The organism is Halorubrum kocurii JCM 14978, assembly GCF_000337355.1.
GTDB classification, from domain to species: domain Archaea; phylum Halobacteriota; class Halobacteria; order Halobacteriales; family Haloferacaceae; genus Halorubrum; species Halorubrum kocurii.
On the sequence record NZ_AOJH01000040.1, the window covers coordinates 1 to 55779 of the forward strand.

A 55779-nucleotide genomic window follows, 5' to 3' on the forward strand; every position below is an offset into this window, starting at 1 on the left:
GGCGACTGACGAGGCTGGGGAGGCGTGAGGTGCTGTGCGGTTGCGGACGGCTGGGGCTTTGGCGGTGTTCACCGTCGATCCGGCAGCAGCGATTTAAAAGTGACCGGCTGGGCCTTCGGAGGCGTTCGCCACCGAATCGGAAGTAACCACTTATAAACGAACGTACGCGTCAAAACCGGATTCACCCGCGACCGCTCCACTCACTACTTACAACACGTCCTCCAGCGCGTCCATCGCCTCGTCCACGCGCTCGACCCGCGCGTTGTGTCCCATATGCCCGACTCGAAGCACGTCGTCGGCCATCTCTGCCAACCCGGTCGCGAGGAGCACGTCGTGTTCCTCGCGAAGCCGCGTCTGCAACTCCTCGGCCCGGCCGGGCGCCGCGAACGCCGTCACCGTCGGCGAACTCCGCTCGGGGTCGGGGAACGGCTCTAACCCCAGCGCCGCGCCGCGCTCGCGACACCGCGCCGCCGCGGTCCGGTGTCGCTCCCGGACCGCGTCGAGCCCCTCCTCCAGCCACAGCCCGAGCGCCGCGTCGAGCGCGACGACCTCGGTCGTGAGGTGGGTGTACGGGAACCCCTCGTCGGTGTCGCGCCACGGCAGGAAGTTCGTGTACAGCGAGTGCGGGTCCCGCTCCTCCATCGCCGCCCACGCGCGCTCGCTGATCGCGGCGGTGGTGAGCCCCGGCGGCGCGCTGAAACACTTCTGGGACGCCCCCAGACAGACGTCGATCCGATCGGTCGGCACCGAGACGCCCCCGAGCGAGGAGACGGCGTCGACGACGGTGAGAACCTCCCCGTCCGCCTCCTCCAAGAGGTCGAGCGCGGGTCCGAGGTCGTTGATGGTTCCCGTCGGGGTCTCGCAGTGGACCATCGTCGCGACCGCGAACTCGCGGTCGTCGTCGGCGAGGACAGACTCGAGCTCCGCGAGGGGGAGGGGGTCGTCGTACGCCGCCGAGACCAGCGTCGCCTCGCCGCCGTACGACTCGACGAAGTCGGCGAAGCCGTCGCCGTAGAGCCCGTTCGAGAGACACAGTACCTCGGTGCCGGGCTCGACCAGCGAGGCGATCGCGGCCTCGAGCCCCAGGATCCCCTCGCCGCCGGGGACGACGACGTCGCGCGCCGGCCCGCCGGTCGACGCGTCCGTCTCGACCCCGTAGACCGCCGCCAGTCGGTCGGTCAGCCGGTCGTAGATCCGCCGGAACTCGGGGTCCACGTCGGGGTTTATCAGCTCGCGGCTCATCGCGTCGCGGACTGGAGCGGGGACCGCGGTCGGTCCCGGCGTCATGAGCATACGCCGTCACCGGGTTCCATCGGTATAAGGACGCCGTCGTGGGCCGCAAACCCGCCGTCGCGAACCTCGCGAACCCGTCGGTGCGAGCCGTTCGGGTCCGCTGTCAACACTCCCCAAGGTCCGCCGATACGTTAATAGGCTTCTGTCGCTTCGGTTAGGCCACAATGATGCTTCCGACCCACGTGCTCGGCGGGATGCTGCTCGCCGCGCCGCTGGTGCGCGTGGCCCCGGAGCTGGCGCCGATCGGTTTCGTCGCCGGGTTCCTCGGGGGGCTCTTCCCGGACCTGGACATGTACGTCGGTCACCGGAAGACGCTCCACTTCCCCGTGTACTACAGCGTGTTCGCGGCGATTGCCCTCCTCGCGGCCCTCGCGCTGCCGGTGGCGGCGACCGTCGGCGCCGCCCTGTTCCTCCTCGGCGCGGCCGTCCACAGCGTCGCGGACATGTACGGCGGCGGGCTGGAGCTGCGCCCGTGGGAGGGGAACTCCGACCGCGCCGTGTACGACCACTACCGCGGGACGTGGGTCGCGCCGCGGCGACTGGTGCGATACGACGGCGCGCTCGAGGACCTCGCGCTGTCGGTCGGCCTGTCGATTCCCCTGTTGTACCTCGTCGGCGGGCCGCTCCAGCAGATCGTGATCGGTACGCTCGTCGTCGCTGCCGCGTACACGCTGACCCGCCGCCACCTCGCGGAGCTCGCGGCCCAGGTGGTCCCGTACGCGCCGGCCGCGCTGTCGCCGTTCCTCCCGGACCGGTACCTCGACGACGATCCGAAGCAGTAGTGCGCGGCCCCCCCGCCGGGCGATCAGCTCGGCGGAATAGTCTAATTTGTCCACAACCGCACGTCCGGTCGCACAGCGGCCACGCGCGTGGCGAGCGACCGTGATCCGGTCGCGAACCGGGTATGCGTCTCTTTCGCACCACCAGCGCCTCGTCATGGGGTGGTTTGGTAATCACCACCGCGATCGAGGCGGAGGCGAAGCCATAATGTACGCATACGTTACGGATGGCGCCGCGTTCGTCATACGGATATAGTATTGTATAGTAAGCCCAAAGCTATTATATCCCGTCGCCTGCTACAGACTAGTATATGAGCCAAACCGACCCGCGGGACTCGCTGAGCGCGAGCGCGCCGAACGCGCGCAGTGTAGGGAGACACCGATGACGGGGACGGAGCTGCTTCCCGGTGCGTCGCCGACGGTCGCGGCGCTCGCCGTGATCGGCGTGGTGATCCTCGAGGCCGTGCTGCTGTACGCGGGGTACGGGATCTTAGAAGACCGGCTCGGACCGGTCGTGTTCGAACAGATCGGCCGGAGATAGATGTTCGCGCTACTCGGACTCACTCCCGGCCTGTTCGCCCTCTTCGTCGTCTTCGGCTTCATGGTCGGGGTGTTCTTCGGCTTCTTCGGGATGGGCGGGTCGTTCCTCGTGACTCCCGCGCTGCTCATCCTCGGCTACTCCGCGCCGGTCGCCATCGGGAGCTCGATGACGTTCGTGTTCGGGACCGCGATAATCGCGACGATGAAACACCACGATTCGGGGCAGGTGGACTACCGGCTCGGCGCGCTGATGTTCGTCGGGATCGCCCTCGGGATCGAGGCGGGTAGCCGACTGGTGTTCGGGCTGGAAATGCTCGGCATCGCGGAGGCGGTCGTCGGGATCGCCTACGTCTTCATCCTCGCGGCCATCGGGCTCCTCTTCACGCGAAGCGCGCTGAACGACGGGGCCGACGGGGGAGACGGGGCCGAGAGCGAAGCGGGCGTGGAGCGCGACGAGACGAGCGACGACGTCCCCGCGATCGCTCAGACGATCCAGTCGTACGAGGTCCCGCCGATGATGACGCTGGCGGACGGACAGCAGGCGTCGCTGTGGACGATTTCCGGCGTCAGCGCCGGCGTCGGCGTGATATCCGGCTTTCTCGGCATCGGCGGCGGGTTCGTCCGGATGCCGGCGATCTACTACGTGATCGGCACCTCGCTCGCGGCCGCGGTCGGCACGAGCCTGTTCACCGGACTGCTCTCGGGGGGCGTCGGGGCGTTCACCTACGGACGCGCCGGCGTGATCGACCTCGGGATCGTCACCGCGCTGCTGCTCGGGAGCGCGCTCGGCGCCCGGATCGGCTCGGGAGCGACCGCGTACGTGAACGAGGACGACGTGACCATCTACTTCGGGCTCATGCTCCTCGTCGCGAGCGTCGCCGTCGCGCTCGGCGAGGCGGCGGCGTGGCTCTCGAGGCCGGTCCTCGACCAGGTCAGCTTCGTCCTGCTCGTCGGCTCCGCGCTGTTCGTCTGCGCGATCATCCTCTACCACGGCGCCCTCGCCGTGCGGCAGGACCGCGGCCCGTCCACGTCGCCGTAACGCCCCGTTTCCGGTCCCGCCGCCCGAGTCGGCCTCAGTCCAGTCCGTCGATCGCCCGCGCCGCCTCGAGCACCTCGTCGTGCAGGTCCCCGTTCGAGACGACGAGGCCCGTCGAGTCGTGTCGCCAGCGGTTCCCCTCCAAGTCCGTCGCGTGCCCGCCGGCCTGTCGGACCATGAACACGCCGGCGACGGAGTCCCACGGGTTCGCTCGGAGGTTCGAAATGACTCCCTCCAGACCCCCCGCGGCGACGGTCGGTAACACGATCTGCGCGGCGCCGAGGCGGCGCATGTCACCGAACCGGCGGACGATCGCCTCGCAGGCGGCGGCGTACTCGTCGCGGGAGTCGAAGTCCCACCACAGCGTCGGGTCGACCGCGGCCCGCCGCGGCTCGGACACGTCGCTGACGCGCATCGGCTCCCCGTTGCGGTACGCGCCGTCCGCGTCGGCGGTGTACACATCGCCCAGCGCGGGCGCGACGGTGGCCGCCGCGACCGGCTCGCCGTCGACGACGGCCGCGACCGCGGTCCCCCACACGCGGATGTCCCGGACGTAGTTGTTGGTGCCGTCTATCGGGTCGATCACCCACGCGGCGCCCTCCTCGGGGACCGTCTTGCGCTCGTCCTCCTCCTCGCCCACGACCGCGTCGTCCGGGAACGCCTCGCGGATCGCCTCGATCACGGTGCGCTGGGCCGCGCGGTCCGCCTCCGTCACCACGTCGTCCTCGCCTTTGATCTCGACGTCGATGTCGCTCCGGAACCGGTCGTTCGCGACCCGCGCGCCGGCTCGCGCCGCGCGCTCGGCGACGGCGGCGCGCTCGTCTGTGTCTGCCATGGGCACGCTCGGACCGCCCGACGCGTATAAACGTCGATCCCGCGAGCGTCGGCCTCGGTCCCGCGAGCGCCGGAACGGAGGAATTATTAACTCAATTCCGAATCCGAGTACACTTAAGTAGGTACGGCACAGACGGACGTGTATGGAACCAGAGGAAGCGGTCCGTCAGCTCGAGTACGCAATCGACGCCTCCCTCGACGAGACCGGACAGCGCACGGCCGCCACCTACCGCCCCACCTTCGAGCGCGTCGCCGACCGCGCCGACGGGGGCGCCGTGTACACGCTCGCCTGCGACCTCGCCGGCGAGGTCGTCGCCGGAGACTGCCCCAGTCCGGCCGAGGCGAACGCGAGCGCCGAGCGCGTCCTCGACGACTGGGCGTACACCGACGGCGGGGCGTAATCGGACCTCCCGTCCGGTCGTTTCTCCTCCTCACACTCTTTACCGGGATTCCTCCGGGAGCCACTGCTTAGCTATCCTTGCCTCTGGAGAATCTGTCAGTCGTCCTCATCGATCCGGTCGTCAGACGTCGCGACCACAGATCAGCAGCCGCTTGTTGGATTAGATCTATATGAATATCAATATTTAACAAGCAATATTGTCCTGACGACCAACCGTCGAAAATAACTGGTGGATCGCTAGACAGCGGTCGCAGAGACGCTCAGACTCCCCGAGATCTCGTCTGTCACCACTCCTTCTAGTGCATTAATAACAAACGACACGCCGATCGACTCGCCGGTGGCCAACTGCGCGGTGAGCTGGTCGGTGGTGGTTATCGGACTCGTCGCGAGTCCTTCCCGTGTACCGTTCCCGCTCTGTGAAGACTGTAGCTCGAAGGCGTACTCGGTGCCGCCGTCGATATCGTCGTTCAGTCTGAAATCCACCGTGACCGACAGGTCTTCCGCAGACTGGTTCACGACGGCGAACGCGGATTCGAGGGAATCCTGGCCCTCACTCATGTCCGATGGGTCGCCCTCCGTGACCACGGAGAACGTGTCGCCCGTGATGTCTTCGACGCCGTCGTCGGTGACGAACGCGCCGAACTGGTAGACTGAACTGACGTTCACGCCGGGATCGTCGTCACCGATCGATACCGTCAGTTCACCGCCGGAATCCATCTGAACGCCCGCGATCGCTTCGTTGGCGACAAGTCCGACTAGCCCGTCGCTGTCGTCGACGATGTCGATCTCCGCCTGTCGGGAAACCTCCGCAGCGCCGAACGCACCGGTTCCGGAAGCCGTGGCTCCCGTACCGACGATCGCTCCCAGCCCGACCACGACGTCACGTCGATTCATGGCTGTATCGCTGGCTATAGTTACGTCTCGGCGTCGGCGTTGGTGAAGTCGTCGTGGCTCCCAGCACGGACGGTGAGGGTACCGCCGAGGTCGGTACTGGTATCGGCACCGCCCACGTCGACGAGGATTGTGACGTAGAACTGCTTACCAGAGCCGATGGGAGTTGAGTACTGCTGGTCGTCGAAGATGATACTGGCAGACTTGGCGTTCGAGTCTGCGACGGCACCGACAGCGAGTCCCTCCTCCTGTTCGGAATTGTCGTCCCCTTCGGGGTAGTACGCGACGAGGAAGAGACGCGTTCCATCCGGGAATGGTTCTTCGTTCGCGTTGTACGTAACCTCGATAGCCTTCGGGCTATCCGTCTGGTTCATCACCTTGAATGCGTACTCGCTTGAGATGTGAGTCGCCGTGTCGATAGCAACCTGACCGACCGGCGGTTTCACAGTCGGATCGCCTGGAACCAAATCAATGTTTTGAGAATCAAATTCTCCGAGTCCACCGACTTGGTACGTGGAGTTCGGATTGACGCCCTCTCCACCGCCGGTTGAGCTGAAGTCGATCATCAGCTCGTTGCCGCCACTCCCACCAGTGTTAGTGACGTATTCAGAACCACCTGCCTCAAGCCCGATAAGGCCGCTGCTGTCGTTGACGACACCGATGTTTGCTTGCCGACCGTCGAGTTCTGCCGCCGTGAACGCCCCCGTACCTGTCGCGGCCGCTGCTCCCGAAGCCAATGCACCCAGTCCAATCACAAATTTGCGTCGTTCCATGTCGTATCTCACCTGTGTTGGCGCACCCCCGCAACCCGGACGTCCGGGCCGGGAGCGCTCGAATAGTCCATACGGGGGGAGGTACTTCGTTATGAAATTCTCGACATGTTCGCGTGCCGGCCTCGTTGCGTGACGGGGGCGGCTCGATGCGCCGAGGGCGCTCCTCGTCGCTCGTATCGTGGTGTGCCTGAAGTCGGATAAACGGCGCCTAAATCCTTTCAGGCGAGAGTTTCGGTAATCAATGACTCCCTGAAGAGGCGGTCGGGAGTGCGTACCGTTCTCCGTCGCCGATCGCCTGCCCGACGATCAGACCCTGTTCGTGACAGAATATTTACTATCACTAGTTAACTATCCTACCTATTTATGCCAGAGTATCGCACACGCTACAGGTGAACGACGCCGGTTCCGGGGAGGGAAGTCCGCCGGCGCGGATTCGAGGTGCTCACAGCCATGGTCTCTGCCGCTACCACGACGAACGAATCGATCCAAGACGGGGGTGAACTGTCCGAAGAGGAGGTCTTCGAGGTGCTGTCGAACAGGCGACGACGGTTCGTCATCCACGCGCTCAAGCGCGCGGAGGGCCCGGTCGACGTCTCGGAGCTCTCCGCGCACGTCACCGCGTGGGAGCGCGACATCGACCCGGAGGAGGTCCGGTACGAGGACCGCCGGAACGTGTACAGCACGCTCCAGCGCACGCACCTGCCGAAGCTGGAGGAGAAGAACGTGGTGACGATCGACGAGGAGGCGAACGTCGTCGAGCCGACGACCGAGCTCGAGAGCCTCGACATCTACGTCGAGGTCCTCCGGAGCCGGGAGATCCCGTGGAGCCTCTACTACGTCGGGCTCGCCGGCGTCGCCGTCTCCCTCCTGCTCGCCGTCGCCACCGGAACGCCGGGATTCACCGGGTTCGAAGCGCTCGACGTGGGGATGTTCACCGCGACCGCCTTCGGCATCTCCTCGGTCGCTCACCACGTCATCGGGCGCCGGGCGCGTCTCGGCAACACCGAGAAACCGCCCGAGCTCCGCAAGGGAACATGAGCGTTTCGACCCGGTCGCCGCCGGCCCGCATGAGCTCCCTGCGGACGCTGAGCCTCGTGCTCGCGTTCGCGGCGGCTGTCGGGCTGATCTTCGGTACCGCCGGGTTCACCGCGATGGAGGCCGACCGCGGCGTCACCGCGAACATCACCGACGACGAGAGCGCGTACCTCGGCTACGCGCCGGTGACCGACGCGGTCAGCGACGGGGAGTCCGCGACCGTCGTCGAGTACCGCAACCGGTTCGCGACCGACCTCGACGAGTTCGACGTCGACGTGTCGATCGCGGACGGCGCTTCGACGGACGCGACTCTCGAGTCGGTCGAGACCCCCTCGTCGCTCGACCGCGGGAGCGTCGCCGCGGTCGACGTCACGCTGCGCTGCGCCGAGAGAGAGTCGGTTCCGCTCCTGTTCGAGGCCGATGGGAGTGGTAGCGGCGTCAGCGTCTCCCTGAATCGCATCCACACCGTGACGTGCGTGCCCGCGGAGCCGACCGTGACGGGGGTCCGATACACGGGGGTCGGCAACGCGTTCGTCGACACCGACGGCCGGAACGGGACCGTCGAGGCGGTCGTGTGGCTCACCGACGCCGAGCCGGGTGCGGACGGCTCCGAGGGAACGCTGCGCGCTGAGACGGTCTCGGCACTGAACACGTCTGCGCCCGTCGGACCGCAGCTCTCGTCCAACGCGTCGAACGAGCGGATGGCGGCCATCGAGTTCCCCGACCAAGGGGTCGCGTTCTTCCACCCGAGCTGGAACGGGGAGAACCACGCCAGCCCCGGGGCAGGAAGCGGTGTCGCCTTCGGCGACGTGCCGCTAGACGCCGAAACCGTTGGGAACACCTCCGTCGTCAGCGACGACGTCGACGACAGCGACGACTGAGTCCTTTATACCTCGATCCGCTCCCCCAGTTCCGGCGCGCTCGCGTCGAACCCGTCGGCTCGGAGGTCCTCGGCGAACGCCTCACAGCGGTCCCCGTGGTTCACGAGGACCCGCGCCCCGCGATACGGCTCCAGGAACTGTTCCAGTCCCGAGCGGTCGGCGTGCGCCGAGAAGTCGAACGACTCGACCCGGGCGCTCACGGGGCGCACCGTCCCGTTTATCGCCAGCCGGCCGTGATCCTGGAGCTCGCGGCCGGGGGTTCCCTCGACCTGGTACCCGGTGAGCGTCACCGCGTTCGTCGGGCTCCCGCGGATCGCCGGGAGGTACGAGTGGACCGGGCCGCCGGAGAGCATCCCCGAGGTGGTGAGTATCAGCTCGTTGTCGCCGGCGATCCGCTCGCGCTGGCCGTCCCGGCCGGTGACGAAGCGCGCGGCGCCCTTCGCCCGGCGGAGCGCCTCCGGGTCGCGCAGGAACTCGGGATACCGGCGCACCAGCCGGGTCACCTCGACGCCCATCCCGTCGACGTAGGGCGTCAGGTCGTTGGCGTCGGCGACGAGCATGAGCTCCTGGGTCCGCCCGATCGCGAACGCGGGCGCGACGACGGTGCCGCCCTCCCAGATCGTCGTCTTCACGCGTTCCGCCCAGCGGTCCTCGACGGCGCGGCGGTCCTCGTGGGTCACGTCCGCGTACGTCGACTCGCAGATAACGGCGTCGGCGTCGGGCCGCGCGGTCGTGCCGGCGACCAGCCGCTGGTCGTCGGTGTGGAAGTCGCCGGTGTAGAGGAGGCTGGTCTCCCCGTCGTCCAGGAGGACGTGCGCCGACCCCGGGATGTGGCCGGCGTTGAACAGCGTCACCTCGTACGCGGTCCCGCCCGCCTCGACGACGAACGGCTCGCGGTACGCGTGACGCTCCTCGACCTCGCCGAGCCGCGCGACGTGCTCCTCCGAGAAGGGACACAGCGGGCTGTTGCCGTGGAGCTTCAGGGTGTCGCGCGCCAGCGTCCGCGCGAGCGCCGCGGTCGGCGGCGTCCAGTGAACCGACGGCCGGCGATCGCCTTTTAAAAGGGCCGGGACCGCGCCGACGTGGTCGAGGTGACCGTGCGAGACGATCGCGGCGTCGGGCTCGGGGTCGCGGAGGGGGTACTGCGGGGGATCCGCCGTCAGCAGGCCGTAGTCCAGAAGCAGCGCGTCGTCGACGAGGACCGCGCTCCGACCCACCTCGCGGGCGCCGCCGAGGAACTCGACCTCCATCGCCGGCCCCTACTCGGCCGCGGCGTTAGTGTTCGTCGGTCCGAGCCGCGGCGGGCGGCGAGCGGCGACCTCAGTCGAGCCGCTCGGCGGCGTCCCGCTGGACCAGCGGCTCCGCGTTCTCGGCGGGGAGGCTGACGACGTCCTCGCTCGCGAGGTCGTACTCCCGCTCGTCGACCCCGAATATCGAGCCCACGTCGCGGGTGATCCTGACCGTGGCGCGGTCGTCGACGGCCGGGTCGGACTCGCGGGACACCTCGTCGGCGTCGGACGAGCCGGCGGCGTCGGGCGAATGGGCGTCGCTCGCGGCCGGGGTGGCGTCGCTCGCGGCATCGTCGTCGCCGACGCCCGGCGCGCCCGGCGGCGCGGGCTCCGGCGGGACCGCGGTCGGGCCGCCGTCGGTGGTGGCGCCCTCATCGGGGGCGGCGTCATCGCCGGTGAGAGCGCCCTCGCCGGTGGCGTCACTCGCTCCGTGCTCCGGCGCGTCTGTCGGCGGGGGCGAGCCGGAGGACTCCCCCGATTCACTGGCCGCCGCGTCGAGCGCGTCCGCGACTTCGTCGTCCGCGCCGCCCATGGCCCCGGCGAGGGCGTCGGCGACCGCGCCGCTTCCGTCCCCGGCGTCGGGTCTCTCGCCCGAGCGCTCCGGTTCCGGGGCGGGCGGTGCCGGGTCCTCGCGCGAGTCGGCGGCGGCCGTCTCCGTCGGTTGCTCTCGTTCGGGGGTCCCCTCGGTCGTGGGCGGGGAAGCGGTGGCGGTCGCGGCCTCGGGGTCGGGCGCAGACGCGGATTCGTCGACCGACACCTCGCCGGCGAGCACGTCGAGGACGCGCGATTTGTTGTCGCCGATGCGGTCGACGAGGTCGTCGAACAGCTGCCGCTCCTCCGTGGTCATGCCGTCGGCGTCGACCGGCATGTCCGCCGCCGCGAACGACGCGAGCTTGACGACCTTGCCGACGCGGCGCTCGTACAGCGCCTCCGCGACCTCCTCGGCGGTCTCGACCTCGTCGGACATGCGCCGCACGTCGTCGTCCGAGAACGGTTTCTCGACCTGCTCGGCGCGGCGGTCGCGGGCCGCGCGCAGGTCGGCCACGTACGCGGCGACGTCGTCGTAAAAGGAGTCCCGCAGGTGCTGGAGGCTGTCCTTGCGGCGTTCCTTCGCTTGGGCCGATCTGAGCTCGTCGAGGTTCATCGTTCGGGGGCTTTCCGCGCCTCGCCGCGGGCCATCAGGAAGACTCCCGCGAACTCGGGCACGGCGTTTCTACCGGGTTCAACTCTAACGCGCTCGCCGTTTAATTCTACCGTCCGATCGACGTCGGTCTCGATCCGTATCTCGCGACCGACGAACCGCTCCGGCACCGCGTCCCGGAGCGGGTCGAAGTCGTCGAGCGCGTCGCGCTCGATCGGCGTGACGACGAGCCCGGAGCCGCCGTGCAGCGTCCCCGGGAGGCGGATGAGGCGCCGGGTGTCGGTGGTGACCGGCTCGTCGATCGGCGCGGTGTCGGTCGCGGTCACGCGCGCGGCCAGCGCGGAGACGAGCCGGCGGACGCCCGGCCCGCCGGCCTCCACGTTACCCTCGCGGACCGCGGTAGGGTTTCGCTCGAAGGCGCCGAGGATCGTCTCCGCGCGGCCCTCGCCGATCCCGTCGAGCTCCATCAGCCGCTCGCGGGCGTCGTCTTCGTCCATGTCGCGGAGGTCGTCGGCGTACTCGATCAGCGCCTCGTGGACGCGCGCGCCCCAGCCGCCCTCGGTCCGGAGGACGCGCTTGGTCGTGCCGCGCTCGGAGACCGTCCGGATCAGGCCGTCGGTGTCGAGGTCGATCGCGCGGACGTAGTCCACGACCTCGCGGCGCGCCTCGCTGTCCAGTTCCCGCACGTCCTCGTCGCGGACGTGGACGTGGTAGCCGCGGCCGCCGGAGAAGACGACGGTGAGGTCGTCGAACGCGAAGTCGTCGTCGAGGAAGTCGAGGAGCCGACGGAGGGCCCCCTTGCATTCGGCGAGCATCTCGGGGTAGGAGGTCGCGTCCGGGTCGACCCCGGGCAGGTGGTCGGCGTCGAGGTCGAAGACTAGGTCGGCGGAGCGCCACTCCTTCCCCGACATCGTCGACGCGCCGGGGTCGTCGTAGCGGGCGGCCGAGAAGTACGCGTGCCGGGGCGCGTTGTCCGCGAAGAACGTGTCGACGTCGCCCAGGTCGTACAGCGACTGGTGCCGGAGCATCGTCGTGCCCGACCCGGGCGTCCACGGGATGTGGCCCCACTCGCGGAGGTTCGCGTCCGGGGGGAGCGCCGGCGAGGCCCGGCGGTAGTAGTCGCCGAACCGCCCCTTCAGGTACTCGCGCGTCCGGTCGTCCATCGTCTCATCGGATACCGGCGGTCGACGTATCAACGTATCGTTCCGGGCGAGCGTCGGGCGACGGAGGAGTCGGTGGCGAAGAAATTGATGGCGGAGGAGCTAGCGGAGGCACCGGCGGCCGGCGTGTGAGGTGTTCACCCGACCGCGGTGTGTGGTTCCGGAATCGATTCGAGGAGCATTTCGACGAGCTCGTCGCCGTTGTACCGAACCGCCTCGGAAGACGAATCGAAGTCGAGCACGCTGGTCGTGGCGAGGCTGGGAAGGTGGTTGTGGTGTAACTCGATGGCAATGTCGTCGCGTCCGTCCCGCGTCGCATCCGACTCCCGGAGGTGGCGCGTGATCTCTCCGACCGGGACGGTGTCCGCCTCGCTTTCCCGCAGATACCGGATAATCGCTCGCCGCTCGGACTGAGCCAACAGCGCGAGTCGCCGGTCTATCTCCTCGCTGGTGTATGCTCCCATGTTACACACTCCCAACTGATCACTGTACGTGTTAGCTTATATACATTTTGTAATTTCCAATAATTGAAACTTCCGGAATACGGTACTCCAGCGAAATGCTGGGAAAGCCTGTCTCTCTGGTGGTATCGGCACTTTCATTTCTGGAGTGTGGGAAGCAGCGGTCTGACACGGTCGTTCTGTCCGCGTCGGGCGCTCAGGAACCGGTCTCGGCCACAACACTATGCCCCCGAGAGCCGTACCGGTGTCCATGCGCTCCGAAGACGAGGTTCGCGAGCAGTACGAGTTCCTCCGCGACCAGCTCGACGACGAGGAGATGCAGCACCGCGGCGTCGAGGAGCTGTTCACGCACTACAAGCGCGCGCTCGGGTGGGTGTTAGAAGAAGAACACATGTAGCGCGCGCTCGTTAGGTTTATCAACCGGTACACTGTACGCACAGGTGACGCTTCGTCTGGAGGGCCGAAGCGTCAGCGGGGACCAATGGCAGGCCCGACGCGGCTTTTTTCCGCGTCGGGCGTGCCTCTTTCCGATGATAGCCAACACCGACGAGCGACTGCGCCGTCGCGCGCCCGGCGGCGACCGCCCCACCGCCCCGTCGACCGCCTTTCGCGAACGCCTCCCGGAGACCGTTGACGAACAGCAGAGGGCCCCTTCCGCCGCGCTCTCCTCGTTGCCGGGCGATCGCTCGCCGCGGCGAAACTCTCACAATTCGGAAATGACGCGGTCCCGGCTCAACGGCGATCGAATCCGAAAGACGGTTGATACGCTGACAGAACTGATCTCGGCATATACGCGGATATGGCGGGGTCACGGAGAGATGGGCGCTTCTTATAACGGTATATTTATTTATTCAGGATGGGTATGTACGAGCCGTTGCATGTACGACCTCACAGGTTTCCAGCGTGACCTGCTCTACGTGATCGCCGGTCTGGACGAGCCTCACGGACTCGCAATCAAAGAGGAGCTCGAGGACTACTACGAGAAGGAGATCCACCACGGTCGGCTCTATCCGAACCTCGACACGCTCGTCGAGAAGGGGCTCGTCGAGAAGGGCCAACGCGACCGGCGCACGAACTACTACACGCTGACCCGGCGCGGCCGACGCGAGATCGACGCGCGGACCGAGTGGGAAGCGCAGTACGTCGACCACTGACTGACCGACCCCTCGGCTCCGGCGCCGAGACGGCGGTCCGTAGCGTCCGGTCTCTCGCTCGTCTCTGCTCTTCCCGTCCTCCGCTTTCTCCGCTCTCCGCTCCAACGCCCTCCGCTTTCTCCGCTCCGTGTTCCCACCAGTTTTCATCCATATCGACCGATCTGCACCGGAGTTAGATATTTCTCCAACTCAGCGCGGACCGCCTTGATTTTATTCTCCTCGGGTGTCACTCGTCGACATGGATCGCCACACGGCCACCCCCGAAGTCACCGACCTCCCGGGCGACCGCGCGCGGGAGTGGGTGGAGTACCACCACGAGTCGGCCGCGCCGAGCACGTACGTCTACGAGTTCGTCTGGGACCGCACCGCGCCCGCCGAGGGGCCCTTCTGTACCGACGTCGACGGCAACGTCCTCATGGACTTCACGAGCCACGTCGCCGCCGCGCCGCTCGGGTACAACAACCCGCTGATCATGGAACCGCTCGCGGAGTTCGACCTGGTCGACCCGCTGAAGATCGCGGGGCAGGACTTCTACGTCGCCGGCGGGGAGTCGCCCGGCGACGGGCTCCCGGGGTCGTCCGGGCTGATGGAGCGGCTCACGGAGGTCACCGCCCACTACGACATGGACACCGTCTTCCTCTCGAACTCGGGGGCGGAGGCGGTCGAAAACGCGATCAAGATCGCGTACGACGACTCCGACGGCGCCAAGCACGCGATCACGTTCGACGGCGCGTTCCACGGCCGAACGCTCGGCGCGCTCTCGCTCAACCGCTCCAAGTCCGTGTACCGCCGCGAGTTCCCGGAGATCAGCGGGGTCCACGACGCGCCCTTCTGTGACGACCGGACCTGCACCGCCGAGACCTGCTCGTGCGGCTTCTTCGCCGACGGCGACTCGCGCCTCCGCGAGAAGCTCGACCCCGAGCGCGGGCACATCGACCCGGACGACGTGGCGTACCTGATCATGGAGCCGATCCAGGGCGAGGGGGGCTACCGGTTCCCCTCGGACGCGTTCACCGACGAAATCGCGGCCCTGGTCGACGAGCACGACATCACGCTGATCGCCGACGAGATCCAGTCAGGAGTCGGCCGCACCGGCGAGCTGTGGGGTTCCGACCACTACGCCCTCGAACCCGACGTGATCTCCAGCGCGAAGGGGCTCCGCGTCGGCGCGACGATCTCCCGATCGGACGTGTTCCCGGAGGAGAAGAGCCGGCTCTCGTCGACGTGGGGCGCGGGCGACGTCATCGCCTCCGCGCAGGGCGCGCTCACGCTCGACGCGATCCGCGAGCACGACCTGATGGACAACGCCACGGTCCGGGGACGACAGTTCAAGGAGACGATGCGCGACGCCGACCTCCCGGGCGTCGACGACGTGCGCGGCAAGGGGCTGATGCTCGCGTTCCAGTTCGACTCGAAGGAGCGCCGCGACGCGGTCCTGGAACACGCGTTCTCTCGCGGCCTGCTCACGCTGGCGTGCGGCCACGACGTGCTCCGGATCCTCCCGCCGCTCGACGTCACTGAGCGCGAGATCGAACTCGGCTGCGACCTCCTCACCGCGGCGATCGCCGACGCGGCCTAGGCGCCGTTTCGACCGCCGTCGCCGCCCCGCGACCTAACGGCTCACCGGTCCGCGTACCATTCGGCGAACTTCTCCAGCGCGCGGCCGCGGTGCGACACCGCGTTCTTCCGGTCGGTGTCCATCTCGGCGAACGTCTCGCCGTCGTGTTCGAAGATCGGGTCGTAGCCGAACCCGCCCTCCCCGCGTGGCGCGACGATCCGACCCGGGACGTACCCCTCGAACAGCTTGACCGGGAGCACGTCGGCCGACTCGCCTTCGTCCGCGGGTTTCCCCTCCCCGTTCGGCCCCGCCGCCGCGGCCGCGTCGCGGTCACCGCGGTCGATCGGGTCCGGGCTCGCGGCGAACCCGTCGCCGTCGCAGTAGCCGAGCACGCAGCGGAACGCGGCCCGGCGGTCGTCGAGGTCGGCGGCGATGTCGTGGACGCGCTCGATCCCCAGCGTCTCCTCGACGTACGAGGAGTAGGGCCCGGGAAACCCGTCGAGCCCCTCGACGAACAGCCCCGCGTCGTCGACGAGGACCGGCCCGCCGGCGTGTCGGTACGCCTCGCGCGCGCCCTGCGCGGCGATCGGTCCCAGCTCCGCGGCCTGGATCTCGGGGTAGTCGAAGTCGAGTCGCTCCACCGAGCCGTCCCGGAGGTAGCGCTCCGCCTCGCGCACCTTTCCGGGGTTCGTCGTCACGTATCTGAGCACGGGTACGGGTGAGAGCGGCCGGAACGAATAGCCGTCGGTCGCGGGCGACGGCGGGCTCGCCGACCCGACAGACGGGCCTTCGGCAGTACGCTTTTGTTTATTCGTCAACACCTCCCGCGTATGTCCCTCCCGACGTTCGAAAAGAAGCGCCTGATCGGGCTCATCGCGATCCTCTCGTTCGGGCTCACGTCGCTGTTCGCCGTCCTCCTTCCGGTGGTGCTGGAACCGCTGATCCCCGCCACGTTCATCCTCGGCTTCTTCGTGTTCATCCCGCTGGTGGCGCTGCTCGGGGAGGACTTCCCGCTCGTCGCTCCCGAGGCGGCGGACGGTCGGTCGGCCTCGACGACCGCGACGGCCGAGGACCCGCTGGCGACGCTGCGCGAGCGGTACGCGACCGGCGAGATCGGCGAGGAGGAGTTCGAGCGGAAGCTCGACCGACTGCTAGAGACGGAAGAGCTCGAGGGCCGCGTCGACGACGGCCCAGACCGTGAGCGCGAGGTCGAGTTCGAGTAGCCGGACGGGAGGGAGCGAGGGACACCGTCTTAAGAGTCGACCGTCAGGAACGGACGGACATGCTGATCGCCGGAACCGTCATCGCCGACCTCGAGACCGTGGTCCCCGACGGCGCCGTCGTCGTCGAGGGAGAGACGATCGCCGCGGTCGGGGACGCCGAGACCCTCCGCGACGAGTACCCCGACCACGAGCGGCGCGACCTCGACATCGTCGCGCCCGGGCTGGTCGGCGGGCACGTGCACTCGGTGCAGTCGCTCGGCCGCGGGATCGCCGACGACGCCGCCCTGCTCGACTGGCTCTTCGACGCCGTGCTCCCGATGGAGGCGGCGATGGACGCCGACGCGACCCGCGCCGCCGCCGAACTCGGCTACCTCGAGTGCCTCGAATCGGGGACGACGACCGTCGTCGACCACCTCTCCGTCAACCACGCCGAAGAGGCGTTCGAGGCCGCGATCGAGACGGGGATCCGCGCGCGCCTCGGAAAGGTGTTGATGGACCGAGAGTCGCCCGAGGGGCTGATCGAGGACACCGACGCCGCGCTCGCCGAGAGCGAGGCGCTCATCGAGGAGTACCACGGCGCCGCCGGCGGCCGGGTCCGGTACGCGGTCACCCCCCGGTTCGCCGTCACCTGTTCGGAGGCGTGTCTGCGGGGCTGCCGCGCCCTCGCCGACCGCCACGACGGCGTGAGGATCCACACGCACGCCAGCGAGAACGAAGAGGAGATCGAGGCGGTCGAGGCCGACACGGGCAGCCGAAATATTCTGTGGCTCGACGAGGTCGGGCTCACGGGGCCGGACGTGACGCTGGCCCACTGCGTCCACACCGACGAGGCGGAGCGGGAGGTGCTCGCCGAGACCGACACGGTCGTCACCCACTGCCCCTCCTCGAACATGAAGCTCGCCTCGGGGATCGCCCCGGTCCACGACTACCTCGACCGCGGGATCACGGTCGCGCTCGGCAACGACGGGCCGCCCTGCAACAACACGCTCGACCCGTTCACCGAGATGCGACAGGCGAGCCTCCTCGGGAAGGTCGACGCCCGGGACCCGACCCGGCTCCCGGCCGCGACGGTCCTGGAGATGGCGACGACGAACGGCGCGCGCGCCGCCGGCTTCGACCGGCTCGGCACACTCCGGGCGGGCCAGCGCGCCGACGTAATCGGACTCACGACGGACCGCACCCGCGCCACCCCCATTCACGACCCGCTCTCGCATCTGGTGTACGCCGCCCACGGCGACGACGTGGTCTTCACGATGGTCGACGGACGGGTTCGGTACGAGGGCGGCGAGCACGTCGGAATCGACGCCGACGCGGTCCGCGAGCGCGCGACGCGCGAGGCGAAGCGCGTGGTCGAGGTGGCCGGCATCGAGACGGTCGAATCGTAGCTCTCGGCGATGCGGTCGGCGGTTGTTGATAACGGACTGAGACGATCCCCCGCAAAACGGGCTTAATCCGCGCTAATTCGGATAGCGTATCTCCCTTATATACCCGTACGGGGCGAGTTAGGTGACTCACGATGACTGACCAACCGCGGACGACAGGCGACGACCGCTCACAGGACACTCCCGCCGACGGCTTCCGGCGACGGGAGTTCGTGGCGCTCGGCGCGGGCGCGACGGCGACGATGCTCGCTGGCTGTGCCGGCGACGGCGAACTCACCCCGTCCGGCGGCTCGGACGGCTCCGACGGTTCGGAAACCCTCACCGGCAACTTCCGGCTCCTTATCAGCGACGCGCCGGCCGACATCGCCGACTTCGACCAACTGAACGTCACCCTTGACGAGGCCCGGATCTTCCAGGCGCAGGACGAAGACGGGGAGGAGGAAGATGACGAGGAGGAAGATGACGAAGAGGAAGATGACGAAGAGGAAGACGACGAGGACGACGAAACCGACGATGCGGAGGCGGACGACGAAGACGAGGGGACCGACCAGTCCGGCAACGAGACCGTGGACGAGAGCGCCCCCACGAACGGGACCGCGGAGGAAGACGACGGCGACGCGACGGACGACGAAAACGACGCGACCGACGACGAAAACGAAGAAGCGGACGACGGTGGAGACGATAACGACGAGGACGACCGCGGCTTCACCGTCGTCGACCTCGAGGACGCGACGGTCGACCTCACGCAGGTGATCGAGGACGACGCGATGGCCGTGTTCGACGGTGAGATCCCGGCCGGGAGCTACGAGAAGATCGAGCTCTCGGTCACGACGGTCGAGGGGATCGTCGACGGCGAGGAAGTCGACGTGAAGCTCCCGAGCGAGAAGCTCCAGATCACGAACGGGTTCGAGGTCACCCCCGACGAACCGGTCAGCTTCGTCTTCGACATCAACGTCGTCAAGCGGGGCAAGAACAACGGCTACATCCTCAAGCCCGTGATCGCCGGGAGCGGCGTCGCGGGGCGGGACGTCGAGGTGAACGAGATCGACGACGAGGATGGCGAGGACGCCGACGACACCGACGACGGGTCGGGCGACGCCGAGAACGGAACGGCCACGAACGAGACCGCGAGCTGATCGACACCGCGAGCGGATCGACAACGCGGCTGACCCGGTGCCCGAAGCCGAACCGGACGCGGCGCCGGACGTCGACCATGCGGTCGCTTTTTGACGAGGCGGACCCGATGACGCGTATGACCATCGATCCGTCGGCGATCGCCGACCTCATCGAGGACGGGATTCCGGACGCCGTCGCCCGCGTGACGACCCCGCGCGTCCACGACGACGAGGACGAGGACGCCCACTTCGCGGCGTGGGTCGTCTCGCCAGCGTTCGAGGGGGAGTCGCTCGTCGACCAGCACCAGCGGGTGTACGACGCCGTCGGCGACCACATGACCCGGTCGGTCCACGCCCTAGAGATCAAGACGTACACCCCGGAAGCGTACGCGGAACACGGCGACGGCGCCCTCGACGACGACCTCCGGGACGCGGGGCTGTTCCCGGTCGACGAGGCGTAACGACTCGGCGCCGCTCCACCCTCACCACCCCCTGCTCCCCGAACCACAATGCGATCCGCCCTCCGCGGAACCCTCGCCGGCGTCTCCGCGCTGGCGTTCGTCGCGCTCGGTGGCGCCCTCTACGTCCGCACCGCGCCACCGTCGGTCCTCGTCGGCCTCGCCGTCGTCGCGCTCGGGACGCTGCTGGCCGTCGGCGGTCGGCCGGCGCTGTTCGAACTGCTCGGGCGGGAGCCGGGCGCGGACGGCGATGAGACCGCCGACGCGATCGCCGCCGACGATCCTGACTGGTGGCTCGCCCGGGTTGAGCCCGCGCTCGACGACTCCTGGAACCGGTGGTCCGAGGCCGTCCTGACCCTCGGGCTCGCGGCGGTCGGGATCGGCTCCTTCGTGCTGCTCGTGACCCATTCCGGCGAAGACCCGCCGCTCGGACTGCTCGTGACCGGGACGCTCGGGATCAACGGCGCGCTGCTGACGCTCGCGTTCGTGTTTGAGTAAGGGACGAGTTCGAGCGAAACCGGCTTCCCGTGCGGCGGGAACCGTGACCGCTTCCAGTAGCTTTTACCCGGTCTCGCGGGAACGCGCACGTATGAGCGAAGACTACCGCACGGAGGAGGACAGCCTCGGCGAGATGCAGGTGCCGACGGACGCCTACTGGGGCGCGCAGACCCAGCGCGCCGTCGAGAACTTCCCGATCTCGGGGATCCCGATGAGCCGGCGGTTCATCCGCGCGCTCGGCGTCGTCAAGAAGGCGGCCGCGCAGGCGAACCGCGACTTGGACCTCATCGACGACGACACCGCCGACGCGATCGTCGCCGCCGCCGACGAGGTCATCGCGGGCGAGCACGACGACCAGTTCCCCGTCGACGTGTTCCAGACCGGCTCGGGCACCTCCTCGAACATGAACGCCAACGAGGTCATCGCCAACCGCGCCGCCGAGATCGCGGGCGCGGAGATCGGCGACCGGGTCGTCCACCCGAACGACCACGTCAACTACGGGCAGTCCTCGAACGACGTGATCCCGACCGCGATGCACGTCGCGGCGCTCGAGGCCGTCAAGAAGGACCTCGTGCCGGCGCTCGAAACGCTCCACGCCGAGCTGGAGGCGAAGGAGGCGGCGTTCGACGGCGTCGTCAAGACCGGCCGGACGCACCTCCAGGACGCGACCCCCATCCGGCTCGGGCAGGAGTTCGGCGGCTACCGCACCCAGACCGCGAAGGGGATCGAGCGCGCCAAGAGCGTTCAGGCGAACCTCCGCGAGCTCGCCCTCGGCGGCACCGCGGTCGGGACCGGCCTCAACACCCACCCCGAGTTCCCGGAGCTCGCCGCCGAGTACATCTCCGACGAGACCGGGACGACGTTCCGCGAGGCGGAGAACCACTTCGAGGCGCAGGCCGCCCACGACGCGATGGCCGAGGCGCACGGCGCGCTCCGCACGATCGCGGGCAGCATGAACAAGATGGCCAACGACCTCCGCCTCCTCGCCTCCGGCCCGCGCAACGGGCTCGGCGAGGTCGAGCAGCCCGAGAACCAGCCCGGCTCCTCGATCATGCCCGGGAAGATCAACCCCGTCGTCGCCGAGTCGGTCAACCAGGTCCACAAGCAGGTCGTCGGCAACGACGCCGCGATCTCGGCCGGCGCCGCGCGCGGCGAGATCGACCTGAACCTCTACAAGCCCGTCATCGCACACAACTTCCTCGAATCGGCGGCGCTGTTGTCGAACGCCGCCGAGACGTTCGGCGAGCGGTTCGTCGCGAAGCTGGAGGCCAACGAGGAGCACTGCGAGACGCGCGTCGAGCAGTCGATGGCGCTCGCGACCGCGCTCAACCCCGCGATCGGCTACGACAAGGCCTCGAAGGTCGCGAAGACCGCGCTGAAAGAGGGCAAGAGCGTCCGCGAGGCCGCCGTCGACGCCGGCTACCTCACCGAGGCGGAGGCGGACGAGGTGCTCGACCCCGAGGCGATGACGCACCGCGTCATCCTCGGCGACGACGACTGAGCGCCGGCGGATCCGAAGCGCGGCCCTCGTCATTTACGGCTGAACCGATGTTACGGTCGACAGTTCGGTCGAGCGAGTTTGCTACTCTGACGACTATTTATAAATGAACGAGGCGGTGGCGCGCTCCGGTAAGCGCCCACCGGGCGCGAACCAAGCCCGAGGGAGGCGGCGGGCCGGCGCGGGCGGAGTCGCGCCGGCCCGCTCGTTGAGGCTGGGGAGGCGTGAGGTGTGGTCGCTGTGCCGGGCGGGACTCAAAAGAGCAGTCGCGAGGGCCATCCCTGACGACGCAAGGACCGCACCGAGTCACGCGAGCCGTCGCGGCTGCCCATTTGAGTGAGGACTACTGATCTGCACTCACTCATATATAAACAATCGTGTCGCCGACTGCGCCAAGAAGGAACCAACCGCAGAGTTAGACGTATGACGCCTGAGTTCGCGGACGGCTACCGCCAAACCGGCTGACTCGTCCAAAGGAGGATAGCAAACGCGATACCGATCAGCAGATAGCCGACCCAATTTATCACCGAGACTCCTGTAAACGCTCCGAATCCAAGCGAGACGACACCGCCCGCAAGTATCAAAATAGTCCGGACTACCCACTTGAACAGCTCGTCGATATCGCCAGTGTTGACTGATTTTGTGGCCATGGTCGGTTCATCCAGTCGATCCGGATCAACGTCTCCGTTTCCGGCTCGGATTTCTTCTCGACTGAATCTTCTTTCCGCTGGGATGGTAAATCTTCCTCACCGTTGGTGGATTCGCCGGTAGTCTCAGAGAGCGTCTGCTGTTCCGTATCTCCGCGGAAGAGGGATAGCGACACCAACGGGAAGAACAATGCCACAATCGATAGCAGGGCCAGTCCCAGTCCAAGAGCGGTGACACTTATCAGTCCCAACAGCGAGAGTCCCGACTCAAATGCGAGACTCATCGCCGCAACGATCGCGGCCACGAAAAGCAAACTAGTCGCGACGAGTAGCCGACTCACGTACTCCAGTAGCTCGTCCGGGACGCGTTCGTTCAGCACATCCGTTCGAAGAATCTGGACCACCAGAATCGCAATCAACGGAACGGAAATCGCGGCGATCTCCAAGACTCTGAGGGCGAGCGAAATCATTCAGACGGTCACCTCTACAGTCCAACACAACATACTATCGGGTAGGGGTAGTATCACGTGAAAAGGCACCCGATCGGGTTTCGATCGAGTACGTCGTCACGGAGGAATACACGATCACCGGACGAGCTCCGGGCTCCACAACCGCTACCACCTCCGGAGGCCCGGTACTCACCGCTCGCGCCGGATCGGCACAATTTAAGCCGCCGTCGGTCACGATTCAACACGGATGAAACTACACGAACATCAAGCGAAGACTATCTTCGCCGACGCTGGGATCCCGGTACCGGACTCCCGGCTCGCGACGACCGTCGACGAGGCGCTCGACGCGGTCGACGAGATCGGCTACCCGGCCGCGATCAAGGCACAGGTCCACGTGGGGGGCCGCGGCAAGGCCGGCGGGATCAAGATCGCGACCGACCGGGAGGAGGCCGAGCAGTACGCCGAGGAGATCCTCGGAATGGACCTGAAAGGGTACACCGTCGACGAGGTCCTCGTCGAGGCCGGCGTCGACTTCGTCGACGAGCTGTACGTCGGCGTCACGATGGACCGCGGCGAGGGGAAACCGGTCCTGATGGTCTCGACCGAGGGCGGCGTGAACATCGAGGAGGTCGCCGAGGAGAACCCGGACGCGATCGCGCGCGAACACGTCGACCCCGCGTTCGGGCTCCACCCGTATCAGGCCCGCAAGGTCGTCTACGAGGCCGGCGTCGACGCCGACGTGGCGCTCGACGTGGCCTCGATCCTCTCGACGCTGTACGACCTCTACGAGGAGAACGACGCCTCCGAGATCGAGGTCAACCCCGTCATGATCACGAGCGACCGCGACGTGGTCGCCGCGGACGCCGTGATGAACATCGACGAGGACGCGCTGTTCCGGCAGCCCGACCTCGCCGAGATGGCCGAGGCGTCCTACGAGGACGACCTCGAACGGAAGGCCGGCGAGTACGGCTTCGACTACGTCCGCCTCTCGGGCAACGTCGGCATCATCGGCAACGGCGCCGGGCTCGTGATGACGACGCTCGACCTGGTCGACTACTACGGCGGCGCGCCCGCCAACTTCCTCGACATCGGCGGCGGCGCGAAGGCCGAACGGGTCACGCAGGCGCTGGATATGGTGTTCTCCGACCCCAACGTCGACAGCGTCGTGTTCAACATCTTCGGCGGGATCACCCGCGGCGACGAGGTCGCCAAGGGGATCAACGAGGCGCTCGCCGAGTTCGACGAGATCCCGAAGCCGGTCGTCGTCCGGCTCGCCGGCACCAACGCCGAGGAGGGGATGGAGATCCTGAACACCGACCTGATCGAGGTCGAGAAGACGCTGGAGGAGGCGGTCCAGCGTGCGGTCGCGAACGCCGAGGAGGTGTCCCAATGAGCATTTTCGTCGACGACGACACGCGCGTCGTGGTACAGGGGATCACCGGCGGGGAAGGGAAGTTCCACGCCGGCCAGATGATCGAGTACGGCACCAACGTCGTCGCCGGCGCGGTGCCGGGCAAGGGCGGCCAGGAGGTCGACGGCGTCCCGGTCTACGACACCGTCGACGAGGCGGTCGAGGCGGAGGACGCCGACGCCTCCGTCATTTTCGTGCCGCCGGCGTTCGCCGGCGACGCGATCTTCGAGTCGCTGGACACGGATCTGGACCTCGCGGTCGCGATCACCGAGGGGATCCCGACTCAGGACATGGCGAAGGTGAACAAGCGCCTGAGCGAGACCGACACCCGCCTCATCGGGCCGAACTGTCCGGGGATCATCACGCCCGGCGAGGCGAAGCTCGGCATCCTCCCCGGCAACATCTTCTCTGACGGCAACGTCGGGCTCGTCTCGCGGTCTGGCACGCTCACGTACCAGGTTGTCGACAACCTCACCGAGCGCGGGCTCGGCCAGTCGACCGCCATCGGGATCGGCGGCGACCCGATCATCGGCACCTCCTTCATCGACGCCTTAGAGGCGTTCGAGGCCGACGCCGACACCGACGCGGTCGTGATGTGCGGGGAGATCGGCGGCGAGGACGAGGAGCAGGCCGCGCGGTTCATCGGCGAGCACATGGACACGCCGGTCGCCGGCTTCATCGCCGGGCGCACGGCGCCGCCGGGCAAGCGGATGGGCCACGCGGGCGCCATCGTCTCCGGCTCGGGGACGGGCACCGCGCAGTCGAAGATCGACGCGCTCAACGACGCGGGCGTCCCCGTCGGCGACACCCCCGAGGAGGTCGCCGACCACGTCGAGGAGTTCCTGTAAGCAGGCGAGCGGCCCGCTTCACCCGCCTCGACCCGTTTTCAGTTTTGGATACCGGAGCGAAAGGTAAAATTACCAGTAGAAAGAGGTGTGAGTATGAATACCGATCCCACGGGCAGCGGGAACGGGCCGGAGGCCGACGCTTTCCGGGGGTCGGAGCCGGCGGGGGGCGGGCCTCGGCGGGTGCTCCTCGTCGACGACGAGCCGGGCGCCGCCGACCTCGCGGCCACCCACGTCGAGCGCCTCGTCGACGGGGTGGAGACGGTGACGCGGACCGCGCCGGCGGACGCGCTCGCCGTCGTCCGCGATCAGCGAGTAGACTGCGTCGTCAGCGACTACAACATGCCGGGCACGGACGGGCTCGAGCTCCTCGAAGCCGTCCGGTCGATCGACCCTGGACTCCCCTTCGTGCTGTTCACCGGTCGGGGGAGCGAGGAGATCGCGAGCGAGGCGATCTCGGCCGGCGTCACCGACTACCTCCAGAAGGGCGGCGGCCGCGACCGGTACGAGATGCTCGCGAACAGCGTCGAGAACGCTCTCGACCGTCGCCGGGCAGAGCGCGACCTCCGCGGGGTGAACGCGAAGGTCACCGCGATCCACGAGTTCGCGACCGAGGTGTCCGGGGCCGAGAGCGCGACCGATGTGTTCGAACGCGTCGTCGACGCCGCCGAAGAGATCCTGTCGTTCGACCGCTGCGTCACCGCCCGCCGCCGCGGCGACCGCCTCGTCCCGGAAGCGCGCTCGGCGAACGTCGGGGAGGAGGAAGTCAGGACGTTCGACCTCGGCGAGGGCGTCGTCGGGACCACCGTCGCCGAGGAACGGACCATCGTCGTCGACAACCTCAGCGTCGACCCGGCGGATCCGGACGAACTGGAGGACCCGACGGACCCAGGTGTGTCCCGGCGGGGACCGGCCGCCGGGACCGCCGGGGGCGCTGCCCCCGCGAGCGAGGGCGACGCGAATGCACCTCCCGACGCGAACGCCCCTACCGAGGCCGAAGAACTGGCCGATCCGGTGGCCGACGACATCCGCTCCGCGATCAGCGTCCCGATCGGACCGTACGGGGCGTTTCAGGCCGTTTCTGACGGGTACGCTTCCTTCGACGGCGGCGACGTGGAGTTCGCCGAGCTGCTGGCCGCCCACGCCGCCGACGCGCTCGAACAGATCGAGACCGAGAACGCGCTCAGGAGCGAGCGCGACAGGCTCTCGGCGCTGTTCGAGGATCTCCCGCTACCTGTCGTTAGGACCGCCTCCGCGGAGGGGGACGAGCGGCGGCTCGACGCGACCAACGAGGCGTTCGAGGAGACGTTCGGGTTCTCGGACGCGGCGCACGGCTACCGAGAGATCCACGACGCGATCGTCCCCGAGGGCGACGAGCGCATCGACGGCGGCGGGGTTCTCGACGACGGCGAGCCGATCCGACGAGAGGTACGCCGGCGGACCGCGGACGGGCTCCGGGACTTCATCCTGAACGTGATCCCGGTCAGCCGGTCGGACGAGACGATCGTCTACAACGTCTACGCCGACATCGGCGAGCAGAAGCGAGTGGAACGCACCCTCCGGCGGCTCCACGAGACGACGCGAGAGATGTTCCGCGGCGGGGACCGCGAGGAGATCGCGGCGCTGGCGGCGCGGGCCGCGATCGACATCCTGGAGTTCCCGGCCAGCGGCGTCCGGCTGTACGACCCCGACGCGAACGCGCTGTCGCCGACCGCCATCAGCGAGGAGGCGACGGCGGCCCTCGGCGAGCGACCCCCTTACGGGCCCGGCGACGGCCGGCTCTGGGAGGCGTTCGAGACCGGCGAGCCGATCGTCGTCGACGACCTCGACGCGGTCGAGACGGCCATCGGCTACGGCATGCACCGGAGCCTGCTCGTGGTCCCGCTCGGCGACCACGGCGTGATGCCGCTCGGCTCCCGCGAACCGGGATTCTTCGACGACACCGCGGTCCAGCTCGCGCGGGTGCTCGGTGCGAACGTCACCGTCGCGCTCGACCACGCCCAGCGCACGGCCCAGCTCCGCGACCGCGACGCTGAGCTCAACCGGGAGATCGACCGCCTCGAGAAGTTCGCCGGGCTGGTCTCGCACGACCTCCGGAACCCGCTCAACGTCGCTGCGGGGCGGCTCGAACTCGCCCGGGCGAACGTCGACGACGCCGACGCCCTCGACGAGCTCGACCGGATCGGCGATGCCCACGACCGGATGGAGGAACTCATCGACGACCTGCTCGCCCTGGCGCGGCAGGGGCGCACGGTCGACGAGCTGGAGTCCGTCCCCCTCGCCGACGCGGCGGCGCAGGCGTGGCGGACCGTCGACACCGTGGACGCGACCCTCGCCCGGCCGGACGAGTCGCTCGCCGTCGAGGCGGACCCGGAGCGCCTGCGCACGCTGCTGGAGAACCTGTTTATAAATAGCGTCGAGCACGGCTCGCCTGACGGTCGGGCGGCTCCCGACGGTAGCGTCGAGGGCGGCGACGCGGACTCCGCGTCGGCCCCCGACGGCGTCACCGTCCGCGTCGGCGCGCTTCCGGACGGCTTCTACGTGGCGGACGGCGGCGTCGGCTTCGGGATCGGCCCCGCGGAGGCGACCGAGTACGGGGCGTCGAGCGACCCCGAGGGGACGGGGTTCGGTCTCGCGATCGTCCGCGAGATCGCGGCCGCACACGGGTGGGCGTTCGACGCGGTCGATGACGACGGCGCGCGGTTCGAGTTCCGGACCGACGGCTGACGCGGGAGCGCGGGCCGAGCGGAGGCGGCATATATAAATCGGTCGTGGACGTGCGAACGCTGCGCACACCCGGGCCACGGTTATGCACGACTCGACCGTGTGTATGGGGTATGGACGAAGGCACCCGCGAGCTTCTGGAGCCGCTCCCGCCGAGCGCCAAACTGGTCTACTACGTTCTCGACGAGGAGGGTCGGTTCGACCAGACCGGGCTCGCCGAGGAGACGCGCCTCTCGACCCGAACCGTCCGGTTCGCGGTGGAGAAACTCACCGAGGTCGGGCTCGTCGAAGAGGGGCTCTGCCCCAAGGACGCTCGCCGGTCCGTGTACTCGTCCGTCGCCGAGCCGGAGCGGTCGACCGGGTCCGATCCCGACGCCGCCTCCGAGCCCGACGCGGAGGCGCCCACGGCGACCGCGGTCGCCGAGGACTGAGCCCGGGCGGACGATTTCGAAACGGGGTCGTGAGCGATCGCGACCCGATCGACTCTCGCTCGTCCGTCGAGTACCGCCCCGCACCCTCGTGCGAGCCCGTCACCCCGCCGGGGGGAGCGACGGCGCGCCGGAACGTTTCGAGCGGCGGACATACTTATCCTCTCGAACGCTATATAGAGACATGTCACTGGAAGATACACTTCGTGACGACCCCGAGCGGGTCGCGTCGATCATCGACCACACGAACGTCGACCCGACCGCGACAGAAGCGGCGATCCGGACCCTCTGCGAAGAGGTCCTCGAGTACGGCTTCTGCTCGGCCGTCGTCGTTCCGTACCACGCGGCGCTCGCGAGCGAACTGCTCGACGGGGACGCGAACGTCGTCGCGGTGGTCGGGTTCCCCTACGGGATACAGAACTCGGCGGCCAAACGGAGCGAGGTCGAGGCGCTCCGCGAGCACGTCGACGAGTTCGACATGGTGATGAACAGGACCGCGTTCGCGAACGGCGATCGCGAGGCCGTCGTCGACGACGTCGAAGCGGTCAGGGACGCGGTCGGCGAGAAGACGCTGAAATGCATCATCGAGTCGCCCGCCCTGACGCCGCCGGAGATACGGCGGGCCGCCGGACTCGTCGAGGAGGGCGGTGCCGACTTCGTCAAGACCGCCGTCGGGTACGACGGGCCGACGGCCACCGAGGAGATTACGGCGATCCGAGACGCGGTCGGTTCGGACACCCAAATCAAGGCGTCGGGCGGGATCTCCACCTTCGAGGAGGCCCTCGAGATGGTGGCCGCGGGGGCCACCCGGATCGGGGCCTCCTCGGGAGTGGAGATCTACGAATCGACGCAGTAGCCTCCGTCCGACCCAGCGGCGCGGCGGGGCCGGTCCGGCCATTCGTCGCCGGGCCCGGTCGCGATCAAGAAACCCTCGCGCAGAGCGGAGCCGTCTCGGTCACTCTGCGCCTTCGAGTATCCACCCGAAGCGCTTCTCCCAGAACTCCTCGTTCCGGGGCTTCTTGTTCCGTCCGTACGTCTTTTTATCACGTATCTGGCGCTCGAGAGCGTCTCGCGTCTGGTTGAGCGCGTGGCTCGCACCGTACCCCTCGGCCGAAGCGATGTACAGGCCTTGGTCCGTGTGGAGCCGGATCCGGGCCAGCAACAGCGGCGTGCCCCGAAGCTTCTCGTCGTGTTTGTGAAGATGGACCTTCGCATCGAGGATCTCCATCCCGTGGTCCCTGTCGTCGAACTTCTCGATCATCTCCACGATCTCGCCGTACTCCACGTCGTCGAGGAGGTCCGCGTTGTACACTTGGACGGCGCGGGTCTCGTCGGCCTCCCACGTCAGCGAGTCGAGGATGTCCGTTTTCGTGACGATCCCCGCCAGCTCACCGTCCCGCTCGACGACCAGCGACGATGCGCCGATCTCGAACAGCTCCTCCACGGCGGTTTCGAGCGTCCGGTCGGGTGCGATCGCCCGCACCGGCGACGCCATCACGTCTCGAACCGGCAGGTCGATGACTCGCGCCAGTTCGCCTTCCCGGGCACCGAAACCGCCCCGCTGCGTACGCCCGTCGCTGACAGCTGTGCCGTCGGTGTCCGCTTGCGTGTCACCCGCGTCTCCGCCTTGGCTCCGAACCGCACTCCGAACCGTCAGATCCATCACATCGTAGAGACTGAGGATCCCGACCGCCGTGTCGTCCTCCACGACCGGGATGTGCGTGATCCGGTTTTCGCGAAAGACGTTGAGCGCCTCGCCGACGCTCGTTCGCGGTTCGATCGTGATGGCGTCCGGCGAGTACGCTTCGTCGACCGTGGCGGCGTCGAGGAACCGCTTGACGTTCTCCAGCAGGTCGTCTGCGGTAACGACGCCGATCAGTTCGTCGTCGTCGAACACGGGGAGCAGCCGCGAGCCCCCGTCGATCATGAGCCGTGCGACCCGCCGGACGTCCTCGTCGGGCGTGACCCGGGGAACGTTCCAGACCACCGACTTGAGCTTCTGATCCGGCTGATGGTGCGAACTCGCGAGCTGTCGCCTCGTGACGACTCCCTCGAACTTCTCTCCGTACACGACGACGCCGGCGACTGACGGGTCGTCGAACGTCCCAACGAGCTTTGAGACCGGTGCGTCGGGAGGAAGCTTCACGTACTCCGTCGAAACGATGTCTGTTATCTCCATGAGTGTGGGTGTGGTTCCGTGTTGGTCGGGCGGGCCAGTTCCACCGCCGCCTCGTCAACAGTTACATATTTGTCATTCGCTCTCAAGTAGTCACTGACTGTTCTCGGTACCCGGCAACCCGTATTTCACTGTCTCGTCGCTGAACGCCGGCGGTTTGGTTTCCAGACGGTGAGAATACTCAGTACAATTGACATGCCTCCGCGACGTGGATTTATATATGAACTTCGACGAATTCACCGGAGAAGTGCAGCACCGACTCGAACTGCCCGGGACGGGAGAGACGGTGCGGGCGATCCGGGCGACGCTCATGACGCTCGGGCAGCGGATTCCCGAGGGCAACGCGGCGGACCTCGCCGCCTCGCTGCCCCTCGAGATCAAGTGGTACCTGACGGGCGCGGTCCACGACCACGGCCAGCGCTTCGACTGGCAGGAGTTCGTCGAGCGGGTGAGCGAGATCGAGCACGCGGACCCGGCCGACGCGGCCTATCACGCCCGGGTCATCATGGACGTCGTTCGGTCGCAAGTCCCCGAGTCGGACTTCCACCAGCTCCGGGACATGCTTCCCGAGAGCGAAGACTCCGAAAACTGGGGGAGCCTCTTCGAGGTCGTCGACGAGGGGCGCTGAGACGAGCCGACGCTCGCGGCGCACTCGACCCCGATCCGTCGTCCTTTTGACCGCGCGTCAGTTACTACGCATACTCGATGGCGACGTATCACATCGAAACGTACGGCTGTAGTTCCAACCGGGGCGAGAGCCGGGAGATCGAGCGGGCGCTGCGCGACGGCGGCCACCGCCCGGCCGACGGTCCCGAAGACGCGGATGTCGCCATCCTCAACACCTGTACGGTCGTCGAGAAGACGGAGCGGAACATGCTCCGACGCGCCGAGGAGCTGGAAGACGAGACCGCCGAGCTCGTCGTCACCGGCTGCATGGCGCTCGCGCAGGGCGAGACGTTCGAGGAGGCCGGCGTCGACGCCGAGATCCTCCACTGGGACGAGGTCCCCTCCTACGTGCTCAACGGCGAGTGCCCGACGGTCACCCCCGACGCCGAGCCCGTCTTGGACGGCGTCGTCGGCATCCTCCCCATCGCGCGCGGCTGTATGAGCAACTGCTCGTACTGCATCACGAAGTTCGCGACCGGCCGGGTCGACTCCCCGTCGGTCGAGGAGAACGTCGAGAAGGCCCGCGCGCTGGTCCACGCCGGCGCCAAGGAGATCCGGGTGACCGGACAGGACACCGGGGTCTACGGGTGGGACGACGGCGACCGGAAGCTGCCGGAGCTGCTCGACCGAATCTGCGACATCGACGGCGAGTTCCGAGTCCGGCTCGGGATGGCCAACCCCGGCGGGATCCACGGCATCCACGAGGAGCTGGTCGAGGTGTTCGCGGACAACGAGGAGCTGTACGACTTCGTCCACGCGCCGGTCCAGTCCGGCTCCGACGAGGTGCTCGAGGAGATGCGCCGCCAGCATCGCGTCGAGAAGTTCCGCGAGGTCGTCGAGACGTTCGACGACCGGCTCGACCACTGGACGCTCTCGACGGACTTCATCGTCGGCTTCCCGACCGAGACCGAAGCCGATCACGAGCGGTCGATGGATCTGCTCGCCGAGGTCCGCCCCGAGAAGATCAACGTCACCCGCTTCTCGAAGCGCCCCGGCACCGACGCCGCCGAGATGAAGGGGCTCGGCGGGACCGTGAAGAAGGAGCGCTCGAAGGCGATGTCCGAGCTGAAGATGGAGGTCGTCGGCGAGGCGTACGAGTCGATGGTCGGCGAGACGTTCGAGGTGCTCGTCGTCGAGGAGGGGACCGGCGACTCCGTGAAGTGCCGCGACGGCGCCTACCGCCAGATCATCGTCCAGAACGCGACCGAGCGCGGCGTCGACGTGGGGGACTTCCTGGAGGTCGAGGTGACCGGCCACAACACCGTCTACGCGTTCGGCGACCCGGTCGACGAGGGCGGAGCGGGCGAGGGCGAGCCCGTCGAGGGCGACGACCCCTCGGAGTCGGTCACGTCGTCGGCGTAGGGGTCGCGGTCGACGCGTGGCAGCTATTTGTACTGTTCTTTCAGGTACTCGACGATGGCGTCGCTCTCGTACATCGTCACGCCGCGGTCGGTGTCGACGAGGTACGGGATCTGATCGTCCCCGACGGCGGTGAGCTTCTCGTGGGTGACCTCGTTGGTCACGTCGCCGCCCACGTCGCCCGGGAGACGGGGGTTGTGGGCGACGTAGGAGACGCCGAGCTCCGAGAGCGTCTCCCGGACCTTCGTGCAGTGCGGACAGCCCTCCGACTGGTAGAGTTCGATCATGGCGTCGGTCGATCGTTGGCGCCGACCCGGCTAAAACGCTCCCGTCGATCTCATGCGCTGGCTCCCGTCGATCTCATGCGCTGGCTCCCGTCGATCTCATGCGCTGGCTCCCGTCGATCTCATGCGCTGGCTTCCGGCCGCCTCACTCGCTGGCTCCCCGCCGCCTCTCCCCCTAGGCATCCTCGTAGATCACCTCGACCTCGTCGGCGAAGCGGTCTAAGATGTTGCGCCGCTTCTTCTTCATCGTCGGCGTGAGCAGGTCGTTCTCCTCGGTGAACTCCTCTTCGACGATCCGGAACTGCTTGATCCGCTCGTACGGTTCGAACTCCTCGTTGACGCGGTCGACCTCCGCTTGGATCCGCTCGCGGACTCGGTCGTCGCGACAGATCCCCTTGCGGTCGTCGGGGAGGTCGATCCCCCGCGCGTCGGCCCATGCGTCCACCTTCTCGAAGTTCGGGACGATAAGGGCGGAGACGAACTTCCGGCCGTCGCCGAGCACGACGCACTGCTCGACGAACTCGTTGGCCGCGAACCGGTCCTCGATGGGACCGGGCGCGACGTTCTTGCCGGTCGAGAGCACGAGCAGCTGCTTGGCGCGCTCGCGGAAGGCGACGTACCCGTCCGGCCTGAGCTGGACGATGTCGCCTGTGTGGAACCAGGGCTCGTCCGGATCGCCGTCGCGTTCGTCGGGGGGCGTGCCGGCGACGACGGCGTCCTCCGGGAGCCGGTCCGGTTCGGTGAACGCCTCCGCGGTCGCGTCGGGGCGGTTCCAGTAGCCGTCGGTCACCTGCGGTCCCCGCACAAGCAATTCGCCCACGTCGCCGGCCAGCTCCGCGACCTCCTCGCCGACGACCGTACCGTCGATCGCGATCTCCGTCTCGACCACGGGCGGACCGATGGTGCCGACCTGCGGCTCCTCGGGCGGATTGACGCAGATCACCGGCGAGGTCTCCGTCAGGCCGTACCCCTCGAGGATCGGCAGGTCCATCGCGTGGTACAGCGCGCACAGCTCCGCCGACAGCGACCCGCCGCCGGAGATGAAGAAGTCGATGTTCCCGCCGATCGCCTCCCGAACCGACGAGAAGACGAGCCGGTCGGCGACCGCGCGCTTGGCGTCGAGGAGGGCGCCCGGCGCCTCGGTCTCGTGGTGGGCCCGGCCGACGTCGACCGCCCACTCGAAGATCCGCTCTTTCACCGGCGACTCGCTCGCCTGCTCGCGGATCGCGTCGTACAGCTTCTCGTAGACGCGGGGGACGCTCGTGGTCGTCGTCGGGCGCACGAGCCCGAAGTCCTCCCGCAGGGTGTCCGGGCTCTCGGCGTAGCCGACGGTCGCGCCGGCCGCGAACATCATGTAGTGGCCCGCGAGCCGCTCGAAGACGTGCGCGAGGGGGAGAAAGGAGAGCGTCGTCGACTCGGGCGAGATCCCCGGCACGTCGGGGTCGCGGTCCGGTCGGTCGGCGAACCGCCGGTAACACTGATTGACGTTCTCTCGGAAGTTCGCGTGGGTGAGTCGGACGCCCTTCGGCTGGCCCGTGGTCCCGGAGGTGTAGATGAGGCTCGCGAGGTCCTCGACGTCGACCGCGTCGATCCACGACTGGTAGGCGTCCTCGTCGAACGCCTCGTCGCCGAGGGCGTGGACCTCGCCGAGGGTGTACACGTCGTCGGCGGAGAGGCCGATGTCGTCGGCGTCGCCGCCCGCACCGCCGATCTCCGCGTCGAGGTCGCCCGTGTCCACGTCGTCGAACGTCACGATGGCGTCGAGGTCGTGGTCGAGGTCGCCGACGACCCCCAGCACCTCGTCGAGCAGCTCTCGGTTCTCCGCGACCACGACGGTGGCGCCCGGGTCCTCGATCAGGTAGCGGACCTGTCTCGGGGAGGAGGAGGCGTACACGGTCGTGACGGTCGCGCCCGCGGCGAGCACCGCGAAGTCGGTCTGGGCCCACTCCATCCGCGTCTGCGCGTACAGCGCCACGCGGGTGTCGTCTTCGACCCCGAGCTCGCGGAACCCGGCCGCGAGCCGCCGGACGATGGAGCGCATCTCGGCGTAGGTCACGTCGGCGTACTCCCCCTCCGAGGCGGGCGGGAGCACTCCCCTGGAGACCAGCGACCGGTCGTAGATCCCCCCCTTGTACCGCTGGGCGAGCCGGTCCGCGTTGCGCTCGGCGGACCGCTCGAAGGTGCGTGGGAGCGTCTCTCGGGCGACGACGTCGTCCGTGAACTCCCGCTCCGCCTCTCGCCAGTTCATACCACGACCTCCCGCCCAAACATTATAAACGATCGGGTAGTTTCGAGTTCATTCGAGGGCTCGGAACGCGAGGGTTTAATCCCGAGAGAGGGCGAGGGACCTCTGTGGACCCCGACCGGATCCCCGCCGAGTTCCCCGCCCCGAGCTTCCGCGGGGCACAGGAGCGGGCGCTCGCGGACATCCGCGACGCGTTCGCCGCCGGCAACGACGTGGTGTTGGTGCGCGCGCCCACCGGCAGTGGCAAGTCCCTCCTCGCGCGGTCGATCATGGGCGCGTCGGCCACCGTCGACGAGACGGCGCCGAGCGAGGCGACCGGCGCCTACTACACCACCCCGCAGGTGTCGCAGATCGACGACGTGGAGGCCGACGACCTGCTCGACGACCTGGCGGTGATCCGGGGGAAATCGAACTACGACTGCATCCTCCCCGGCGAGCACGACACGCCGGTCAACCGCGCCCCCTGCGTCCGCCAGCAGGGGTTCGACTGCTCCGTGAAACATCGGTGTCCGTACTTCTCCGACCGCGCCATCGCCTCCGGGAACCGCCACGCCGCGATGACGTTGGCGTACTTCATGCGGACGGCCGGCTCAGAGGTGTTCCGCAAGCGGGACGTCGTCGTGATCGACGAGGCCCACGGGCTCGCGGAGTGGGCGGAGATGTACGCGACGATCGAGCTTTCGCCCGACCGCGTGCCGGTGTGGGACGAGGTCGGCGTCCCCGACGTGGCGGCCGACGCCGGCCCCGAGGAGGACGTCCTCGACCGCACCGCCCGGTTCGCCGCGTCGCTCCGGGACACCGCCAAACGGGCGAAAGACGAGCTGACCGGGCGGCCCGAGCTCGACCGTGAGGAGGTCGCGCGCCGGGACCGCCTTCAGGAGCTAATCAGCGAACTCGGCTGGTTCCTCGAGGACTACCGCGACCCGGAGTCGCCGACGACGTGGGTCGTCGACCAGCCCGACGGCGAGGGGGCGGCGCTCGCGATCAAACCCCTCGATCCGGCCCGCTACCTCCGACACACCGTGTGGGACCGCGGGAACAAATTCGCGCTGCTGTCCGCCACTATCCTCTCGAAGGAGGCGTTCTGCCGCGGGGTCGGTCTCGACCCGGAGACGGTCGCCCTCGTCGACGTCGAGCACACGTTCCCGCTCTCGAACCGCCGGTTGTACGACGTGACGCAGGGGTCGATGACCTACGAACACCGCGACGAGACGGTGCCGAAGATCGCCCGCCTGATCGTCCGGCTGATGGCCGAACACCCCGACGAGAAGGGACTCATCCACGCGCACTCGTACGACATCGCCGGCCGGCTCACGGAGCTGCTCGGGGAGTTCGGCGTCGCCGCGCGCGTCCGGCGCCACGACCGCGCGAACCGGGACGCGGAGCTGTCGGCGTGGAAGGCGAGCGACGACCCGGAGGTGTTCGTCTCGGTGAAGATGGAGGAGGCGCTCGACCTGAAGGGCGACCTGTGCCGCTGGCAGGTGGTGTGTAAGGCGCCGTACCGCAACACCAACGACTCGCGGGTCGCCCGCCGCCTCGCCGACGACCAGTGGGCGTGGTACCACCGGACCGCGCTCCGGACCGTGATTCAGGCCTGCGGCCGGGTCGTCCGCGCGCCCGACGACCACGGCGCGACGTACCTCGCCGACGACTCCCTCCTCGACCTGTTCGACCGCGCGGAGGCGGACACCCCGCCCTGGTTCCGCGACCAGATCGACGCGATGACGACGCCGGCGCTGCCCGACTTCGACCCCGGCGCCGCGCTCGCCGGGATCGACGCCGAGCCGAGCGGGCCCTCGCGGGCGGCCCGTCGCGGGAACAGCGGCGCCGTCGGCGGAGGCGGCTCGGGCGGGACCGGTGGGAGCGGAGGCGGCAGCCCGCGCTCGGGCCGATCGAACGGATCCCGCGCGTCCGGAGGGACGAGCGACGGGGACGGAACGACGCGCACGCGCTCGGAGTCGGACGCGGAGCGCCGGGAGGACCACCCGCTCTCCGACGTCTGGGGCGACGGCTAGGGATCGTCGACGGGGAGGGTCGGAAACGGTACCGGCCCTCGGTCCGGCCCGCGGTCGTCGGGCCGATCCGTTCGGCGGCTATAAGAGCGAGACGCCCCACGCGGCCATGGAACTGACCATGAGGAACGCGAAGAACAGCGCGAACAGCTGTTGTCTGTCCATACTTCGGTTACGACCGCAGAACCTGATAACTCCTGCGGGCGCGGGTCGGCGCCGATCGGCGCCGCCAACCGATCGTGGAGCCAGCTGGAATGCATTAAACTACCACGGACTGATCGATCGTCAATATATATCGTATAAGGTGTATCAGGGACCTCAGTCAATTAGTAACCTTCATAAACCTTCACGGCACTATCGTAGGTATGGCAACGAAGGGGCTGTCGACCGCGCTGACGCTGTACGGTGCGCGAACGCTGACGCTCTCCCAGGCGGCCGCGCAGGCCGGCCTCAGCGAGGCGGAGTTCGTCGAGCAGTTGGAACGCCGCGGGATCGAGGTGACCGAGTCGGAGCGCGCCGCCGCGCTCGGCGAGGAGCAGCCCGTCCACGCCGACTGAACGACACCGACGCGCCAGACTGCGGATTTCGATCGCTCGGCGCTGTTGAATTCCTGTGCTTCAGACGTATGTTCGTCCGAAACGGCTGGTCGCTGAACGGTGCTTCGTGATCGACGACACTGTGGTGACTGCCTCCAAAGCCCCAGTCGCGGCGGCGGGCGCACGCTCGCTGCGGTCCTCGGTCGTTCGCTTCGCTCACTCCCTGTGGTCCTTGCGTCCCCTGCGCCCGCCGCCGCGACTGCCCCTTTGAGTCCCACCCGACCGCAACCGCACAGCGCCTCATGCCTCCCCAGCCTCGTCGGTCGCCCTCCGCTCCGCTTCGGGCGACCGAATCCCTCGCACCGTCGGTGAGCGGCCCAAAGAGCCGCTCACCGGGGCGCGCCCGACGCACATCTTATATAAAGGATCGTCGCTATCGCGTGCCTCTTTTTAAATATCGCATCCGACTCCCAATCTGCAACACTCACTCCCGCTCTCGATCGCTGCTGTTCCCGTATGAACCGTCTCCGGAGCGAAACGCCTCACGCGCTACGGATTCCGACAGCGCCGATCTCTTAAGTCGGTGAGAGACGCCGCCGACCTACTCCTCGGGGACGAGGTGGACCTCGCCGCTGTGCTCGAAGGCGAGCACCGAGTCGGCGTCGCCGTCGACGAAGTCGGGGTTCGGTACCGTCTTCGCCTCGTATGTGACCGGGTCGAGCACCTGGATCGCGTTCTCGTCTTCCACGGTCACCACGGTGGTCGCTTCGGCGTCGTCGCGATCCCCGAGCCGTGTCGCGTCGGGGGCCTCCGCCTCCTCGAACTCCGAGGTGTACGCCGCGCCCGTGGCGAGGCGGACGCCGCGGAGCCGACCGGCGACGCTCGTGACGAGCACGGGGCCGTCGCCGTCCTCGGGGTCGATTATCTCGCCCTCGGCGTAGCGCGGGAGCCGGACTGCGAACGTCACCCGGTACACCTCGTTGCCGTCGCCGTCCTCGGTGACGAGCGTCGGGTACGACTCGAAGCTCCCGCCGATCTCCTCCGTGATCCGCGTCGCGACGTTCTGCGCGAGCCGGTTCGAAGAGAGCTTGATGTCCGGGCCGTCGTCGGTCTCTTTCACCTCCGTGATGAACGCCTCGCGGTCGCCGCCGGCCTCCTGGTCGGCGACGTACGTCTCGGCGATGTCGAGCGCCTCGGCGCGCTCAGCGGGCGTCAGGTCGCGCTCGTCCGCGCGCACCTGCACGATCCCGGCGTAGTAGCCGCCGGCGATCCGCCCGCAGCGGTCGCAGGTCCCGCGCGAGATCTTGACCGGGACCGTCACTTCCGCCGAGCGGAGCGTCCCGCGAACGACCCCCGAGAAGCGGCAGTGCATCCGGACCGTGTTCTCGTCGACCTGCTCGGGCTCGACGCCCCACTCCACGTCTTCGGCGTCGACGTGGACTCCGAGCGCCTCCGCGACCTCGTCGACGGCGACGTCGGTGTAGTCCCGCGCGCCCACGTCCCGCCACGACTCGCCGCGGCGGACCGCGCCGCAGCCGGAGCAGACCAGCACCTCGATCCGGTCGGGCGCGTCGACCAGCTCGAAGTCCTCGAAGTAGCAGTCGTCACACAGCAGCGCGTCCCGCCCGCCGGGGTCGCCGGGAAGCGGCTCGCGCCGCTCCGGGACGGCGTCGCCACACCGGGGACAGAACTCCCGCGACTCGCTCATTACCGGCGGCTACGCCGAGGAGGCGTTTAAGCGGCGCGGACCGGCCTCGTTCGTGGCCGCCGGGGCCGGCTCGGGGCCCGATCCTCCGAAATCGTTTTTCGCGCGGACCGAGAACGGGTGCGTATGAGCGAGAACCCCGACGACGAACGGCTCGAAGAGCTGCGAGAGAAGAAGATGCAGGAGCTCCGCGAGCGCGAACAGGGCGGCGGCGCCGACGCGGAGGCCCAACAGCAGGCGCAGGAGCGCGCCGAGGCCCAACAGGAGGCCGTGCTCAAGCAGTACCTCACGGACGGCGCGCGCCAGCGGCTCAACGCGGTCGCGATGTCGAAGCCGGAGTTCGGCGACAAGGTGAAACAGCAGGTCGCGGCGCTCGCGCAGAGCGGCCGCATCCAGGGACAGATCGACGAAGAGCAGATGCGCGACCTCCTGAAAGAACTCCAGCCCGACCAGCAGAGCTTCGACATCCGGCGGCGATAGATGGAGCTCGCGCTGCTGTACAGCGGGGGGAAAGACTCCTCGCTCGCCGCCCACCTGCTCGACCGGTTCTACGACGTGCGCTGCGTCACCGGCAGCTTCGGGCTCACCGACGACTGGAAACACGCCGAGCGCGCGGCCGCGGAGCTCGGCTTCCCGTTCGAGCGCGTCGACCTCGACCGCGAGGTCGCCGAGGAGGCGGCCGAGACGATGATCGGCGACGGCTACCCGCGTAACGGGATCCAGCGCGTCCACGAACACGCCCTCGAGACGATCGCGAGCCGCGCGGTCGACGCCATCGCCGACGGCACGCGGCGCGACGACCGGGTCCCCACCGTGTCGCGAGCCCAGGCGCAGAGCCTGGAGGACCGCCACGGAATCGACTACATCTCCCCGCTCTCCGGGTTCGGTCGCCACGCCGTCGACCGGCTCGTCGAGGAGACGTTCGACGTCCAACAGGGGCCGAGCGAGGAGGTCCCCAAGGCCGACTACGAGGACGAGCTCCGGACCCTCATCGCCGACGCGCACGGCGAGGGAACGGTCAACGAAGTGTTCCCGGACCACGACCAGACGTACGTCCACGGTCGGAACGACTGACCGACCCGCGCGTCGACCCGTCCGCAACCGACACGTTCTCACCGGTTGGGAGCGCCGGAACGACTTTCGGTCCCGCGCTCGTAGCACCAGGTATGTCATCTGAACGAGTAGTCGAGCTGCTCCGAGCGGCGTACGCCGACGAGATCGAGACCGTGATGAACTACCAGACGAACGCCATCGTCCTCGACGGCGTCCGCGCCGAGGAGATCAAAGAGAGCCTCAAACAGGACGTCCAAGAGGAGCTCGGCCACGCCGAACAGCTCGGACAGCGGCTCAAACAGCTCGACGCGCGACCGCCGGGGTCGGCCGAGTTCACGGCGAGGCAGGACTCCCTGCAGCCGCCCGAGGACTCGACCGACGTGCTCTCGGTCATCAACGGCGTGCTCGACGCCGAGGAGGGCGCGATCGCGACGTACCGCGACCTGATCGACGCCGCCGAGGAGGCGGGCGACCCGGTCACCGAGGACCTCGCCGTGACGCTCCTCTCCGACGAGGAGGCCCACCGGACGGAGTTCCGCGGCTTCCAGAAGGAGTACCAGCGCGACTAGGCGGGACTGGGAGCGACTAAACGAGACTGGGCTCGCCGAGGGGGCTCGCCAGCCGGCCCCCCTCCCGCCGGAGCCGGCCCCGAAAGGATGCTTTCAAGCGGGCGCTCGCCGAACCGACGTGCATGTACGACGGCCTCAAGGGATTCCGCGACTTCTACCCCGGCGAGCAGTCGGCCCGCCGCGAGGTGACGGACGCGATCGAGGACGCCGCGAGCCGGTACGGCTTCCGCGAGATCGCCACCCCCGCCTTAGAGCGGACGGAGATGTACGTCGACAAGTCCGGCGAGGAGATCGTCGAGGAGCTGTACGCCTTCGAGGACAAGGGCGGTCGCGGCGTCTCGATGACCCCGGAGCTCACGCCGACCGTCGCCCGGATGGTGGTCGCGAAGGGCCAGGAGCTGTCGAAGCCGATCAAGTGGATGTCCACGCGCCCGTTCTGGCGCTACGAGCAGGTCCAGCAGGGCCGCTTCCGCGAGTTCTATCAGACGAACATCGACGTGTTCGGCTCCTCGGCGCCCGAGGCCGACGCCGAGGTGCTCGCGGTCGCCGCCGACGCGCTCACGGCTCTAGGCCTCACCGGCGACGACTTCGAGTTCCGCGTCTCCCACCGCGACATCCTCGGCGGCCTCGTCCGCTCGCTCGCCGACGACACCGAGGCGGTCGACACCGCGGCCGCGATCCGCGCGGTCGACAAGCGCGCGAAGGTCGACGACGGGGAGTACTTCGGACTCCTCTCCGACGCCGGGCTCGACCGCGCGACCGCTCGCGAGTTCGACGACCTGATCACGGGCGTCGAGACCGTCGACGACCTCGACGCCGTGGCCGAGGCCGGGGACGAGTCGGTCGAGGCGGCGGTCGAGAACCTCCGGAACGTGCTCGCCGCCGCGGACGACTTCGGCGCGGGCGAGTTCTGCGAGGTCTCGCTCACGACCGCCCGCGGGCTCGACTACTACACCGGCGTCGTCTTCGAGTGCTTCGACTCCACCGGCGAGGTGTCTCGCTCCGTCTTCGGCGGCGGGCGCTACGACGACCTGATCGAGAGCTTCGGCGGCCAGCCCACCCCCGCGGTCGGCGTCGCCCCCGGCCACGCCACCCTTAAGCTCCTCTGTCAGCGCGCCGGCGTCTGGCCCGACGAGGAGCTGACGACGGACTACTACGTGCTCTCCGTCGGCGACACGCGTAGCGAGGCGGCCGCGCTCGCCCGCGACCTCCGCGCGCTCGGCGACGACGTGGTCGTCGAGGGGGACGTCTCCGACCGGTCGTTCGGCGCCCAGCTCGGCTACGCCGACTCGATCAACGCTGAGACCGTCGTGGTCGTCGGCGAGCGCGACTTAGAGAACGGCGAGTACACGGTGAAGGACATGGCGAGCGGCGACGAGACCACCGTGCCGGTCGAGGAGTTCCCGCCCGAGGACGGGCTGCCGACCTACGAGGACTACGACTAGCGCCCCGGGGACCCGTCCGCTTCCGCGTCGTCCCGCGTGCTCGACCATTTTTAAGTGTGCGTCGGAACGGTGAGAACGATGATCCCGCTCGTGACGGCGATGCCCCCCGGCGAGATCGGCCTCCGCGTGGCGGCCGGCGTTGCCCTCATCCTGATCAACGCGTACTTCGTGGCGATCGAGTTCGGGCTGACGCGGCTCCGTCAGTATCCCGAATCGGAGATGGACACGCCCGGGCTGCGGCGCGCCTGGGAGATGACGGACGACCTGGAGTTCTACCTGACGACCTGTCAGGTGTGGATCTCAGGGACCAGCATCGCGCTCGGTATCGTCGCGGAGCCGGGGCTCGCAGCGCTGTTCGCGCCGCTCTTCGAGAATACGACGTTCGCGTCCGCCGGCGCGGGCTCGCTGTTGGGCTTTTTCATCATCAACATGGTCCACCTCACGCACGGCGAGCAGACCCCGACGTACCTCGGCGTCGAGCGCTCGAAGCAGGTCGCCCAGTACGGCGCCCGGCCGCTGTACTGGTTCGCGTGGCTCATCTCGCCGCTGATCAAGTTCGGCGACTGGGTCGCGAAGGCGACGCTCCGGCTGTTCGGCGTCGAGATGACCGGGTCGTGGACCGAGGCCGAAGGGGAGGTGTTGGAGACCCGCGCGCAGCTCCGGACCCGTCTCGGGTCGATGATGGAGGAGGTCGACCTCCCCGAAGAGCGTCGCGAGGAGGTCCTCAACGCGCTCGACGTCGACGAGCTCGCCGTGCGGGAGGTCCTGACCCCGGCCGACGAGATCGTCTCGCTGTCGACGGCGGCGTCGGTCGAGGAGAACCTCGACCGGATCCGCGACACCCCGCACAGCCGCTTCCCGCTCGTGGGCGACGGGGCGACCGACTTCGAGGGGATCGTTTACGCCCCCTCGATCGTCTCCAACTTCGAGGCGCTCCGGCGGGGGGAGACGACGTTCGCGGACCTCGCGGCCCCGCCGATGACGATATCGGCGGGAACGAGCGTCAGCGACGCCTTCGATCAGTTCCAGACGGAGTCACAGGAGCTCGCGCTCGTCGTCGAGGACGGCGAGATCGCCGGACTGATCACCGCGACCGACGCCATGGAGGCGGTGATGGGGCAGCTCGAGGACCCGCTGGACGCGGGCGACCTGTGAGTGGACGGCCTCGTCGGAACCGCCGTCGGTCGCTGTCCGCCGACCGGTGACCACGGTGGGTATCTCGGCCGGGCTACGGGACGTACCCGAGCGTACGGAGGGTGTCCTCCACCGTCTCCTCGTCCACTTCGGGCATCCGCTCGGGCGGGTCGGCGCTGATCTCCCGTCTCGGTCCCTCCTTCACGACCTGCCACGGCACCTCGACGAGTTCGGGGACGTACACGCCCTCTCTGTGACCGTACCACCGCACGGGGATCGGACGGAGGCGTTCGCCGAGCAGCTCTCCGTGGTCGGACGTGATCACCGTGCGTCCGTCGAGAGCGTCCAGCGTTGACTCCACGAGATCGAGCGTGATTTCGAGAGTGTCTCGGTAGGCCTCTCGGAGCGTTTCGATGTCGGCGCCGCTCGCCGCCATCGTCGACCGAAGTCCGCCGTCGTACGTGAACCGGTCGCTTTTCGGCCCCAGATACGGCTTGTGGGGCTGCATCAGATGGATGATGAGGCGTTTCTCGGGGAACTCCTCGGCCGCTTCCACCGCCGAGTCCAACACCGTCTCCGGGTGCGGAACGTACCCCACGTCGCGTTTGTCACCGTCGAGACGGCTGACGTAAAAGTCGCGCTCGACGTCCCGATACGCGTGGACTTCGGCGTTGATGAACTCCCTGAGCTCTAAGAACCACCGGTTCCCCGAGACGTAAACGACGTCGTGAAGCGCGCGGTTCGAGAAGTTCCCCGTAATGAACTCCCGGCTGGCGGCCCCCCGCGACACCCGACGCTCGACGGGACCCTCAAACTCTGTCGACTCAGCGAAGTAGTCGTATCGACAGGCGTCGAGAATGACGAGGTTGTCCCAGTCCTGCTCGAACACGTCGATCCCGTTCTGGTTGTAGTCCCGGTCGGACCGTCTCGTGTGGTAGAGTCGATTCAGTTCGACGAGGGTCGCCGGAGCGTCTCGGACCGCTTTCAGTAGGAGACGCGGATTCCGGCGGATCCTGTTACCGAGTTGCATGCGCTAACGCCCGCCGGGAGCGCTATTCGTTATAAAATAACTAATGTGACACAATGGGCCTTCAGTTGAACGCCTCGCGCAGGAAGACGAGCGCCCCGCCCAACATCGCGAGGTTGCCGAAGAACGCGAGCCGCTCGCCGCTCTTGTCGTCCTCGTCGGCGTTCCAGAAGTCGTGCATCGTCGCGGTCACCACCGTCAGGAAGGCGACGGCCGCGCCGGTCGCGACCCGGGGGAACCGCCAGAGCGCGATACCGACGCCCGCGACGACCATCATCCCGGACGCGAACGGGGCTGCGAGGTCGGGCGCCGGCACTCCCGCCGACTCCGCGTACTCGATCGTGTCGTCCATGTCGCGGAAGTCCTCCGAGGCCTGCGCGGCGAGGCCGACCCCGAGCAGGACGCGGCCGAGTCGCGAGGGCGCGCCGCCCGTGCCGGTCACCGATTCCGCCGTGTCGCCGTCGTCGTCCGTCATGTCTGTACACACGGTGGCATGGCACATAAATCGACGTGCGACCGCCGGCGCTCCGCCGGTCGGCCGACGCACCCTCCGGCGTCACGACCACTCGATGCGGTCGAGCAGCGTCGCCGTCTCGCCGGCGTCGAACGCCATGGGTCGCCGCCACCACGGCCCTCGCCCCGAGTCGCTCGAGAGCTCGGTGACGAGCCGGTTCGCGTCCGCCCCCGCGTCCGGCGCGCTCAGGGGCACGACGCGCTCGAACACCCCGGACGCGGCCGGGTCGCCCGCGACCACGACCCGCGCGTCGAAGGGGTCCCGCTTCAGGTGGGCGTTCGTCGGCGCGAGGTCGGCCGCCGCGGCGCGGTCGACGGTGCGGCCCTCGCTCCCGTCGCCGACTGCGAGGAGGCGATCGACCCGGATCCCCGCGAACAGGTACGCGCCCCAGTCGGGCGCGAGGTCGTCGTCCGGTCGGGGCCCGTCCCCGGTCCCGTCGCGCCCGCCGTCTTCGCCCGGCCCGCCCCAGCCGTGCGGGCGGAGCGACAGCGTCGCGTAGAAGAACAGCCAGTCGCCCGGTTCGAGGCCGGCGATCCGGCCGGCCTTCACGCCGTGCGGGTCGCCGTACGTCGCGCTGTCGCGCCCGTGGACGCCGGGGAACTCGGGGTCCGCGTGGACCGGAACCTCGCGGAGGGCGGTCGGCAGCGAAAAGGGGAGGTCGAGGTCGCCGTACGTCGGGAGCGGCTCGTCGACCGGGAACCGGTCGCGCGTGAGCGTCGGCGCCGACTCGGGGATCGGCACGTACGCGAACGAGCCGTCGGGGAACACCGGTCCCCGGAAGCCCGGCTCGTTGGTGTTGGCGGCGACGTTGACGGCGACGGCTCGCGGTCCGGTCATTCGAAAGACGCCACGGCGGGGGTCAGTCCGCGGTCGCGGCGGGCGCGCCGTGGTCGATCTCGGTCCCGAGCAGGTCGAGGAACGCCGCGATCCACTCGGGGTGGTCCGGCCACGCCTGCCCAGTGACGAGGTTCCCGTCGGTGGTCACCCCGTCGACCCACGAGCAGCCCGCGGCCTCGACCTCGGGCCTGACGGCGGGGTAGGCGGTGAGCTCGTAGCCGCCGAGGACGCCCGCCGCGGCGAGGATCTGCGGGCCGTGACAGATCGACGCGACCGGCTTGTCCGCCTCGAAGAAGTGGCGGACCGCGTCGAGCACCTCCTCGTACCCCCGAAGGTACTCGGGCGCGCGCCCGCCGGGGACGACCAGCGCGTCGTAGTCGGCCGGGTCGACGTCGTCGAACCCGTGGGTGAGCTCGAAGTCGTGACCGCGGGTTTCCAGGTACGTCTGGTCGCCCCGGAAGTCGTGGACCGCGGTCTTGACGGTCTCTCCGCCCTCCCTCTCCGGACAGACGGCGTGGACCTCGTGGCCGACCGCCTGGAGCGCCTGGAACGGGACCATGATCTCGTAGTCTTCACCGAAATCGCCGACGATCATCAGTATCTGGTTTCCTGTCATGTGTACAACACCACCGAGACGTACGCTCCGCGGGCAAATAACGGTACTGGCGAGTGGTACCGTGCCGCAGACGGGAATGGCGGTGTGTCACAGACGGGTCGTCGAGGCGGTCGGAGCGAACCGGACCCCAGTGACCGGCCGCGCATGACCCCTCTCGACCGACGCCCGTCGATTCATTTATCTCGATATTCAGTAGTATATTCTAATCTGATAGAACTGGCGGTCGAACGCTCTCTGCGATCCCGATCGGCGAACAGCCCCCGATCGCACCGGGACCGAGAGAACCCGCGACGAAGCGTCGCAGTACTGCGGTCTCGGTCGTCGAACGGTTCCGAAACCGATGCCCCGGTCGGGGCGTTCGTCCGACCGCAACCGACCGCTCGTTCCCGGTAGAGAACGACCTAAAAAACGTATTAACTCCATGCGTCCGTCCAAAAGCCGAAGATAACGGTGACGATATCGACGAACACCGCTTCGAGTCGCCAGACGCACTCGGCCGCGATACTTATAATAAGATAACGTATATTACTCACTTCATATCATATTTCAGTTATTTAAATATCCCGTGGTGTCCGCGGGTGAACCGACCTCGCTGCCGCGATCCCGGACCGCTGTGCGCCGTGGGCTCGCCGTGCGTCGTGGGCTCGCCGTGCGTCGTCGTCCGCGTCTCCCCCTCACCGGTCGACTCGCCCTCCGACCGACTCACCCTCACCGGCCGTCTCCCCCGATTCGACCGCCTACTCGGTGCCGAGCTTCGCGCGCGTGTACGGTTCGAGCCCGCCGCGGTCGACGAGATTCTGCAGGAACTCCGGGAGCGGGTCCGCGTCGTACCGCTCGTCGGCGGTGTGGTTGACGACGGCGCCCTCGTCGAGCCGGAGGCTGATCTCGTCGCCGTCGTCGATCCGGTCGGCGTCCGGGCAGATCAGCACGGGGAGCCCGAGGTTGATCCCGTTCCGGAAGAAGATCCGGGCGAACGACTGCGCGACGATCCCGTCGATCCCCGCGCCGAGGAGCGAGATGGGGGCGTGTTCGCGGGAGGAACCGCTCCCGAAGTTGTGCCCGCCCACGACGAAGTCGCCGTCCGCGACGTTCGGCGCGAACTCCGGGCGGAGGTCGTTGAAGGCGTGCTCGCCGAGCTCCGCCGGGTCGCTGGAGACGAGGAACCGCGACGGGATGATCTGGTCGGTGTCGATGTCGTCGCCGAACGTCCACGCCCGACCGGGCTCGGTCGTGTCGATGTCGCGGCCCGCGTCGGCGTCGGTCACGCGCCCACCCCCTCGAGGACGTAGTCGTCGTAGCGGTTCAGCTCGACCTCGCGCGGGTCCGTGATCTCGCCGTACAGCGCCGACACGCCCACGGTGGCGGGACTGGCGAGGTACACCTCGCTCTCCATCGAGCCCTCGCGGCCCGGGAAGTTGCGGTTCGCCGTGGCGAGACAGACGTCGCCGTCGCCCAGCACGCCCTGGTGGGTCCCGAAGCAGGAGCCGCAGCCGGCGCTCTGGACGATCGCGCCCGCGTCGACGAACGTCTCCATGACGCCGGTGTCCATCATCTGCTTGTACACCGACCGCGAGGCCGGGACGACGACCATCCGCGTGCCGGGGGCGAGCCGCTCGCCCTCGATGACGTCCGCGACGATCCGGATGTCCTCGTACCGCCCGTTCGTGCACGTCCCGACGAACAGCTGGTCGATCTCCGTGCCGACGACCTCGTCGACGGGGACCGCGTTCTCCGGGTTCGACGGCGTCGACACCTGCGGCGAGAGCGACTCGGCCTGATAGGTGTGGACCGCCTCGTAGTCGGCGTCGTCGTCCGGCTGCGTGTACGCCGGGATTGCGGGGCGCTCCCCGGTCTGCGCCTCGAGGAAGTCGACGGTCCGCTCGTCGGGCGCGACGATGCCGGCCTTCCCGCCCATCTCGATCGCCATGTTCGAGAGGACGAGCCGCTCGTGGATCGGCAGCGCCTCGACCGCGGAGCCGCCGTACTCGGCCGTCTTGTACGTGCAGCCGTCGAACCCCACGTCGCCGATGAACTTCAGGATGAGGTCCTTCGCGTACACCCCGTCGGGGAGGTCGCCCTCGACCTCGAACCGGAGCGTCTCCGGCACCCGGAACCACAGCTCGCCGGTCGCGAGCGTCGTCCCGAGGTCGGTGGAGCCGACGCCGGTGCCGAAGCCGCCGACGCCGCCGAAGGTGGTCGAGTGCGAGTCCGCGCCGATCACCAGGTCGCCGGGAGAGACGAACCCCTCCTCGACGAGCACCTGGTGGCAGATGCCGTCGCCCACGTCGTACTGCTGGGCGCCGTACTCGTCCGCGAACTCCCGGACGATGTTGTGGTTGTTCGCGGCCTTGACGCCGTCGGCCGGGGCGTGGTGGTCGATCGTGATCACGGTGTTGTCCGGGTCGACGAGCTCCGGGTCGTCGCCCGTCACGTCCTCGAAGACCTCGAACGTCAGCGGCCCCGTCACGTCGTGGGTCATCATCACGTCGACCGCGGCCTCTACGTAGTCGCCGGCCCGTACGTCGTCTCCCGATTTCTCCGACAGCAGCTTTTCCGATATGGTTTTTCCGGTCATGCGTTGTCCTCCGCGACGGTCGCTAACACGCGGTCGACGGTCCCGCCCATCAGGACGTGGCTCGTCGCCCCCAGGTCGAGTCGGTCGGCGACCTCGTGAGCGACCGACTCGACGCGCTCGAAGTCCGCGTTCGTTTCGAGACCCATTCTACTCAGCAGTTGGACGAGGTCCTCGGTCGGCGTGTTGCCGACGCCGGAGAGCCCGTCCGGCAGGACGACGCCCCCGCCGAGCCCGCAGTGCGACGCGTCGAGCCGGTCGACGCCGCACTGCAATGCGACGAGGGTGTTCGCGAGGCTCATCCCGTTCGTGTCGTGGAGGTGTAACCCCGCGTCCAGGTCCGGGTGCCGGTCGAACACCGCCGTGTACATCTCCTCGATCTCGACCGGGTCGGCGAGCCCCATCGTCGTCGCGAGCGTCACCTCGTCGACGCCGGCGTCGACGACGCGGTCGACGACCGCCAGCGTGTCCTCCGCGGGGATCTTCCCCTCGTACGGGCAGTAGAAGCTCGTTCCCATCCCCGCCTCGACCTCGATGCCCGTCCCCTCGGCCATCTCGACGATCTCCTCGACTCCCTCGAGAATCTCCTCGACCGTCATGTTCTGGTTGTGCTCGCTGTACGTCTCGCTCACGGTCACCAGGGCGTTCACCTTGTCGACGCCGGCGTCGATCGCGCGCTCCATCCCGACCGCGTTCGGCACTAGTGCGCGGTACGTCACGTCGTCGTGCCGCTCGATGCGCTGCGCGACCTCGTCCGCGTCCCGGAGCGTGGGCACCGCCTTCGGGTGGGTGAAGGAGGTGATCTCGATCTCGTCGACCCCGGTCTCGGAGAGGGCGTCGATGATCTCGACCTTCTCGTCGGTCGGGACGAACTCGTCGAGGCGCTGGAACCCGTCGCGCGGTAACATCTCCACGAGGGTCACGTCCGCGGGGTACTCGATCATATCACGCCCTCCGAGTCGAGCTCCGCGAGCGTCTCCTCGTCGTACGAGAGGCGCTCGCCGTACACCTCCTCGTTGTGCGCGCCGAGCCGCGGCCCGAGGTGCGATATCTCCCCCGGCGTCTCCGAGAAGCGCGGCACGGTGTTCTGGACCGCGCCGGCGCCGAGCTGGTCGTCCGGGACCTCCACTACCGCGTCGCGGGCCCGGTAATGCTCGTCGTCGAGGATGTCCGCGACGTTGTAGATCGGTGCGATCGTCGCCTCGTACTCCTCGAAGCGGTCGATGACCTCCTCGCGGGTGTGGTCGTCCATCCACTCTTGAATGATCGCGTCGAGCTCCTCGACGTTCTCCAACCGCTTCTCGTTGTCCGCGAAGCGCGGGTCGTCTTTTAAATCCGGGCGCTCGATCGCGTCGAACACCCGCATCGCGATCGGCTGGGCGCTCGCCGAGATGGCGACCGCCCGCCCGTCGCCCGTCCGGTAGACGTTGCGCGGCGCGGACGACGTCGAGCGGTTCCCCGACCGCTCCTCGATCTCGTCGAGCTGCTGGTAGCGGAGCGGCTGGGGCCCGATGAGCGAGAAGATCGGCTCGATGAGGCTCGTGTCGATATACTGGCCGGTCCCGCCGTTCGCGTCGCGGCTGTACAGCGCGAACGCGACCGCCATCGTGGAGAACATCGCCGCGATCCCGTCGGCCAGCCCGGTCGGCGGCAGCAGCGGCTCCCGGTCGGGGTAGCCGTTGAGGAACGCGAACCCCGACATCGCCTCCGCGAGCGTGCCGAACCCGGGCCGGTCGCTGTACGGCCCCGTCTGCCCGAACCCGCTCAGCCGGAGCATCACGAGCCCGGGGTTGCGATCGGAGAGGTGGTCGTAGCCGAGTCCCCATCGTTCGAGGGTTCCCGGACGGAAGTTCTCGATGAGCGCGTCGGCCTCGGCGACCAGGTCCTCGAAGACGACTTTCCCCTCTTCGGTGGAGATGTCGAGCGTCACCGACCGCTTGTTGCGACCGAGGTACTTCCACCAGAGCCCGACCCCCTCCTTCTGTGGGCCGAAGTGGCGCAGGTGATCGCCGGTCGCCGGGTGTTCCACCTTGATCACGTCGGCGCCGAAGTCCGCGAGCAGGCGGCCGACCGTCCCGATCGAGATCATGGATCCCGCCTCGACCACTGTCACGCCGTCGAGCGGGCCGGCGGGGGAGTCGTCGCCGTGGGAGCCGCCGTCGGCCTGCCCGTCGTCGGCCGGCACGCCGTCGGCAGCCTCGTCGCGGCTCATGCGCGCCTCGCGAGTGTCTCCGCACCGCCGTGGGCGGTGCGTGCTGTTCGGTCCGTCGCCGTTCGAGTGGGATGTCCTGTCATGGTTGGGTCCGCGTTGTCTCTCGTCCCCGCGTGGGCTGCACGCGGGCGTTCGCCTCCGGTTGCCGCGGGCAGATCGGGCGGTCGCCGCGGGCAGATCGGGCGATCGATGTCGATCAGATCGGGCGGTCGATGTGGGTCCCGAACCCGCGCTCGCCGACGACCTCGCCGTCCTCGTAGGCGACCTGGCCGCGGACGACCGTGTGCGTCGGCCACCCGGTCACCTCGCGCCCCTCGTACGGGGAGTAGTCCGCGCCGCTGCGGAGCAGCTCCGGGGTCACCGTCTTCGTCTCGTCGAGGTCGACGACCGTCAGGTCCGCGTCGGTTCCGACCTGAATCGAACCCTTCTTCGGATATATATTGAACGCTTTCGCGGTGTTCGTCGACGTCACCTCGACCGCGCGCTCCAGCGAGATACGCCCCTCGTGAACCCCCTCCGAGAGGATCAGCGGGAGCATCGTCGCCGACGAGGGGAAGCCGGGGAGGCTGTCGGGCACGTCCTCGCCGACCTTGTCGTCGCGCAGGTTCGCGCAGTGGTCCGTGCCGATACAGGAGATCGTGCCGTCGGCGACCCGCTTCCACAGCGTCTCTTGGTCCGCTTTCGACCGCACCGGCGGGTTCACGTTGTGCCGCTCGTCGCACTCCTCCGCGGTCAGCGCCAGGTAGTGGGTGCAGGTCTCCCCGGTGATCTCCCAGCCCGCGTCGTGGAGCATCGCCAGCTCGTCCGCGGTCCGCCCGGCCGAGACGTGGACCGCGTAGAAGCTGTCGTCGTAGCCGTGTTGCCGGGCCAGCGAGCCGCTCGCGGTCATGCTCTGCGTCTCCGCGTAGTCCGGGAACTGGTCGACCAACACGTCGTAGCCGCGGTACTCCTGGTCCTCGTCGACCGCAGAGTCGAGGTACGGGTTGTCGCCGAGCGCGCTCGTGATCTCCATGTTCTCGGAGTGGTGACCGAGCGTCGTGGGCGCGTCCTGCGCGGCGAGCGCCTGGATGAACGCGTCCGCCCAGTCGTCGTGCATCTCCGAGTCGGTGCCGAACTTCTCGGGCGCGACGTCCTTGTAGTTCTTGTACCACTTGAACGACGTAATCCCCAGCTCCTCGACGATGTAGGGGATCTCCTCGATGTGCTCGAACGAGAGCAGCCCCAGCGAGAAGAAGTAGTCGTGGTAGTAGTTCGGCTCCGCCTCGGCGAAGTAGCCGTCCATGATCTCCTCGTAGGAGCCGCCCCGCCGGAAGTAGTTCCCGATGGTCGTGACGCCGCCGACGAGGTCGGAGCGCGACTCCGTCTCGGCGTCGGCCTCCAGTCCGCGGTAGATCCCGTGGTGGGTGTGCGGGTCGATCGCGCCGGGGAGGACGTGCTTCCCCTCGGCGTCGATCACGCGGTCGCCGGAGAGCGTCCCCGGGCTCGCGATCGCGGCGATCTCGTCGCCGTCGGCGGCCACGTCGGCGTTAAAAGCGCCGAGTTCGGGGGTAACGACGGTGCCGTTCGCAATGACGAGGTCGTGTGTCATCGCGCGCCCTCCGCCGGTTCGCTCCGGATCATTCGTCGATCCCCTCCACCCACGACTCCACCTCGTCGCGCTCGAGCACCTCGGCGTACTTCATCCACAGGTCCATCAGGGCGACCTTGTGGCTCGCCTCGATGCGGTCGAACACGCACTCCTGTGGCAACACGACGTTGAATCCGTTCTGCTGGGCGTCGATCGCGGTCGCGCGGACGCACCCGCTCGTGGAGTTGCCGACGATGATCACGGAGTCGTGGCCGCCGCGGACCAGCCGCGAGAGCAGGTCGGTCCCGTAGAAGGCGGAGGCGTACGACTTGTCGATCACCGTCTCGCCCTCGCTCGGCGCGACGGCGTCGACGATGTCGAGGTCCTCGTGGTCCGGGTCGTCGTAGCTCGACGGGACGACCCGCGTGTACGTGACCGGGACCTCGTGGTCCCGGGCGAACTCGAGGAAGGGCCCGATGTGGTCGATCGCGTCCCACGCGATCTCGCCCATCGCGGTGCGATACTCCTCGACCGCGTCGAGGATGGGCTCGTCCTCGCCGACGACGAGCCGCTGCATGTCGATGACGAGGACCATCGGGTTCGTCCCCATGCCGCGGGACTCCCACGAGGACGCTCCCTCCTTGTCGTAACCGGCCGCCGAGATGACCTGCTTATCCCGTTCGGTGAGCAGGTCCTCCCAGATACGCTTGGTCATGATAACGGCTGCCAGTACGACGAGCAGTCGCATAATTCTGTGGGTGGGGGTGAACCGTCGTGACGTACCGTTCCACCGCGACGCCGCGACCGCCCCGCCGAGGCGATGAGACACCTCATTTCGACGGCGCGAACGCCTCCAGCGTCCGCTCCACCCACTCCCTGTCGCTCCCGGCGGGGGCGCGGACGATCGGGAGGTCGACGCCGAGCTCCCGGAGGTGATCGAGCTGCGCCCGCGCGTCTTCGGGAGTTCCGACGACCGCGAGGTGGTCGAGGAGCCCGTCGGCGACGTGCTCCGCGCCGACCTCGGTCGAGGGCGCCTCCCGGACCGCCTCGACGACCTCCTCGAACCCCGCCTCCACCGCGGCGCGGTCGTAGTACCCCGGGATGTCGCGCAGGTAGTAGGCGACGTGTTCGGCCGCAGCCCGACGCGCGCGCTCCGGGTCCTCGTCGACCGCGGTCAGCACGTACATCGCCACGTCGATCGACTCGGGCTCTCTGTCGCCGCGGGCCGCGCCGTCCGCGAGCCACCCCAGCGCCTCTTCGAACTGCGAGTCCGGGTAGAGGTTCGGCACCCAGCCGTCCGCGAACTGGCCCGTCAGGCGGACGTTTCCGGGGCCCAGCGCGCCGTTGTAAATCGGTATCGACGCGCGCTCGGGCTCGAACGCCTCCCAGAACGCGGTCCGCGACGGCGAGAAGAACTCCCCGTCGAACCCCTCCGGGTCGCCTCGGAGGTACCGGCGGACCAGTCGGATGTACTCGGCCATCCGCGGCAGGGGACGCTCGAACTCGGCGCCGTGGAACCCCTCGACGACGCCCGGGTGGGCGACGCCGAGCCCGAGGATCGCCCGCCCGCCGGAGTGCGCGTCGAGCGTCGCGACCGCCTGCGCGATCGCGGCCGGCGTCCGCGAGAACACGTTGACGATCCCGGTCGCGAGCCCGATTTGCTCCGTGTGGACCGCCCACCGCTCCAGCTTGCCGAACGCCGACTTCCCCTGTCCCTCCGCGGCCCACGCGCTCTCGTACCCCAGCTGCTCCGCGCGGGCGACGAGGGCCGGCTCGTCGCGCAGCGCGAAGAGGACGCCGACGCGGTCGGTCGCCTCCCCGTCGCTCGCCTCTTTCGCGTCGCTCACGCCTCGACCACCCCCTCGACCGCGAGATCGTTGTACACGTCCAGCCGGCGGATCGCGCCCTCGCGGACCTCGTAGACGTCGACGTACCGCACGCCCTCGAAGCGCTCGCCGTCGTTGTCGACGCCGTGGAGGGTCCCCTGACTGACGACCCGGTCGCCGTCGACGGTCCACCGGCCGAACGACTTGCCCGCGCGCTCGTATCGCGGTTCGAGGAACGCGAGGAACGACGCCGCCGCGTCAGGCCCCTCGAACCGCGCTCCCGGAACCGTGATCACGGCGTCGGCGGCGAACAGCTCGCCGACAGTCTCCCGCCCGTCCGGGTCACCCATCCGCTCGAAGAACTCCTCGACCGTCTCGCGTGGCGTTCGTGCCATGATAGTCGTACGCACCCGAAGAGATATAAATCGGACTGCCGACTGTCGAGACGCCGATCGGCGGTCGCACGCGCGAGGAGTCGCCAGCGGCGCGGACTCGGGGGAACTCAGTGTTGGCACACGAACGGCGACACCCCGCCGACCGGTAACTTTACGAAAACCGGTTTCTTGACTCGTGTTATGGGATCACTTGATGTGGAGCCGCAGCGGCGGACGCTAGACGACGCGAGCGCGGAGGTCGTCTCAGCCGACGAGGTCGAGTTCGACGTGGAGACCGACGTGCTGGTCGCGGGGGCCGGCGGGTGCGGGCTCACGGCGACGCTCGCGGCCTGCGAGAACGAGGACCTGACCGTCACCCTTCTGGAGAAGAGCGACGAAGTCGGCGGTAACGCCGCGCTGTCGACGGGGATGATCCCGGCGGCCGGCACCCGCTTCCAACGCGAGGCGGGGATCGAGGAGGGGCCGGCGGACATGGCGCGGGACATCTTGGAGAAGAACGGCCACGAGGCCGACGCGGAGCTGGTCCAGCACCTCTGCGAGCACAGCGTCGATCTGGTCCACTGGCTCGTCGACGACTGGGACCTGTCGCTGCACCTCGTGGACGACTTCAAATACCCCAAACACGCCGAGTACCGGATGCACGCGCCGCCGGGGCGGAACGGCGAACACCTCGTCGCCGAGATGCGCGACCGGATCGAGGCGCGGGCGAACGCGGAGCTGCTGACGAACACCCCGGTGACGAAGCTGGTCGCGAAGGACGGGGCGGTCGAGGGCGTCGTCGCCGGGGCGGTCCGCGAGGAGGCAATCCGCGCGGAGGCGGTGATCCTCGCCACCGACGGCTTCGCGGGGAACCGGGAGATGGTCCGCGCCCACTGCGAGGACGACATCGCCGACGCGCTCTACTACGGCTCGGACGGCAACACCGGCGACGGGATCCGGTGGGGCGCGGAGCTCGGCGGCGCGCTCGCGTCGATGGACGCCTTCCAAGGCCACGCGACCGTCGTCAGCGGGACCGGCGCGCTGTCGACGTACGCCGTCGTGATGAACGGCGGGGTCCTCGTCAACGCCGACGGCGAGCGCTTCGGGAACGAGTCGAAGGGGTACTCGGAGTTCGCGGTCGACGTGG

At 68.5% G+C, this 55779-nt stretch carries 56 protein-coding genes (1 of these 56 only partly in view); 30 read left to right on the forward strand and 26 right to left on the reverse strand.

The window, feature by feature from the left end:
* Positions 1–207: 207 nt before the first annotated feature.
* Positions 208–1293: a pyridoxal-phosphate-dependent aminotransferase family protein gene (locus tag C468_RS05060; protein ID WP_008847797.1), complete on the reverse strand. Its 1086-nt coding sequence runs from the start codon at positions 1291–1293 to the stop codon at positions 208–210.
* A gap of 164 nt (positions 1294–1457) precedes the next feature.
* Between C468_RS05060 and C468_RS05065 the strand changes: the two genes are divergently transcribed.
* The 3 genes from C468_RS05065 to C468_RS05070 all read left to right on the forward strand — a co-directional run bounded on the left by C468_RS05065 (position 1458) and on the right by C468_RS05070 (position 3651).
* Positions 1458–2075, forward strand: coding sequence for a metal-dependent hydrolase (locus tag C468_RS05065; RefSeq protein ID WP_008847798.1), 618 nt, complete (start codon positions 1458–1460; stop codon positions 2073–2075).
* A gap of 379 nt (positions 2076–2454) precedes the next feature.
* Positions 2455–2613, forward strand: a complete 159-nt coding sequence (locus tag C468_RS18525) for a DUF7512 family protein (protein ID WP_008847799.1) — start codon at positions 2455–2457, stop codon at positions 2611–2613.
* Entirely contained in the window at positions 2614–3651 is a 1038-nt protein-coding gene (locus C468_RS05070) for a sulfite exporter TauE/SafE family protein (RefSeq protein ID WP_008847800.1), read from the forward strand.
* A gap of 34 nt (positions 3652–3685) precedes the next feature.
* Here the strand turns inward: C468_RS05070 and C468_RS05075 are convergent, their stop codons facing one another.
* Positions 3686–4483, reverse strand: a complete 798-nt coding sequence (locus C468_RS05075) for an inositol monophosphatase family protein (RefSeq protein ID WP_008847801.1) — start codon at positions 4481–4483, stop codon at positions 3686–3688.
* Between the two features lie 142 nt (positions 4484–4625).
* Here C468_RS05075 and C468_RS05080 point away from each other — a divergent pair, with 142 nt between their 5' ends.
* On the forward strand, positions 4626–4883 hold the full coding sequence (locus C468_RS05080) for a hypothetical protein (RefSeq protein WP_008847802.1): 258 nt from the start codon (positions 4626–4628) through the stop codon (positions 4881–4883).
* 236 nt (positions 4884–5119) lie between these two features.
* Here the strand turns inward: C468_RS05080 and C468_RS05085 are convergent, their stop codons facing one another.
* Both C468_RS05085 and C468_RS18985 read right to left on the reverse strand, forming a co-directional pair.
* Positions 5120–5776 carry a hypothetical protein gene (locus tag C468_RS05085; protein ID WP_008847803.1) on the reverse strand — a complete coding sequence of 219 codons (657 nt, stop codon included), beginning with the start codon at positions 5774–5776 and terminating at the stop codon, positions 5120–5122.
* A gap of 20 nt (positions 5777–5796) precedes the next feature.
* Entirely contained in the window at positions 5797–6546 is a 750-nt protein-coding gene (locus tag C468_RS18985; RefSeq protein ID WP_241430985.1) for a hypothetical protein, read from the reverse strand.
* A 450-nt stretch (positions 6547–6996) separates the two neighbouring features.
* On the opposite strand from C468_RS18985, the gene C468_RS05095 reads away from it, so the two are divergent.
* Together C468_RS05095 and C468_RS05100 are read left to right on the forward strand one after the other, a co-directional pair.
* Positions 6997–7584 (forward strand): DUF7344 domain-containing protein, encoded by a 588-nt coding sequence (locus C468_RS05095; protein ID WP_008847805.1) that lies wholly within the window; start codon positions 6997–6999, stop codon positions 7582–7584.
* Positions 7581–8462, forward strand: a complete 882-nt coding sequence (locus C468_RS05100) for a hypothetical protein (protein ID WP_152422876.1) — start codon at positions 7581–7583, stop codon at positions 8460–8462. Before C468_RS05095 ends, C468_RS05100 begins: the two co-directional genes overlap by 4 nt.
* 5 nt (positions 8463–8467) lie before the next feature.
* On the opposite strand, the gene C468_RS05105 is transcribed toward C468_RS05100, so the two are convergent.
* From C468_RS05105 to C468_RS05120, 4 genes are all read right to left on the reverse strand, one after another.
* Entirely contained in the window at positions 8468–9712 is a 1245-nt protein-coding gene (locus C468_RS05105) for an MBL fold metallo-hydrolase (protein WP_008847807.1), read from the reverse strand.
* 70 nt (positions 9713–9782) lie between these two features.
* Complete coding sequence (locus C468_RS05110) at positions 9783–10895, reverse strand: DNA replication complex subunit Gins51 (protein WP_008847808.1); 1113 nt, start codon at positions 10893–10895, stop codon at positions 9783–9785.
* The gene (gene priS / locus C468_RS05115) at positions 10892–12055 is read right to left on the reverse strand and encodes a DNA primase small subunit PriS (protein WP_008847809.1); all 1164 of its coding nucleotides are present in this window, start codon (positions 12053–12055) and stop codon (positions 10892–10894) included. Before priS ends, C468_RS05110 begins: the two co-directional genes overlap by 4 nt.
* Before the next feature lie 134 nt (positions 12056–12189).
* Positions 12190–12516, reverse strand: coding sequence for a DUF7344 domain-containing protein (locus C468_RS05120; protein ID WP_008847810.1), 327 nt, complete (start codon positions 12514–12516; stop codon positions 12190–12192).
* A gap of 247 nt (positions 12517–12763) precedes the next feature.
* Here C468_RS05120 and C468_RS18530 point away from each other — a divergent pair, with 247 nt between their 5' ends.
* The 3 genes from C468_RS18530 to C468_RS05130 all read left to right on the forward strand — a co-directional run bounded on the left by C468_RS18530 (position 12764) and on the right by C468_RS05130 (position 15246).
* Positions 12764–12910, forward strand: coding sequence for a hypothetical protein (locus C468_RS18530; protein ID WP_008847811.1), 147 nt, complete (start codon positions 12764–12766; stop codon positions 12908–12910).
* Positions 12911–13391: 481 nt separating this feature from the next.
* Positions 13392–13667, forward strand: a complete 276-nt coding sequence (locus C468_RS05125; protein WP_004046948.1) for a PadR family transcriptional regulator — start codon at positions 13392–13394, stop codon at positions 13665–13667.
* Positions 13668–13905: 238 nt separating this feature from the next.
* Positions 13906–15246, forward strand: a complete 1341-nt coding sequence (locus C468_RS05130) for an aminotransferase class III-fold pyridoxal phosphate-dependent enzyme (protein WP_008847812.1) — start codon at positions 13906–13908, stop codon at positions 15244–15246.
* A 41-nt stretch (positions 15247–15287) separates the two neighbouring features.
* On the opposite strand, the gene C468_RS05135 is transcribed toward C468_RS05130, so the two are convergent.
* Positions 15288–15935: a non-canonical purine NTP pyrophosphatase gene (locus tag C468_RS05135; protein WP_008847813.1), complete on the reverse strand. Its 648-nt coding sequence runs from the start codon at positions 15933–15935 to the stop codon at positions 15288–15290.
* Between the two features lie 120 nt (positions 15936–16055).
* Between C468_RS05135 and C468_RS05140 the strand changes: the two genes are divergently transcribed.
* The 6 genes from C468_RS05140 (at position 16056) to C468_RS05165 (ending at position 21402) form a co-directional block, all read left to right on the forward strand.
* Positions 16056–16448, forward strand: a complete 393-nt coding sequence (locus C468_RS05140) for an SHOCT domain-containing protein (RefSeq protein ID WP_008847814.1) — start codon at positions 16056–16058, stop codon at positions 16446–16448.
* Positions 16449–16507: 59 nt separating this feature from the next.
* On the forward strand, positions 16508–17833 hold the full coding sequence (locus tag C468_RS05145) for a 5'-deoxyadenosine deaminase (protein ID WP_008847815.1): 1326 nt from the start codon (positions 16508–16510) through the stop codon (positions 17831–17833).
* Positions 17834–17964: 131 nt separating this feature from the next.
* Entirely contained in the window at positions 17965–18966 is a 1002-nt protein-coding gene (locus C468_RS05150) for a DUF4382 domain-containing protein (protein WP_008847816.1), read from the forward strand.
* Positions 18967–19082: 116 nt separating this feature from the next.
* Positions 19083–19406 carry a BolA family protein gene (locus C468_RS05155; protein ID WP_049912067.1) on the forward strand — a complete coding sequence of 108 codons (324 nt, stop codon included), beginning with the start codon at positions 19083–19085 and terminating at the stop codon, positions 19404–19406.
* Between the two features lie 48 nt (positions 19407–19454).
* On the forward strand, positions 19455–19901 hold the full coding sequence (locus tag C468_RS05160; RefSeq protein ID WP_008847818.1) for a hypothetical protein: 447 nt from the start codon (positions 19455–19457) through the stop codon (positions 19899–19901).
* A 91-nt stretch (positions 19902–19992) separates the two neighbouring features.
* Positions 19993–21402: a class II fumarate hydratase gene (locus C468_RS05165; RefSeq protein ID WP_008847820.1), complete on the forward strand. Its 1410-nt coding sequence runs from the start codon at positions 19993–19995 to the stop codon at positions 21400–21402.
* Between the two features lie 592 nt (positions 21403–21994).
* Here the strand turns inward: C468_RS05165 and C468_RS05170 are convergent.
* Positions 21995–22516 (reverse strand): hypothetical protein, encoded by a 522-nt coding sequence (locus tag C468_RS05170; protein ID WP_008847821.1) that lies wholly within the window; start codon positions 22514–22516, stop codon positions 21995–21997.
* 226 nt (positions 22517–22742) lie between these two features.
* Here C468_RS05170 and sucC point away from each other — a divergent pair, with 226 nt between their 5' ends.
* From sucC to deoC, 5 genes are all read left to right on the forward strand, one after another.
* Positions 22743–23888, forward strand: a complete 1146-nt coding sequence (gene sucC, locus C468_RS05175) for an ADP-forming succinate--CoA ligase subunit beta (RefSeq protein WP_008847822.1) — start codon at positions 22743–22745, stop codon at positions 23886–23888.
* The gene (sucD, locus tag C468_RS05180; protein ID WP_008847823.1) at positions 23885–24754 is read left to right on the forward strand and encodes a succinate--CoA ligase subunit alpha; all 870 of its coding nucleotides are present in this window, start codon (positions 23885–23887) and stop codon (positions 24752–24754) included. The genes sucC and sucD overlap by 4 nt, the downstream gene beginning before the upstream one ends.
* 93 nt (positions 24755–24847) lie before the next feature.
* The gene (locus C468_RS05185; protein ID WP_049912069.1) at positions 24848–27478 is read left to right on the forward strand and encodes a hybrid sensor histidine kinase/response regulator; all 2631 of its coding nucleotides are present in this window, start codon (positions 24848–24850) and stop codon (positions 27476–27478) included.
* 110 nt (positions 27479–27588) lie between these two features.
* Positions 27589–27906, forward strand: a complete 318-nt coding sequence (locus C468_RS05190) for an ArsR family transcriptional regulator (RefSeq protein WP_008847825.1) — start codon at positions 27589–27591, stop codon at positions 27904–27906.
* A gap of 181 nt (positions 27907–28087) precedes the next feature.
* The gene (deoC, locus tag C468_RS05195) at positions 28088–28759 is read left to right on the forward strand and encodes a deoxyribose-phosphate aldolase (RefSeq protein WP_008847826.1); all 672 of its coding nucleotides are present in this window, start codon (positions 28088–28090) and stop codon (positions 28757–28759) included.
* A 99-nt stretch (positions 28760–28858) separates the two neighbouring features.
* Here deoC and C468_RS05200 read toward each other — a convergent pair whose 3' ends face one another.
* Positions 28859–30082, reverse strand: coding sequence for a CBS domain-containing protein (locus tag C468_RS05200; protein ID WP_008847827.1), 1224 nt, complete (start codon positions 30080–30082; stop codon positions 28859–28861).
* 217 nt (positions 30083–30299) lie between these two features.
* Here C468_RS05200 and C468_RS05205 point away from each other — a divergent pair, with 217 nt between their 5' ends.
* Both C468_RS05205 and C468_RS05210 read left to right on the forward strand, forming a co-directional pair.
* Positions 30300–30707 (forward strand): DUF2267 domain-containing protein, encoded by a 408-nt coding sequence (locus tag C468_RS05205; RefSeq protein ID WP_008847828.1) that lies wholly within the window; start codon positions 30300–30302, stop codon positions 30705–30707.
* Between the two features lie 77 nt (positions 30708–30784).
* The gene (locus tag C468_RS05210) at positions 30785–32107 is read left to right on the forward strand and encodes a tRNA (N(6)-L-threonylcarbamoyladenosine(37)-C(2))-methylthiotransferase (protein ID WP_008847829.1); all 1323 of its coding nucleotides are present in this window, start codon (positions 30785–30787) and stop codon (positions 32105–32107) included.
* Between the two features lie 23 nt (positions 32108–32130).
* Here C468_RS05210 and C468_RS05215 read toward each other — a convergent pair whose 3' ends face one another.
* Both C468_RS05215 and C468_RS05220 read right to left on the reverse strand, forming a co-directional pair.
* Positions 32131–32391, reverse strand: a complete 261-nt coding sequence (locus C468_RS05215) for a glutathione S-transferase N-terminal domain-containing protein (RefSeq protein ID WP_008847830.1) — start codon at positions 32389–32391, stop codon at positions 32131–32133.
* A gap of 172 nt (positions 32392–32563) precedes the next feature.
* Positions 32564–34636, reverse strand: a complete 2073-nt coding sequence (locus C468_RS05220; RefSeq protein ID WP_008847831.1) for an AMP-dependent synthetase/ligase — start codon at positions 34634–34636, stop codon at positions 32564–32566.
* 104 nt (positions 34637–34740) lie between these two features.
* Between C468_RS05220 and C468_RS05225 the strand changes: the two genes are divergently transcribed.
* Together C468_RS05225 and C468_RS05230 are read left to right on the forward strand one after the other, a co-directional pair.
* Positions 34741–36648 (forward strand): helicase C-terminal domain-containing protein, encoded by a 1908-nt coding sequence (locus C468_RS05225; RefSeq protein ID WP_008847832.1) that lies wholly within the window; start codon positions 34741–34743, stop codon positions 36646–36648.
* Between the two features lie 362 nt (positions 36649–37010).
* On the forward strand, positions 37011–37202 hold the full coding sequence (locus C468_RS05230; protein WP_008007542.1) for a UPF0175 family protein: 192 nt from the start codon (positions 37011–37013) through the stop codon (positions 37200–37202).
* A 580-nt stretch (positions 37203–37782) separates the two neighbouring features.
* Here the strand turns inward: C468_RS05230 and C468_RS05235 are convergent.
* Positions 37783–38889 (reverse strand): 60S ribosomal export protein NMD3, encoded by a 1107-nt coding sequence (locus C468_RS05235; RefSeq protein ID WP_008847833.1) that lies wholly within the window; start codon positions 38887–38889, stop codon positions 37783–37785.
* Positions 38890–39012: 123 nt separating this feature from the next.
* Here C468_RS05235 and C468_RS05240 point away from each other — a divergent pair, with 123 nt between their 5' ends.
* The 5 genes from C468_RS05240 to C468_RS05260 all read left to right on the forward strand — a co-directional run bounded on the left by C468_RS05240 (position 39013) and on the right by C468_RS05260 (position 43108).
* Entirely contained in the window at positions 39013–39366 is a 354-nt protein-coding gene (locus C468_RS05240) for a DNA-binding protein (protein ID WP_008847834.1), read from the forward strand.
* Positions 39367–39960: a DUF7411 family protein gene (locus C468_RS05245; protein ID WP_008847835.1), complete on the forward strand. Its 594-nt coding sequence runs from the start codon at positions 39367–39369 to the stop codon at positions 39958–39960.
* Between the two features lie 92 nt (positions 39961–40052).
* Entirely contained in the window at positions 40053–40508 is a 456-nt protein-coding gene (locus C468_RS05250) for a DUF892 family protein (RefSeq protein WP_008847836.1), read from the forward strand.
* Between the two features lie 122 nt (positions 40509–40630).
* A complete protein-coding gene (gene hisS, locus C468_RS05255; RefSeq protein WP_008847837.1) occupies positions 40631–41953 on the forward strand; it encodes a histidine--tRNA ligase in 1323 nt (440 codons plus the stop codon).
* 78 nt (positions 41954–42031) lie between these two features.
* The gene (locus C468_RS05260; RefSeq protein WP_008847838.1) at positions 42032–43108 is read left to right on the forward strand and encodes a CNNM domain-containing protein; all 1077 of its coding nucleotides are present in this window, start codon (positions 42032–42034) and stop codon (positions 43106–43108) included.
* A 73-nt stretch (positions 43109–43181) separates the two neighbouring features.
* Here the strand turns inward: C468_RS05260 and C468_RS05265 are convergent, their stop codons facing one another.
* From C468_RS05265 to C468_RS05320, 12 genes are all read right to left on the reverse strand, one after another.
* Complete coding sequence (locus C468_RS05265; RefSeq protein ID WP_008847839.1) at positions 43182–44117, reverse strand: hypothetical protein; 936 nt, start codon at positions 44115–44117, stop codon at positions 43182–43184.
* Positions 44118–44178: 61 nt separating this feature from the next.
* Positions 44179–44589, reverse strand: a complete 411-nt coding sequence (locus C468_RS05270; protein WP_008847840.1) for a DoxX family protein — start codon at positions 44587–44589, stop codon at positions 44179–44181.
* 81 nt (positions 44590–44670) lie between these two features.
* Entirely contained in the window at positions 44671–45465 is a 795-nt protein-coding gene (locus C468_RS05275) for an Nmad3 family putative nucleotide modification protein (RefSeq protein ID WP_008847841.1), read from the reverse strand.
* A 22-nt stretch (positions 45466–45487) separates the two neighbouring features.
* Positions 45488–46081 (reverse strand): DJ-1/PfpI family protein, encoded by a 594-nt coding sequence (locus C468_RS05280; protein WP_049912078.1) that lies wholly within the window; start codon positions 46079–46081, stop codon positions 45488–45490.
* A 737-nt stretch (positions 46082–46818) separates the two neighbouring features.
* Entirely contained in the window at positions 46819–47346 is a 528-nt protein-coding gene (locus C468_RS05285; protein WP_008847843.1) for a 3-isopropylmalate dehydratase small subunit, read from the reverse strand.
* A complete protein-coding gene (locus tag C468_RS05290) occupies positions 47343–48656 on the reverse strand; it encodes a 3-isopropylmalate dehydratase large subunit (protein ID WP_008847844.1) in 1314 nt (437 codons plus the stop codon). Before C468_RS05290 ends, C468_RS05285 begins: the two co-directional genes overlap by 4 nt.
* On the reverse strand, positions 48653–49597 hold the full coding sequence (locus C468_RS05295; protein WP_008847845.1) for a hydroxymethylglutaryl-CoA lyase: 945 nt from the start codon (positions 49595–49597) through the stop codon (positions 48653–48655). Before C468_RS05295 ends, C468_RS05290 begins: the two co-directional genes overlap by 4 nt.
* On the reverse strand, positions 49594–50865 hold the full coding sequence (locus C468_RS05300; protein WP_008847846.1) for a CaiB/BaiF CoA transferase family protein: 1272 nt from the start codon (positions 50863–50865) through the stop codon (positions 49594–49596). The genes C468_RS05295 and C468_RS05300 overlap by 4 nt, the downstream gene beginning before the upstream one ends.
* A gap of 196 nt (positions 50866–51061) precedes the next feature.
* A complete protein-coding gene (locus C468_RS05305) occupies positions 51062–52453 on the reverse strand; it encodes a dihydroorotase (RefSeq protein ID WP_008847847.1) in 1392 nt (463 codons plus the stop codon).
* 28 nt (positions 52454–52481) lie between these two features.
* Complete coding sequence (locus C468_RS05310) at positions 52482–53147, reverse strand: isochorismatase family protein (protein ID WP_008847848.1); 666 nt, start codon at positions 53145–53147, stop codon at positions 52482–52484.
* Between the two features lie 115 nt (positions 53148–53262).
* Entirely contained in the window at positions 53263–54279 is a 1017-nt protein-coding gene (locus tag C468_RS05315) for an LLM class flavin-dependent oxidoreductase (protein WP_008847849.1), read from the reverse strand.
* Positions 54276–54653, reverse strand: a complete 378-nt coding sequence (locus C468_RS05320; protein WP_008847850.1) for a nuclear transport factor 2 family protein — start codon at positions 54651–54653, stop codon at positions 54276–54278. Before C468_RS05320 ends, C468_RS05315 begins: the two co-directional genes overlap by 4 nt.
* A gap of 180 nt (positions 54654–54833) precedes the next feature.
* Between C468_RS05320 and C468_RS05325 the strand changes: the two genes are divergently transcribed.
* Positions 54834–55779, forward strand: partial view of an FAD-dependent oxidoreductase gene (locus C468_RS05325; RefSeq protein ID WP_193788247.1) — the 5' portion only. 503 nt of this gene lie beyond the right edge of the window; 946 of the gene's 1449 nt are visible here — the first part of the coding sequence; it begins with the start codon at positions 54834–54836; its stop codon lies beyond the right edge, outside the window.

Excerpts from the sequence above, each read along its gene's own strand:
- C468_RS05060 (WP_008847797.1), bottom strand. The coding sequence starts at position 1,293 with ATGCTCATGACGCCGGGACCGACCGCGGTCCCCGCTCCAGTCCGCGAC.
- C468_RS05065 (WP_008847798.1), top strand. The coding sequence starts at position 1,458 with ATGATGCTTCCGACCCACGTGCTCGGCGGGATGCTGCTCGCCGCGCCG.
- C468_RS18525 (WP_008847799.1), top strand. The coding sequence starts at position 2,455 with ATGACGGGGACGGAGCTGCTTCCCGGTGCGTCGCCGACGGTCGCGGCG.
- C468_RS05070 (WP_008847800.1), top strand. The coding sequence starts at position 2,614 with ATGTTCGCGCTACTCGGACTCACTCCCGGCCTGTTCGCCCTCTTCGTC.
- C468_RS05075 (WP_008847801.1), bottom strand. The coding sequence starts at position 4,483 with ATGGCAGACACAGACGAGCGCGCCGCCGTCGCCGAGCGCGCGGCGCGA.
- C468_RS05080 (WP_008847802.1), top strand. The coding sequence starts at position 4,626 with ATGGAACCAGAGGAAGCGGTCCGTCAGCTCGAGTACGCAATCGACGCC.
- C468_RS05085 (WP_008847803.1), bottom strand. The coding sequence starts at position 5,776 with ATGAATCGACGTGACGTCGTGGTCGGGCTGGGAGCGATCGTCGGTACG.
- C468_RS18985 (WP_241430985.1), bottom strand. The coding sequence starts at position 6,546 with ATGGAACGACGCAAATTTGTGATTGGACTGGGTGCATTGGCTTCGGGA.
- C468_RS05095 (WP_008847805.1), top strand. The coding sequence starts at position 6,997 with ATGGTCTCTGCCGCTACCACGACGAACGAATCGATCCAAGACGGGGGT.
- C468_RS05100 (WP_152422876.1), top strand. The coding sequence starts at position 7,581 with ATGAGCGTTTCGACCCGGTCGCCGCCGGCCCGCATGAGCTCCCTGCGG.
- C468_RS05105 (WP_008847807.1), bottom strand. The coding sequence starts at position 9,712 with ATGGAGGTCGAGTTCCTCGGCGGCGCCCGCGAGGTGGGTCGGAGCGCG.
- C468_RS05110 (WP_008847808.1), bottom strand. The coding sequence starts at position 10,895 with ATGAACCTCGACGAGCTCAGATCGGCCCAAGCGAAGGAACGCCGCAAG.
- priS (WP_008847809.1), bottom strand. The coding sequence starts at position 12,055 with ATGGACGACCGGACGCGCGAGTACCTGAAGGGGCGGTTCGGCGACTAC.
- C468_RS05120 (WP_008847810.1), bottom strand. The coding sequence starts at position 12,516 with ATGGGAGCATACACCAGCGAGGAGATAGACCGGCGACTCGCGCTGTTG.
- C468_RS18530 (WP_008847811.1), top strand. The coding sequence starts at position 12,764 with ATGCGCTCCGAAGACGAGGTTCGCGAGCAGTACGAGTTCCTCCGCGAC.
- C468_RS05125 (WP_004046948.1), top strand. The coding sequence starts at position 13,392 with ATGTACGACCTCACAGGTTTCCAGCGTGACCTGCTCTACGTGATCGCC.
- C468_RS05130 (WP_008847812.1), top strand. The coding sequence starts at position 13,906 with ATGGATCGCCACACGGCCACCCCCGAAGTCACCGACCTCCCGGGCGAC.
- C468_RS05140 (WP_008847814.1), top strand. The coding sequence starts at position 16,056 with ATGTCCCTCCCGACGTTCGAAAAGAAGCGCCTGATCGGGCTCATCGCG.
- C468_RS05145 (WP_008847815.1), top strand. The coding sequence starts at position 16,508 with ATGCTGATCGCCGGAACCGTCATCGCCGACCTCGAGACCGTGGTCCCC.
- C468_RS05150 (WP_008847816.1), top strand. The coding sequence starts at position 17,965 with ATGACTGACCAACCGCGGACGACAGGCGACGACCGCTCACAGGACACT.
- C468_RS05155 (WP_049912067.1), top strand. The coding sequence starts at position 19,083 with ATGACCATCGATCCGTCGGCGATCGCCGACCTCATCGAGGACGGGATT.
- C468_RS05160 (WP_008847818.1), top strand. The coding sequence starts at position 19,455 with ATGCGATCCGCCCTCCGCGGAACCCTCGCCGGCGTCTCCGCGCTGGCG.
- C468_RS05165 (WP_008847820.1), top strand. The coding sequence starts at position 19,993 with ATGAGCGAAGACTACCGCACGGAGGAGGACAGCCTCGGCGAGATGCAG.
- C468_RS05170 (WP_008847821.1), bottom strand. The coding sequence starts at position 22,516 with ATGATTTCGCTCGCCCTCAGAGTCTTGGAGATCGCCGCGATTTCCGTT.
- sucC (WP_008847822.1), top strand. The coding sequence starts at position 22,743 with ATGAAACTACACGAACATCAAGCGAAGACTATCTTCGCCGACGCTGGG.
- sucD (WP_008847823.1), top strand. The coding sequence starts at position 23,885 with ATGAGCATTTTCGTCGACGACGACACGCGCGTCGTGGTACAGGGGATC.
- C468_RS05185 (WP_049912069.1), top strand. The coding sequence starts at position 24,848 with ATGAATACCGATCCCACGGGCAGCGGGAACGGGCCGGAGGCCGACGCT.
- C468_RS05190 (WP_008847825.1), top strand. The coding sequence starts at position 27,589 with ATGGACGAAGGCACCCGCGAGCTTCTGGAGCCGCTCCCGCCGAGCGCC.
- deoC (WP_008847826.1), top strand. The coding sequence starts at position 28,088 with ATGTCACTGGAAGATACACTTCGTGACGACCCCGAGCGGGTCGCGTCG.
- C468_RS05200 (WP_008847827.1), bottom strand. The coding sequence starts at position 30,082 with ATGGAGATAACAGACATCGTTTCGACGGAGTACGTGAAGCTTCCTCCC.
- C468_RS05205 (WP_008847828.1), top strand. The coding sequence starts at position 30,300 with ATGAACTTCGACGAATTCACCGGAGAAGTGCAGCACCGACTCGAACTG.
- C468_RS05210 (WP_008847829.1), top strand. The coding sequence starts at position 30,785 with ATGGCGACGTATCACATCGAAACGTACGGCTGTAGTTCCAACCGGGGC.
- C468_RS05215 (WP_008847830.1), bottom strand. The coding sequence starts at position 32,391 with ATGATCGAACTCTACCAGTCGGAGGGCTGTCCGCACTGCACGAAGGTC.
- C468_RS05220 (WP_008847831.1), bottom strand. The coding sequence starts at position 34,636 with ATGAACTGGCGAGAGGCGGAGCGGGAGTTCACGGACGACGTCGTCGCC.
- C468_RS05230 (WP_008007542.1), top strand. The coding sequence starts at position 37,011 with ATGGCAACGAAGGGGCTGTCGACCGCGCTGACGCTGTACGGTGCGCGA.
- C468_RS05235 (WP_008847833.1), bottom strand. The coding sequence starts at position 38,889 with ATGAGCGAGTCGCGGGAGTTCTGTCCCCGGTGTGGCGACGCCGTCCCG.
- C468_RS05240 (WP_008847834.1), top strand. The coding sequence starts at position 39,013 with ATGAGCGAGAACCCCGACGACGAACGGCTCGAAGAGCTGCGAGAGAAG.
- C468_RS05245 (WP_008847835.1), top strand. The coding sequence starts at position 39,367 with ATGGAGCTCGCGCTGCTGTACAGCGGGGGGAAAGACTCCTCGCTCGCC.
- C468_RS05250 (WP_008847836.1), top strand. The coding sequence starts at position 40,053 with ATGTCATCTGAACGAGTAGTCGAGCTGCTCCGAGCGGCGTACGCCGAC.
- hisS (WP_008847837.1), top strand. The coding sequence starts at position 40,631 with ATGTACGACGGCCTCAAGGGATTCCGCGACTTCTACCCCGGCGAGCAG.
- C468_RS05260 (WP_008847838.1), top strand. The coding sequence starts at position 42,032 with ATGATCCCGCTCGTGACGGCGATGCCCCCCGGCGAGATCGGCCTCCGC.
- C468_RS05265 (WP_008847839.1), bottom strand. The coding sequence starts at position 44,117 with ATGCAACTCGGTAACAGGATCCGCCGGAATCCGCGTCTCCTACTGAAA.
- C468_RS05270 (WP_008847840.1), bottom strand. The coding sequence starts at position 44,589 with ATGACGGACGACGACGGCGACACGGCGGAATCGGTGACCGGCACGGGC.
- C468_RS05275 (WP_008847841.1), bottom strand. The coding sequence starts at position 45,465 with ATGACCGGACCGCGAGCCGTCGCCGTCAACGTCGCCGCCAACACCAAC.
- C468_RS05280 (WP_049912078.1), bottom strand. The coding sequence starts at position 46,081 with ATGACAGGAAACCAGATACTGATGATCGTCGGCGATTTCGGTGAAGAC.
- C468_RS05290 (WP_008847844.1), bottom strand. The coding sequence starts at position 48,656 with ATGACCGGAAAAACCATATCGGAAAAGCTGCTGTCGGAGAAATCGGGA.
- C468_RS05295 (WP_008847845.1), bottom strand. The coding sequence starts at position 49,597 with ATGATCGAGTACCCCGCGGACGTGACCCTCGTGGAGATGTTACCGCGC.
- C468_RS05300 (WP_008847846.1), bottom strand. The coding sequence starts at position 50,865 with ATGAGCCGCGACGAGGCTGCCGACGGCGTGCCGGCCGACGACGGGCAG.
- C468_RS05305 (WP_008847847.1), bottom strand. The coding sequence starts at position 52,453 with ATGACACACGACCTCGTCATTGCGAACGGCACCGTCGTTACCCCCGAA.
- C468_RS05310 (WP_008847848.1), bottom strand. The coding sequence starts at position 53,147 with ATGACCAAGCGTATCTGGGAGGACCTGCTCACCGAACGGGATAAGCAG.
- C468_RS05320 (WP_008847850.1), bottom strand. The coding sequence starts at position 54,653 with ATGGCACGAACGCCACGCGAGACGGTCGAGGAGTTCTTCGAGCGGATG.